Below are 57,671 nucleotides of genomic sequence, written 5' to 3' on the forward strand. Positions count from 1 at the left end.
CCCGGCCGCTGCCGCACCGGCCCCCGCTGCCGCCGCACCCGTTGCTGCGGCGGCTGCCGCCCCGGCCGCTGCGTCGGCCGAAACCGGCAAGAAGGTCTACGACCAGGTTTGCGCCGCCTGCCACGCCGCCGGTGTGGCCGGTGCGCCGAAGCTCGGCGACAAGGCCGCCTGGGCGCCGCGCATCAAGGAAGGCATGGACGCCGTCCACAACTTCGCGCTCAAGGGCAAGGGCGTGATGCCGCCCAAGGGTGGCTATGCCGGCGCCGATGCCGATGTGATCGCCGCCGCCGACTACATGGTCAACGCCTCGAAGTAACGCAAAGCGCACCTGTAAGTCCACGCAAAAAAGCCCGCGACGATCCTCGCGGGCTTTTTTGTTTCGATTGGGGGCCGGTCGGTCCGGCGCCCCTATCCCTATATATATAGGCAGCAGTTCAGACCACGCGCGAATAGCGCACCAGCGGCACTTCGCGCCCCGCGTCCTGGCGCAGGTAGCGGTCGAACACCATCGCCACGCGACGCACCAGCAGCCGGCCCAGCGGAGTGATGTCGATCCGCGACGCATCGCGCCGCAACAGCCCCTCCGTCGCCAGCGCGTCCAGCCCCGCCAGTTCCGGCGCGAAGGTCCGGGCGAAGTCGATGCCATGCCCGGCCTCCACCGCCGCGATGTCGAGCGTGCCGTGGCACATCAGTGCGCCGATGATCGTCTTGCGCAGGTGGTCGTCTGCGGACATGCCAAAGCCGCGCGCCACCGGCAGTCGGCCCTCGTCCAGCGCGGCGTAGTACTCGTCCGTGGTGCGCGCGTTCTGCACGTAGTGGCCGGCCACCGCGCCAATCGCCGAGACGCCGAAGCCCAGTTGATCGTGCCCCGCATGCGTGGCGTAGCCCTGGAAGTTGCGTTGCAGGCGCCCGGCCTGCTGGGCGATGGCAAGGTCGTCGTCCGGCAGCGCGAAATGATCCATGCCGATATAGACATAGCCGGCGGCGGTCAGGTGCTCGATCGTGGATACCAGGATGTCGAGCTTCTCGCCGGCGGGCGGCAGCGCCGCCTCGTCGATACGCCGCTGCGGCTTGAACACATGCGGCAGGTGCGCGTAGCTGTAGACCGAGAGCCGGTCCGGCCGCAGCGTCAGCACGCGGTCGATGGTCGCCGCGAAACGTTCGGTGGTCTGGTGCGGCAACCCGTAGATCAGGTCCATGCTGACCGAGCGGAAGCCGAGCCGCCGCGCCGCCAGCACCACATCGCGCGCTTCCTCGTAGGACTGCACGCGATGGATCGCCTGCTGCACCTTCAGGTCGAAGTCCTGCACGCCAAGGCTGATCCGGTTGAAACCGAGTTCCGCCAGCAGCGCCATGCGCGCATCGGTCACGCGGCGCGGATCGATCTCGATCGCGTGCTCGCCATCGGGCAGCAGGTGGAAGTGTTGCGTCAGCGCCGCCATCACGCGGCGCATTTCGTCGGGATCGAGGAAGGTCGGCGTGCCGCCGCCCCAGTGCGATTGCATGACCGCGCGGCGCTCCCCGAGCCGGCCGGCCACCATCGCCATTTCCCGGGCGAGGTAGTCGACGTAGCGCGCGCTGCGCGCGTGGTCCTTGGTGATGATCTTGTTGCAGCCGCAGTAGTAGCAGATGTTCTCGCAGAACGGGATGTGCAGGTAGAGGGAGAGCGGCGCGGGCGAGTCGGCGCGGCAGGCGTCGAGCGCGGCGAGGTAGCGCGCGTCGTCCATCTCCGCCTCGAAGCGGTCGGCGGTGGGGTAGGAAGTGTAGCGGGGGCCGTTGCCGTCGATACGGCCGGCCAGGCTGCGGAAGTCGGCCAGCGCGCGGCGGTCGAACGCCGTGGTGGCAGGCATGCTGGGGAGGGTGGGGGCTGACATGGCGCGCTCTTTTTGCAGGCGAAGATGGTCACGATGCTATGCCGCTGCGCCACCGCTCACCTTGACGCGCATCAAGCGCACGCCGCGCTTGCGCCCGCAGCCCCGCCGCCGTGGGGCGTTGGCGTCATCCGAGCGTCACGAACGGCCGATAGGCTCTGCCCGCCGTCCCCCCTCCACCCGATTCCAACGCCCGCCGACCATGCGCCCAGCCTCGCCCAGAACGATGTCGTCCGCCGTGCCGGCGCGCCGACGCATGCTCCGGTCGTTCGGCACGCTGGCCGCGATGCTCGCGGCTCCGGCCGCCTTCGCCCAGCCCCAATCCGCCAACCCCGCCGCCGCACAGCGCCGGTCGCTGGTGGTCGGCCACCTGCTCGACCGCGTGGGGCCGCAGGCGGATCTGGCGCGGGACTACCTGGCCGGCGCCAAGGTGCTGTTCGATGCGACCAACGCCTCGGGCCAGGGGCCACGCATCGTGCACATGGTGCGGGATGCCGATGCCAGCCCGCGCATCGCCACGTCGCAGGCCATCGGCATGGCTGAGTCGGACCATATCGACGTGCTGTTCGGCCCCGGCGACACGCTGCTGCCCGCGCTGGCCACCTCGTCCGAACTGAGCCGGCGCGGCGTGCAGATCGTCGCCCCGCTCTCCGGGCTCTCGCTGGCTGCCGACAACATCTGGTTCACGCGCGCCGACTATCAGGCGGAGCTGGACGCCGCCGTGCGGCAGTTGCGCAGCTATGGCCTGAAGAACATCGTGCTGGCCGTGTCGCCCGATTTCGCCGCCGGCACGCTCGCGGCGGGCACGCCGTGGCTCGAACGGATGGAGCGCGACCTCGCTACGCGCGCCGTAACGCTGACCGGGAGTGTCGATGACAGCGCGCGCCGCATCGCCGCAACGCGGCCCGGCGCGGTCATCGTGGCTGGCGACACGCTCGCCTACGGCAGCCTCGGCCGCGCGCTGGCCGCGCAAGGTTGGTACGGCTTTCTGGTGGGATTGTCGGCGGTGAGCCCGGCCGCCGCGCGCGAGATTCTCGGCGGCCACTACGCGGGTGGCGTGGTGGTCACGCAGGTGGCGCCCGGCCCGCAGGAATCCACGCTGCGCGTGGTCAAGGAGCACGTGGCGCGGATGAAGCAATACCTGGACGAACCGCCCTCGCCCGCCACGCTGGCCGGCTACATCGGCGCGGCCTGGCTGGTGCGGGCCGCCAGCGCGGCCAGGGCGCCGGGTGCGCTGGAGCTGCGCCGCGCGCTGCAATCGCGCATCGACGTGGGCGATTTCACGCTCGACTTCACGCGCGGGCTGCGCGGCTCGCAGTACGTGCAGCTGGCGCCGATCGGCAAGTCGGGCGTGCCGCAGCGCGCCTGACCCAGGCGCCTATATCTATCAGTCGCGCGGCAGCGTGATGCGCACGCGCAGGCCGCCCTCGACGCGGTTGTCCAGCGTCAGCTCGCCGCCATGGCGATTAACGATATCGGCGGCAATCGACAGCCCCATCCCCACGCCGCCGGTGGCCCGGCTGCGCGACGACTCCACGCGGTAGAACGGCTCCAGCACGCGCGGCAACTCTGCCGGCGGAATGCCGGGGCCGTTGTCGCAGACGTCGATCTGCACGCGCTCGGGGCTGTCCGTCAGCACGATATGCGCGGCGCCGCCGTAGCGGTGCGCGTTCTCGACGAGGTTGACCACGGCGCGGCGCAACTCCGCCGGGTAGGCCAGCAGCGGCGCGGCGGTGCCGGAGAGCCGCACGTCCTGGCCGAGTTCCTCGGCATCGTCGACGATGGCCTGGAGCAGCGCCTGCACGTCCACGCGCTGGCGCGGGCCGGTGCCGTCGTCGCGGTCACGCAGGTAATAGAGCGTGGCATCGATCAGCCCGTTCATCTCGGCCAGATCCTGCCGCAACCGGTAGCGCACGTCGTTGTCCTCGATGCGCTCGATGCGCAGGCTCATGCGCGTGAGCGGCGTGCGCAGGTCGTGGGAGACTGCCGCCAGGAAGCGCGACTGCTGCGCCAGCTGCGTGCGGATGCGTTGCTGCATCAGGTTCAACGCCTTGGTGGCGGCGCGCGCCTCGGCCGGCCCCGTGTCATCGTCGAGTGGCGGTGCGTGCACATCCTGCGCCAGCCGGTTCGCGCCGGTGGCCAGCCGCTGCACCGGCCGCGCCAGCAGCCGCGCGCCGACCCACGACGAAATCACGATGGCGATGAACTGGAAGATCATGCCCGGATGCAGGGGCCAGAGCCCGTGCCAGGGGGGGAAGTGGCGGGGCGGTCCAGCCGGCCCGCCCCGCCGGTCCGGATCACCGGGACGGAACATGCCGCGATCCCCGGACGGGCCGCCTTCGCCCGCATCGTCATCTTCCTCGAAACGCGGTCCGCGCTGCGGCGGCTCGAGGCGTCGGAACGGCTTGCCGGCGGCGGCGGCCTCCGAGGCTGCCTCGCGCATACGCTCTTCCCAACGGGCCGAGCCGGGGCGCGGGAACAGGCCCTCGATGACGGTCACGCCGAGGACGTGCACCGCCACCATGATCGCGGCCATGACAAGGAACAGCCGCAGGAACATCGAATCGAAGGGGCGACGTCGCGTGGCGGTGTCCATCCGGACGGCAGCGCTGGCGTTCGGCGGCGGGGAGGACGCGGCCATGCGTCAGGAATCCACGCTGACCGTGAAGACGTAGCCCTCGCCCCGCACCGTGCGGATCAGGGCCGAGTCGCGCGGGTCGTCGCGCAGCTTCTGGCGCAGGCGCGAGACCAGCAGGTCGATGCTGCGATCGAACACATCGAGGTCGCGGCCGCGCGCCTGGTTGATCAGCATCTCGCGGTCCAGCACGCGGTTCGGGTGCTCGATGAAGGTCAGCAACAGGCGGAATTCGGCGTTCGAGAGCGGCACGACCGTGTCCTCCTCGTCGACCAGCTGGCGCAGCGTGGTGTTGAGCCGCCACGCGCCAAACTTGACTTCGTGCCCTGCCGGGGTGGGTGCTGCACGCCGCACATCCGCCCGACTGCGCCGCAGCACGGTGTGGATGCGCGCCACCAGTTCGCGCATCTCGAACGGCTTGGTCACGTAGTCGTCCGCCCCCACCTCGAGCCCGACCACACGGTCGGCCAGCTCGGCGCGGGCAGTCAGCATGATCACGGGGATGTCGGTGCGCTCGCGGATCTCGCGGCACAGCGTCAGGCCGTTCTCGCCCGGCAGCGAGAGGTCCAGGATCACCAGGTCATAGTGGTGCTGCGCCATGGCCGTGCGCATCGACGCCCCGCCTTCGGCCCCATCGGCCGCCATGCCGAACGTGGCCAGGTATTCGGCCAGCATGGCGCGGATCTGGGGATCGTCATCGACGATCAGCAGGCGGGTAGGCAGGGCGGGAGTGAGGTCCATGGCAAAACGGGAGGGATGGGAAACGCCGGCGGGCGGTGCGGACAGCCGATGCGCGAAAACTGGCAGGCGCCCGCGCAACAGCCGGCGTCCAACTGTACCAGTTTGCAATATCGGCGCTGTGGCGGCTTTGTATCGGGCTTGATACGTACGCTGTGGATAACTTCGCCTGATAAAACGACGCCCCCGGCACTGCCGCGCCGGGAGCGTTCAACAGGGAAGAGCCAGGCACGCAAGCGTACCCAGCCGCACCGCTAACCGAAGGGCAGGCGCGGCACGGCGCCAGTCGCCGAGGCGTCTGACGCGTCGCCATATTAGAAAGCGCCGGGCGCGCGGTCTTGTCCGCCTTGTATCGGCGGTGATGCGTGGGCTGGGGCGAGGGTGCGGCTCAACCTGCCACGGGCTTGCCGGGCGCGCCCGGCGTACCCAGCAGCGCCTTGAGATTCGCCAGCCGGTCCTTGGGGCTCATGGCCGGGGTCTCGTCGACGGGGGCCGGCGCTTCTTCGAGTTTCATTTCGGCGATGAAGCGCGAGGGTTCGCAGGAGTAGGTGTCCCGGGCGCGCTTGCGCTTCTTGCACCAGCTGATCTGGAGGCTGCGCTGGGCGCGGGTGATGCCCACGTACATCAGCCGGCGCTCTTCCTCGATTTTCTCGTCGCTCATGTCTTCGTCCTCGCGCGCGTGGGGCAGGATGCCCTCTTCCACGCCCACCAGGAACACGTGCGGATATTCGAGGCCCTTCGAGGCGTGGAGCGTGGAGAGCCGCACCGCGTCCGGGTCTTCCTCGCGGCCTTCGAGCATGCTCATCAGCGCCACGGTCTGGGTCAGCTCCAGCAGGTTCTTGCCTTCGTCGCCAAAGCCGTCGGCGTTGTCGAAGCCGGTGGCCTCGCCCTCCCCGGCTTCGGCTTCCGGGCGGGTGCCCTTGCGCTTGAGCCAGTCGAGGAATTCGAGCGTATTGGTCCAGCGCGACTGGGCCTGGCGTTCGTCGAAGGTATCGTACAAGTACGATTCATAGTGGATGCCGGCCATCATGTCGTCGAGCAGCACGGTGGCCGGATCAGTCTTGGCGCGGTCCGCCAGGCGCACCATCGACTCGCAGAACACACGCAGCGGCTCCAGCTGGCGCGGCTGGAGCTTGCCCTCGATGCCGCCCATCATCGCGGCCTCGAACAGCGACACCTTGGCCTGCCCCGCGAACGTGCCGAGGGCCTCCAGCGTGGTGTTGCCCACGCCGCGCCGGGGCGTGGTGATGGCGCGGATAAAGGCGGGGTCGTCGTCCGGATTGGCAATCAGCCGCAGGTAGGCGCAGATATCCTTGATCTCGGCCTTGTCGAAGAAGCTCTGGCCGCCGGACAGCACGTACGGAATCCGCTCGCGCCGCAGGATCTGCTCGAACAGCCGCGCCTGATGGTTGCCGCGATACAGGATGGCGTAGTCGCGGAACTGCGCGCGGCGCTCGAACTTGTGGGCGGACAGGCGGAACACCACCGACTCGGCCTCGTGCTCCTCGTCGTTCATCGGGTGGATGGCGATGGGGTCGCCCATGCCGTGCTCCGACCACAGCTTCTTGTCGAACAGCTTGGGATTGTTGGCGATGACCGCGTTGGCTGCCTCGAGGATGCGCACCGTGGAGCGGTAGTTCTGCTCGAGCTTGATGACCTTGAGGTCCGGGAAATCGGTCTGCAGGCCGCGCAGGTTGTCCAGCGTGGCGCCGCGCCAGCCGTAGATGGCCTGGTCGTCATCGCCCACGGCCGTGAACGCCGGCGCGCGCAGGTGCGAGCCGCCGGCCAGCAGCTTGAGCAGCGCGTACTGGCAGGCGTTGGTGTCCTGGTATTCGTCGACGAGGAAGTAGCGCAGCCGGTTCTGCCATTTCAGGCGCACGGTCTCGTCACGCGCGAACAGCTCGGCGGGCAGGCGGATCAGGTCGTCGAAATCCACCGCCTGGTAGGCGTGCAGCGTGGCCACGTAGTTGCGGTAGACCGTGGCGGCCTGGTGCTCGTCGGCATTGGCGGCCTGGGCCAGCGCGGTCTCGGGGTCGACCATGCCGTTCTTCCACAGCGAGATCGTGCCCTGCACGCTGCGGATCAGCTTCTTGTCCGTGGTGGCGAGCTGCTCCTGCACCAGCCCGAAGCAGTCGTCCGAATCCATGATCGAGAACTGCGGCTTCAGGCCGACGTGCTCCGCCTCCATCCGCAGGATCTGTACGCCGAGCGAGTGGAAGGTACACACCGTGAGCTGCTTGAGCGGAATCCGCTTGCCCTCGCGCGTGGTCTTGCCCTCCATCAGCTTGGCGATGCGCTCCTGCATCTCCTTCGCCGCCTTGTTGGTGAAGGTGACGGCGGCGATGTGGCGCGGCTCGAAGCCCTTGTCCTCGATCAGGTGGGCAATCTTCTGCGTGATGACGCGCGTCTTGCCGGACCCGGCGCCCGCGAGGACGAGGCAGGGCCCGTCCAGATAGCGAACGGCTTCGGATTGGGCGGCGTTGAGTCCGTGGGTCATGGGTGGGCGGGTGCCGGATGGCGCACGCTTGGCGGGCGCGCGAAAGGCGTCGATGTTAACACGCAGGGTGGCCCGCGCCGGTGCCTGATGGCGGACATCAAGGACGCGAGTGCTACCAGTGTTTCATCGCGGTAACACTTCGTAAAAGTGACGTCAGAGGGGGCACCCGGGGCATGGAGATTGCCTCATAGGGTCATGCGGGACCGGCGGCGACGCCGTCCTGATGACAAATTCGGCACATTCGGAGGCGATCATGAAAACAATGCGGACCCTGGCGAAAGTTACGCTGATCGGTGTCACGCTGGCGGCCTTTGGCGGCTGCGCGGACATGAGTCCCAAGCAACGCAACACCGCCATCGGCGCGGGCGTGGGCGCGCTGGGCGGCGCGGCGTTGACCGATGGCAGCGTGCTCGGCACGGTGGGCGGTGCGGCGGTGGGCGGCGTGGTGGGTAACGTCGTCACCAAGGATGGCCGCTGATCCGGCGCGGCGCGCGCCCCCCTCGGGGCGGCAGCGGGTAGTCAGCGGGTAGTCCTTACCCGCAGGCGGCAGGAATTACCGCCGCGCCCTCCCCGGCCCCTAGCAAGGTGGCGCTGGCGCCGCGTTGACAAAGGTCAACCCGTCCCGTACATTCACGCGCATCCAACCGGGAGAGCGCGCAGCCATTGCGCCGCCGAAGGGGTATCACCCGAAAACTCTCAGGCACCACGGACCGGTCGGATCGGCATGCAACATGCACACGATGCATGCCGCACTCTGGAGAGCGACACCCGCCCGTGCCAACGCATGGCGAGCGTGTCCACCGAAGGGGCGCGCGATGCGGCAAGCCGCATCGTAATCTCTCAGGTATCGAGGACAGAGGGGTCATCCGCCGCGGCGGATTGGTGGCATTGCCATCGATCCCCACGGCGGATGACCCTTTTTTTGTTTTCGCTGCCGTATTCGCTCCAGAGGATTTCCCATGACGCTCCAGGCCACGCCCCTTAACGCCATCCACCGCTCGCTCGGTGCCCGCATGGTCGATTTCGGCGGCTGGGACATGCCGGTCAACTACGGCTCCCAGATCGAAGAACACAACGCGGTGCGCGGCGATGCCGGCATGTTCGATGTCTCGCACATGTGCGTGGTGGACCTGTCCGGCCCCAACACGCGCGCCTTCCTGCGCGGCCTGCTGGCTAACAACGTCGACAAGCTCCAGACCCCGGGCAAGGCCCTGTATGCGTGCATGCTCGACGAAAAAGGCGGGGTCATCGACGACCTGATCGTCTATTTCTTCGCCGAAGACCGTTTCCGCCTGGTGGTGAACGCCAGCACGGCGCTGGGCGACATCGAATGGATCACAGCCCGCAACGCAGCCACCGGCAGCGGCGTGACGATCACCCCGCGCCGGGGCGACGTGGCGCCGGCCGGCGTGGGCAAGCTGGCGATCATCGCCGTGCAGGGCCCGAACGCGCGTGCCAAGGTCCACCAGGCCTTCCCCTCGACCCAGCCGGCGGACGCGCTCAAGCCGTTCAACGCCGTGGTGGTGCAGGACCCGATGATGGGCGAGCTGATGGTGGCGCGCACCGGCTATACCGGCGAGGACGGCTTCGAGCTGGTGGTGGAGGCCGAGAACGTGGCCGGCTTCTGGGAGAAGCTGCAGTCCGTGGGCGTGCGCCCGGCTGGACTTGGCGCGCGCGACACGCTGCGCCTGGAAGCCGGCATGAACCTGTACGGCCAGGACATGGATATCCACACCTCGCCGCTCGACGCCGGCCTGGCCTGGACCGTGGACCTGCAGAGCGAGCGCGATTTCACCGGCAAATCCGCGCTGCTGGCGGCCGGACAACACAAGACATTTGCCGGCCTGATCCTGCGCGACAAGGGCGGGGTGCTGCGTGCGCACCAGAAGGTGATCACCCCCGCCGGCGACGGCGAGATCACGAGCGGCACCTTCAGCCCGTCGCTCTCCCAATCCATTGCCTTTGCCCGGCTGCCGCAGGGCGTTGTGCCCGGCACCGAGGTCCAGGTCGAGATTCGTGACCGCAAACTGACCGCGACTGTGGTTAAACTGCCGTTTGTGCGCAATGGCAAGGCACTCGTGAGCTGAGGCATCCGCCCGGCTGACACCAACGGTCGCCATCACGCCTGCCCGGCTGGCCCCGGCAGGCGAACCGAAACAAGACAAACACTGCATTCCCGGAGAACCCGTCATGAATTTCCCTGCTGACCTGAAGTACACCGAATCGCACGAGTGGGTGCGCGTTGAAGCCGACGGCACGCTGACGATCGGCATTACCGACCATGCGCAGGACGCGCTGGGCGACATCGTCTTCCTGGAGCTGCCCGAAGTCGGCAAGTCGGTAGGCGCGGGCGACGCGCTGGCCGTGGTGGAGTCCGTCAAGGCCGCTTCCGACATCTACGCCCCGGTGGCCGGCGAAGTCATCGCCGTGAACGAAGCCGCGAGCGCCGCGCCGGAATCCGTCAACGCCAACGCCTTCGACGCATGGCTGTTCAAGCTGAAGCCGGCCAATGGCGACGATGTGAACGGCCTGATGACCGTCGACGCCTACAAGGCCAGCGTCGGCGCCTGACGCGCTGTACCAGCCGTCTCCCGAGCCAGGAGGCGGCGCCCGAGATGCCCGCGCGGCGGCCAGGCTGACCACCTGCCGCCCCGCCCCACGAGAGACTTGCCATGAATGCCCCGCTTCCCATGAACGCCGCCCAAGGTAGCCGGCCCACGCTGGCCGAACTGGAGGCGCGCGACGCCTTCGCCGCCCGTCACATCGGCCCGGACACCGCCGAACAGCAACACATGCTCAAGGTGCTCGGCTACGAGACGCGCGCCGCGCTGATCGACGCCGTGGTGCCCGCCGCCATCCGCCGCCGCGACGGCATGCCGCTCGGCGAATTCACCGAGCCGCTGACCGAGGAAGCCGCGCTGGCCAGGCTGCGCGGGCTGGCGAACAAGAACCGCGTGCTCAAGAGCTTCATCGGGCAGGGTTACTACAACACGCTCACGCCGGGCGTCATCCTCCGCAATATCTTCGAAAACCCGGCCTGGTACACGGCCTACACGCCGTACCAGCCCGAGATCTCGCAGGGCCGCCTGGAGGCGATGCTGAACTTCCAGCAGATGGTCACGGACCTGACCGGGCTGGACATTGCCAATGCGTCGATGCTGGACGAAGGCACCGCCGCCGCCGAGGCGATGACGCTGCTCCAGCGCGTGAACAAGCACGCCTCGAACACGTTCTACGTGGCGGACGACGTACTGCCGCAGACGCTGGAAGTGGTACGCACGCGCGCGCTGCCGCTGGGCATCGAGGTCAAGGTCGGCCCCGCCGCCGAGGCCGCCGGCGCCCATGCCTTCGGCGTGCTGCTGCAATACCCGGGCGTGAACGGCGACGTGGCCGACTACCGTGCCATCGCCGATGCCGTGCATGCGGCTGGCGGCCTGGTGGTGGCGGCGGCGGACCTGCTGGCGCTGACGCTGATCGTGGCGCCGGGCGAATGGGGCGCCGACGTGGCCGTGGGCAACTCGCAGCGCTTTGGCGTGCCGCTCGGCTTCGGCGGCCCCCACGCCGGCTACATGGCCGTGAAGGACGAATTCAAGCGCTCGATGCCGGGCCGTCTGGTGGGCGTGACCATCGACGCGCAGGGCAACAAGGCGTACCGGCTGGCGCTGCAGACGCGCGAGCAGCATATCCGCCGCGAGAAGGCCACGTCGAACATCTGTACCGCGCAGGTGCTGCTGGCCGTGATGGCGTCGATGTACGCCGTGTACCACGGGCCGCAGGGCCTCCAGCGCATTGCCCAGCGCGTGCACCGCCTGACCGCCACGCTGGCCGCCGGCCTGAAGGCGATGGGCGTGACCCCGGTCAACGCCACGTTCTTCGACACCCTGACGCTGGAAACCGGCTTCAACACCGAGGCCATCCACGCCGCCGCCACGGCGCGCGGCATCAACCTGCGCCATATCGGCGCCACCCGCGTGGGCATCTCGCTGGACGAGACCGCCTCGCGCGAGGACGTGGTCGCGCTGTGGGAGATCTTCGCGCATGGCAAGCCGGTGCCGGCCTTCGATGCGACCGAGGCGACCGTCGGCGACGGTTTCCCGGCCGCACTGGCCCGCCAGAGCGCCTACCTGACGCATCCGGTCTTCAACACGCACCACGCCGAGCACGAGATGCTGCGCTACCTGCGCTCGCTGGCGGACAAGGACCTCGCGCTGGATCGCACGATGATCCCGCTCGGCTCCTGCACCATGAAGCTCAACGCCACCAGCGAGATGATTCCGGTGACGTGGCCCGAGTTCAGCAAGATCCACCCGTTCGCGCCGCTCGACCAGACCGTGGGCTACCGCGAGATGATCGACCAGCTCGAGGCCATGCTCTGCGCCGCCACCGGCTACGCCGCGGTGAGCCTGCAGCCGAACGCGGGCTCGCAGGGCGAGTACGCCGGCCTGCTGATCATCCAGAAGTACCACGCCAGCCGGGGCGAGGCGCACCGCGACATCTGCCTGATTCCCTCGTCCGCGCACGGCACCAACCCGGCGTCGGCCCAGATGGCCGGCATGAAGGTGGTGGTGGTGGCGTGTGACGCCGACGGCAACGTCGACCTGCAGGATCTGGCGAAGAAGGCCGAGCAGCACAGCCAGAACCTCGCCGCGATCATGATCACCTACCCGTCCACGCACGGCGTGTTCGAGCAGGGCGTACAGCAGATCTGCGAGATCGTGCACCAGCACGGCGGCCAGGTCTACGTGGATGGCGCCAACATGAACGCGATGGTCGGCACCGCCGCGCCGGGCCAGTTCGGCGGCGATGTCTCGCACCTGAACCTGCACAAGACGTTCTGCATTCCGCACGGCGGTGGCGGCCCCGGTGTGGGCCCCGTGGCGGTGGGCGCGCACCTGGCGGACTTCCTGCCGAACCAGGACAGCGTGGGCTATCGCCGCGACGACAACGGCATCGGCGGCGTCTCGGCCGCGCCGTTCGGCTCGGCCAGCATCCTGCCGATCTCGTGGATGTACGTCGCCATGATGGGCTCGGCCGGCCTGACCGCCGCCACCGAGAACGCCATCCTGGCCGCCAACTACGTGGCGCGCCGGCTCTCGCCGCACTTCCCGGTGCTCTACGCCGGCCAGCACGGGCTGGTGGCGCACGAGTGCATCCTGGACCTGCGCCCGCTGCAGAAGGCCACCGGCATCAGCAACGAGGACGTGGCCAAGCGCCTGATGGACTACGGCTTCCACGCGCCGACGATGAGCTTCCCGGTGCCGGGCACGCTGATGATCGAGCCGACCGAGAGCGAGGCGCTGCACGAGCTGGACCGCTTCATCGACGCCATGATCGCCATCCGTGGCGAGATCGCGCGGGTGGAGGACGGCAGCTTCGACCGCGACGACAACCCGCTGCGCCACGCGCCGCACACCGCCGCCGTCATCACCGCCAATGACTGGACCCACGCGTACACGCGCGAGGAAGCGGCCTACCCCATTGCCTCGCTGCGCACGCAGAAGTACTGGCCGCCGGTGGGCCGGGCGGACAACGTGTACGGCGACCGCAACCTGTTCTGCGCCTGCGTACCGATGAGCGAGTACGCGCAGGACTAAGGCGCCGTGTCTGGCGGCGTCCGGGCAGACCGGGCGCCGCCGGCGCGCTTTGCATCCCGCAGCACACCATCCCTAGCGGAGGTCTCGTCCATGTGGAATCTCAGCGCCCCCTGGTGGGAATTCGTGCTGCGCGGGCTGATCGTCTACGCCGCGCTGCTATTCCTGATGCGCGTGTCGGGCAAGCGCCAGATCGGCCAGTTGTCGCCGTTGGACCTGGTGCTGCTGCTGATCATCTCGAACGCGGTGCAGAACGCCATGAATGGCGGCGACAACTCCGTGACCGCCGGGCTGATCCTGGCCGCCACGCTGTTCGGCGCCGACGTGCTGGTGGGCTATGGCACCTGGCGCAGCCACCGCCTGGAGACGCTGGTGGAAGGCCGGCCCGAGATCCTCATTCACCAGGGCGAGATCTTCCGTGATGTGATGCGCCGGGAGCGCATCACGCCGCGTGAGCTGCAGAAGGCGCTGCGCCGCAACGGCTGCGAGCGTGTGGCAGACGTGCATTTCGCTATCCTTGAGACAGACGGCACGGTCAGCGTGATCCAGAAGGAGAAGTCCGAGGAAGGGCAGGCCAAGCCGACCATCGACCCGATGTGGCAGGACCCCGCCCGGCCCGATGCCGATATGTCGCTCTGACCCGACACCCGACCGGCTCCCCGACTGCATTCCCGCCCTGCGCCCCTGCGCCCCCGCGCGCCGCCCCCTACCGGAGTTCCCCGTGGCTGTCAGCGTTTTCGATCTGTTCAAGGTAGGTATCGGGCCCTCCAGCTCGCATACCGTGGGGCCCATGCGTGCGGCCCTGATGTTCGCGCACGGGCTCGAGCGGGACGGCCTGCTGCCCCGCGTGGGTAGCGTGCGCGTGGAGCTGTACGGCTCGCTCGGCGCCACCGGCAAGGGCCACGGCACCGACAAGGGCGTGATGCTGGGGCTGATGGGCGATGCGCCCGACACCGTCGACCCGGAAACCATCGAGGCCCGGCTGGCCACGCTGCGCACCCGGCGCACGCTCGCTCTGCTCGGCACGCACGAGGTGCCGTTCGTGGAGCGCGAGCACATCGTGTTCTATCGGCGCGAGGCCATGGCCGAGCATCCCAACGGCATGAAGTTTCACGCCTTCGACGCGGACGGCACGCCGCTGCGCGAGGCACGCTATCTGTCCGTGGGCGGCGGCTTCGTGGTCACGGCCGGCGCGCCGAACACCCAGATCCTGGCGGCCGAGCGGCAGTTGCCGCACCCGTTCCGGAGCGGCCGGGCGATGCTGGAGATGGCGCACGCGAGCGGCAAGTCCATCGCCCGGCTCATGATGGAGAACGAACTGACCTGGCGGCCCGAGCAGGAAGTGACCGATGGCCTGCTTCATATCTGGGACGTGATGCAGCAATCCGTGGCGCGCGGCTGCCGCACCGACGGCGAGCTGCCGGGGCCGTTCAAGGTACGGCGGCGCGCGCCCGAGTTGTACCGGGGGCTGACGCTGCACGCCGAGCGGGCGCTCTCCGATCCGCTCTCCGTGATGGACTGGGTCAACCTCTACGCCATCGCCGTCAACGAGGAAAACGCCGCCGGCGGGCGTGTGGTCACGGCGCCGACCAACGGCGCGGCCGGCATCATCCCGTCGGTGCTGCACTACTACGACCGCTTCATTCCCGGCGCCAACCGCGCCGGCGTGGTCGATTTCCTGCTCACGGCGGGCGCCATCGGCCTGCTCTACAAGCTCAACGCCTCGATCTCGGGCGCCGAAGTCGGCTGCCAGGGCGAAGTCGGCGTGGCCTGCTCGATGGCCGCCGGCGCGCTGGCGGCGGTGCTCGGCGGCACGCCGGAGCAGGTCGAGAACGCGGCCGAGATCGGCATGGAGCACAACCTCGGCCTGACCTGCGACCCGGTCGGCGGCCTGGTCCAGATCCCCTGCATCGAACGCAACGCCATGGCGTCCGTCAAGGCGGTCAACGCCGCCCGCATGGCCCTGCGCGGCGACGGCACCCACTATGTCTCGCTGGATTCGGTCATCAAGACCATGCGCGAAACCGGCGCCGACATGAAGACCAAATACAAGGAGACGGCGCGCGGCGGGCTGGCGGTGAATATCGTGGAGTGTTGAGTACCTGCCGGCGTATCATGGCGGCACCCCCGGTTTGCCAAGAAGAAAACGGCCATGCAGACCTTCCATCAGCTGTTCGACGAGACTTCGTCCACCTTTACCTACCTGCTGATCGACGCCGAGACGCGCGAGGCGCTGCTGATCGATCCGGTGGACCGGCAGTACGCGCGTGACCTGGCGCTGCTGGGTGAGACCGGCGTGCGGCTGGTGTGGATTGTCGAGACCCACGCGCACGCCGACCACATCACCTCCGCCGGGCAGTTGGCCCAGCAGACGGGTGCCAACACCGCCGCGCCGTCCGGCTGCGACATCAAGCCCGCGCTGAAACAGCTGATCGACGGGGATACCGTCACCTTCGGCAAGCAGGTGCTGCGTGCGATCCATACCCCCGGGCACACCGCCGGCAGCATGAGCTACCTCTGGGAGGAAGCCACACCGGACGGCGTGGTGCGCCGCATCTTCACCGGCGATGCGCTGCTGATCGACGGCTGCGGCCGCACCGATTTCCAGTCCGGCGACGCCGGCACACTGTTCGACAGCCTCACCGAGAAGCTTTTCCGCCTGCCCGACGACACGCTGGTCTACCCCGCCCACGACTACAGGGGCCGCACCCAGTCGACCATCGGCCATGAGCGCGCGCACAACAGCCGCGTGGCGGGACGCACGCGCGACGAGTTCATCGTCATGATGCGCGCCCTCAACCTGCCCCGACCCAAGCTGATCGATATCGCCGTGCCGGCGAACCAGCGCCTGGGACTCGTGACCGGGCGAGATGGGGAAAGCGTGCCGCACGGCATCTGATTTTTCGTTCTTCTACTACCCGGAGTGACCAGCATGGCCGAACACACCGCCGAGATCGTGTGGGAGCGTGGCGATCAGGATTTCGTGAGCAACCGCTACAGCCGCAAGCATGCGCTGCGCTTCGACGGCGGCGCGGAAGTGCCGGGCTCGTCGTCGCCGCACGTGGTGCCGCTGCCGATGTCCGATGCCAGCGCGGTGGACCCCGAGGAAATGCTGATCGCCTCGATTTCGGCCTGCCACATGCTGTGGTTCCTGGCGCTGGCCGCCAAGCAGCGCTTTGTGGTCGATCGCTATGTGGACAAGTCGGTGGGCGAGATGGCCAAGACCGCCGAAGGCCGCATGGCGGTGACCGTGGTGACGCTGCGTCCCGATGTCACGTTCTCGGGCGAGCGCCTGCCGACCCGCGCGGACATCGATCACCTGCACCACGCCGCGCACGACGCCTGCTTCATCGCAAATTCGGTGAAGTCCGAGATCCGATGCGAGCCGGTGTATCCGACCTGACCCCTGCAAACGCCTAATACGCGGCACGAAGGAATTCATTTGACTTCGCCCCCTGCGCTGCAATACTGAGACCGCACACGCGGGCACATGGCCCCGCCGGAGGAGGTACATCATGCATCACAGCAAGCGATGGGGGATGGTGCTCGGCGCCGCAATCGCAGTGGTTGCGGCCGGCGTGCAGGCGCAGTCGAAACCGGTGGCCTATCCGGCCAAGGGTCAGTCCGCGCAGCAGCAGTCCAAGGACGACGGGGAGTGCTATAGCTGGGCCAAACAACAGACCGGGATAGATCCCGCGGTGGTAGCCCAGGCACCGCCGCAACAGCAGGCCCAGGGCGGCCAGCGCGTGCAAGGCGCGGCGCGCGGGGCAGCCGGCGGCGCCGTGGTGGGCGCGATTGCGGGCGATGCCGGCAAGGGCGCGGCGGCCGGTGCCGCGGTCGGGACCATGGCGGGCGGCTCGCGGAACCGGCAGGAACGCCGCAACGTGCAGGCAGCGAACGAACAGAACGCCGCAAGCCAGCAACAGGCGATGGGCAGCTACTACCAGGCGTGGAAGGCTTGCATGGGTGGCAAGGGATACACGGTGCAGTAGCGCCGCCCTGCCGCCGGCTTCAGGCTTCCCAGCGCTCGCAGGTACGCCGCACGGTTTCGCGCAGGCTGTGCGCATCGGCATCGACGGTGCGCACCCAGTGCGCGTCGTTGTCGCGGCTCGAGGCCAGCGCGCGGATGTTCTCGAGCGCCTTGAGCGACCCGAGCGCCTCCGCGTGCGGCACCAGCGCGTCGCAAATCGACAAAATATGATCCGAGATCGGCATCCGCGTCAGTTCGTTCGGATGCACGTACTCGCCCTCCAGCCCGAAGCGGCACGCCTGGAAGCGGTTGAAGGTGTACACCAGGTAGTCGTCTTCCTGCGGCATGAACGGCCGTGACAGCAGCAGGTAGCGCGCCAGCGCCTGGATGTACGCCGCGATGTCGCAGGCGCGCTCCACGGTCAGCGGGGTGTCCATCACGCGCACCTCGATCGTGCCGAACTCCGGCTTGGGACGGATATCCCAATAGAAGTCCTTCATGCTCTCGATCACGCCCGTGTTGCGCATCTTGTTGAAGTACGCCGTGAAGGCGTCCCACGTCAGCACGTGCGGCGCGCGGCCGCTCATCGGGAACGCCGCCACCGAGTTCAGCCGCGCCGAGGCAAAGCCGGTATCCACCCCCTGCACGTACGGCGACGACGCCGCCAGCGCAATGAAGTGCGGCACGTAGCGGCCGATGGCGTGGAGCAGGAACAGCGACTCGTCCGCGCTCGGGCAGCCGATGTGGACGTGCTGGCCGAACACCGTGAACTGCTTGGCGAGGTAGCCGTACAGCTCGGAAATGTACTGGTAGCGCGGCGAATCGGAGATGGTCCGGTCCGACCATTGCTGGAACGGATGGGTGCCGCCGCCGCAGATGCCCAGGTTCAGCGAGCGGGAGGCGCGCGTCATCAGGTCGCGCATGACCGTCAGCTCCTCCAGCGCCTGCGCGTAGTCGCGGCAGATGCCGGTACTGATCTCGATCATCGACGGACTGATCTCGGGCTTGATGTCCCCCGCGTGCTGGGCGCCCTTGAGCGCACGCAGCAGATCCGGCGCAAACGGCGCCAGGTCATAGTCATGACGGTTCACGAGCTGGAGTTCCAGCTCCACGCCAAACGTCAGCGCCTCGGAATGCTTGAACGGTTCGAGCGACATCAGCGCCCTCCTCCATTGTCACGCGCCTCGCCGGCATAGCGCAGCGCCCAGGACGCGATGACCGGCCCCAGCAACTGTTCGATGGCCAGCGCGCACAGGATGATCGATGCCAGCGGCCCGCCGGTGCTCGGGTACAGGCGCGCCACGTCGTTCATCAGCAGGTAGGCCAGCCCAGACATCGGCGCCAGCGCCAGCCCCAGCGCCATGCACTGGCGCAGGCTCAAGCCCGAGAACGATCCGAGCGACACCACGCCGGCCAGCTTCGCCACATGGCGCATCACGACCAAGGCCACCGCCAGCGTGCCGCCGACCACCCAGTCATGCGCCGTCAGCGGCAGGCCCAGCGACACCACCATCACGATGATCAGCAGGCTCCCGGCGCTGCCGAAGTGCGCCGGCCACACGTGCGGCTGGCGGTCCTGGTGCTTGAAGACCACGCCGGCCAGCATCAGCGTCAGCGGCATGGACAATTTTAGGACGCGCGTCAGCGCCAGCGTGAACAACACCAGCCCCACCAGCACCAGGAAGCTGTAGTGATCGTCCGCGGACATGCGCGCGTACAGCGCGTGCCCGAGCTTGCCCACCACCCACGCCAGCAGGCACGAGCCCACCAGCAGGTAGAGCGGATGCAGCAGCGCCGCGCCGATATTGCCGTATTCGGAATGGAGCCAGCCCGTGGCCACCTGGACGATGGCCGCCGCGTAGATGCTGTTCAGCGCCGCCATGGCCATCAGCCGTTCCGTGACCTGCCCCTCGGCGCGCAGTTCGTTCTTGAGCTGGAGCACGATGGTGGGCGAGGTACTGACCGCGATGCCGCCGGCCAGGATCGCCACGCCCGGCGACGCCCCGAGCCACTGGAGTACCGTGGCAACCAGCCCCCAGGTCAGCAGGCTCTCGGCCGCGCTGGTAAACAATAGCCAGCGGTTGGCGCGCAGCCATGACAGCGACAGCCGGTGGCCGAGTTCGAACAGGGCCAGGGCCAGCGCCATGTCGATCAGCACCCGCGTCTGCAGGATCATGTTGTCGTCGACGATGCTGCGGCCGAGCATGCCGGCGAACAGCCCCACCACCGCGTAGCCGACGATGCGCGGCAGGCCCAGCCAGCGGCGGCAGACCTCTCCGGCCAGGCCCGCGCCAACCAGCGCGAGACCCACCCAGAACAGGCCGCCCGGCACCAGCGGCAGGGTCGGGAAAAGTTGGCTCAATCCGTTCATGGCCGACATGGTAACGGAAGCACTTGGGTTGCAGTGTCGGGCTTTGTCCGACCCCCCATGGAAGATGCCGGCAACTCACGGCAACTTCCAATAAAAAACGCCATCGTCGGCGATGGCGTTTTGTAGGAGTTTCAAGAATCAGAATCGGGGACGGTTTCCCGGGCCGGTTTCAGCGCCCGGAGCTCCCTCGCACCGCCCCGAAGTTACACACCCCACACCTTCCACTTCGGACGGGTGGCCTTCAGGCTGGCCTCCGCCTTGGCGTACAGCGGGCGGGTGCGGCCCTTGTCCGCGCCGAGGTTGCGGGCGCGTTCGAACCAGCCCAGCGCCGTCTCGCGCTGGCCCATGCCCAGCGCCGCCAGCACCGCGTGCAGCCAGGTTTCGGCATCCCAGTCGGCGCGGGCGGCGAAGGCCAGCTGGAAGTCGGTCAGCGCTTCCGGAAACTGCTCCATCTCCGTCAGCAGCCGGGCCCGCTGGGCGCGCGGCGCGGCCTGGTCGGCCGGATCGCCCTCGGTCAGCAACACCGCCCGCTCGAACAGCGGCAGCGCGCGGGCCGGCTCGGCCAGTTCGTGCCAGATCTGGCCGAAGCGGTTGAACAGCCACGCGTCCTCCACCAGCAGCGAGCGGCGTTGCAGGGCTTCGAGTTCACCCAGGGCGTCGATCTTGTCGTGCTCGTCCATCGCCGCCATGCCCGCCTGCAGCAACGCCGCATAGTGGGCGCGGGCGTGCGCCATGGCGTGGGCGCCGGCGGTGCGGGCCTCCACGGGCAGCGCGTCCAGCCGCGCATCCATATGGGTGATGGCGGCGCGCGCGGATTCGGTGGCATCGCGCCCGCCCAGCGCGCGCCAGGCGGCTACCAGCCGGCTGAACGCCCACGTCACATCGGCCGGATTGCGCTCCACCGGGTAGCGGTTGAGCACCTCGCCGGCCAGCTCCACCACCTGCTTGTGCTGGCCCGCCGACGCATGGGCGTCGAGCAGGTCGATCCAATGGTCGATGAAATCGCTCGCGGCCATGCCCTTGTGGTGCAGTGCCACTTTTTCCTCGACATGGGCGGCATCGGCCGGCAGCAGGCGCGCCGTGAGCCGGCACAGCAGCGAGTACAGGTGCGGGTCGGCGTTGCCGCCGTGGCCGTCGGCATCGCCCTCACCTGTGGAAAAGTAGGCTTCGAAGCGCTCCAGCCCTTTGCGGCAGGTGGCCTCCAGCATCGGCTTCAGGGCCGACTCGGACGCCGGCACCTCGTCGATGAACGCGCCCAGCGCCGTGGCGGCGTGGAAGTAGGCGGCGCCGTCGTCGGCATCGGCGGTCATGGCGAAACCCTGCCAGGCCGGCGGCGTACCCGGCGCTGCGTCGGCAGACTGATGGCGCCAGGTCAGGTCGCGTACCTGCGCCTGCGGGTCGGGCCGCTGGCGCAGGTAGGTGGCCAGGTCGTCCAGCGCGCCGGCGCGGTCGCTGCCCAGCCGCAGCGGCGCGCGCAGCCGGCGCGCCTCGGGGTGATCGGGGTGCTCGGCCAGCACGCGCTCGGCCTCCATGCCCGCCATGGCGTCGCCGGCTTCCGGCGTCAGGTCGAGCAATTCGGGGGAATCGAGGGCGATACGGGCCAGGCAGATGCGCATCAGCGGCTCGCCAAGCTGGCTGGCGGCGTCGGCACGATCCACGTAGTCCTGCACCAGCGGCAGGATATCGGCGGCGCCGAGATCCGGCGCGCGATACAGCAGGTCGTGCCAGTAGCGGCCCGCGCGGGCGAAATCGTTGAGCCGGAAGGCGACGAAGCCGGCGTAGAAGTGCGCGGCCCACTCGCCCGACGCCAGCCCGTTGCGGCGCGCGGCCTCGTGGAGCCACGGCAGCGCCTCGGCGTCCTGCCCCTGGCGCATCAGCAGCGTGCCGTAAAGATGGGCGAGCGCGCCGCGCGACGCCCAGCGGTGCACCGGCGCCAGCGGCAGCTCGGGCAGACGGGCCATGGCGGCCTCCAGCGCGGCCAGCGCGCCGGGCACATCGTCCTGGTCCGCATGCAGTTGCGCCTGCAGCGCGGCGTAGTCGACCACTTCGGGGTGGGCCTCGCAAAGCTGGTCGGCGATCTGTAGCGCCTCGGCGTGGCGCCCGGCATTGGCTAGCGCAATCGCGTGCTCATAACTGACTTCCTGCACGGACGGCTCCTATGGAAAAAGTATGCAAAAGCGCGATTATGCGCCAACGCCGGGAAAGACCATGGGAAGAACAGCGGGGGAAACCCATCTGCTTTGGTATAAAAAAACGCCACCCGGGGGGTGGCGTGAGTCCTGCAGGCGCGCCGGCCGGAGGAAAGCCAGCCGGCGGCCCTGTGTCTTGCGCAGTCAGGGCTTACTTGCCGCCCACCGTTTCCAGCACGGTCCACTTGCCGTCCACGACCTTGTAAACGGTAATGCCGCCGTCCTTCAGGTCACCGCGGGCGTCATAGGCCAGCGTCTTGGTGGTCACGCCCTGCATGTTGGTCGCGGCCAGTACCGGCAGGTAACGCGCCGGGTCAGCCGAGCCGGCCTTGATCATCGCCGTCATCATGGCGGTGGCGCCGTCATAGGCGTACGGCGAGTAGGTCTGCACCTTGCCGCCGAAGCGCTTTTCGTACTTCTTCTCGTACGCGGCGCCGCCCGGCATCTGGTCCAGCGGCAGGCCGGCCAGCGACACCACCGTGCCATCGGCCGCCGAGCCGGCCAGCTTCAGGAAGTTGTCGGTCTTCGACATTTCGCCCGACACCAGCGGCGCCTTCAGGCCCAGTTCCTTGACCTGCTTGGCCATCGGGGCCGATTGGGTCTCGGCGCCGCCGTAGAAGATCACGTCCGGGTTGCTGCGCTTCAGGTTGGTCAGCACGGCCTTGAAGTCCACCGCCTTGTCGTTGGTGAACTCGCGGCGCACGATCTTGCCGCCGGCGGCCTTGGCGGCCTTCTCGAACTCGTCAGCCAGACCCTGGCCGTAGGCGGTACGGTCATCGACGATGGCGATGTTCTTGGCACCCAGCTTCTTCACCACAAAGGCGCCGATCACCGAACCCTGCTGGGTATCGGACGTCATCATGCGGAACGTGGTCTTGAAGCCCTGGCGCGTGTACTCGGGGGCCGTGGCCATGGCGATCTGGGGAATGCCGGCGCGGTTGTAGACCATCGACGCCGGGATGCTGGTGCCCGAGTTGAAGTGGCCGAGCATGCCCTGGATGCCCGAGTCCACCAGCTTCTGGGCCACCACGGAACCCGTCTTCGGATCTGCCTGGTCATCTTCCGAGACCAGCACGAACTTGACTTCCTTGCCGCCGATCTTCGGCTTGGTGGCGTTCATGTCCTCGATGGCAAGGACCACGCCGTTCTGCATGTCCTTGCCGTACTGCGCCTGGCCGCCGGTCATCGGGGCGGCGAAGCCCAGCTTGATTTCCTGCGCCTGCGCGAAGGCAGCCTGCGCGGCGGTCAGGCCTGCAACGGCCATGGCAACGGTCATGGCCGTTTTCTGGAATGTCGAGCTCATCAGTTCTCCTTGGGTCCCATTGGGTGCTTAGGGTGCCGTATTGTGGCTGCGCGGCCGGCCTCCGGCGCGCATCGCGGACCGGCGTTGGCAGCACCGCTCCGTTCCTCGGTTGCGCGGCGGGGTCGGGATCGCCGGCCCCCACCGCACGCATCGACAACCGATCAACTAAGGACTTGCTTAATACTTAGCCAATCGTCATCAGACTTGCATTGCCGCCCGCTGCCGCCGTGTTGACGGACAGCGAACGCTCGATCAACAAACGCTCCAGCGCGACATTCGGTTCACCGTGAGCCAACCCCTGCACGCCGACGATGGGACCAGGCCGCTGGGCCACCTGTTCGCAGACGGTACGCAGCTGGTCGGAATCGCCGTGGTGCAGCACCGCGTCGAAAGCGGCGTCCGCAGCCTGCGCATCTTGCCAGTTGGCGGCCAGGCGGACGCGCGATTGTACTGCCTGGGGCAGGCGCGACAGCAAGCCCTTGTTTGCAGTGGTGTCTGGCCACAACGCCTGGGCGCCCACGGCCAGTACGGCGGCCAGCTGGGTGAGCAGGTCTGCCTCTTGCTGGGCCAGGCACAGCACCCGCTCGCGCGGCAGCAGCGAGTAGGTATTGCGCTCGCCGGTGGGGCCGGGCAGCGTCACGGCCAGGCCGGACGGGCTCGCCTCGGCGAAGCGGTCGCAGGCGGCCGCCAACTCGGGTTGCGAGCCCTGCGCCCACGCCTTCAGCGCGGCCAGGCCGGATGAGACCGGCGCAACCTGCGCCCCGCCGTTGGTATCGGCGCTACGCACGGTGCGGGCCACGGCGTCCTGCGGGCACACCGACAGCAGGCGGTGCAGGTAGAGCGGGCCGCCCGCCTTGGGGCCGGTGCCGGACAGGCCCTCGCCACCAAACGGCTGCACGCCAACCACTGCACCAACAATGTTGCGATTCACATACAGGTTGCCCACATGGGCACGATCCACGATGCGGGCGATGGTTTCGTCAATCCGCGTATGGATGCCCAGCGTCAGGCCATAGCCGGTGCCGTTGATCTGGTCGATCATCGTGTCGAGCGCGGCGCGCGGGTAGCGCACCACGTGCAGCACCGGGCCGAAGACCTCGCGTTGCAACTCATCCAGGCTTTCCAGCTCGATCAGCGTGGGCGGCACGAAGGTGCCGTGGCGGCAGGCGGCAGACTGCGCGGCGCCCGGATCGGCCTGATGGACACGGCGGCCCTTGGCGCGCATCGCCTCGATATGGCGGACGATGCCGGTACGCGCTTCGTCGTCGATCACCGGGCCGACGTCGGTCGAGAGGCGGTCCGGGTTGGCCAGCGTCAGCTCGCCCATCGCGCCCTTGAGCATTTCCAGGATGCGGTCGGCCACGTCTTCCTGCAGGCACAGCACGCGCAGCGCGGAGCAGCGCTGGCCAGCCGAGTCGAAGGCGGAGGACACCACGTCCGCCACCACCTGCTCGGCCAGCGCGGACGAATCCACGATCATCGCGTTCTGGCCGCCGGTTTCGGCGATCAGCGGGATCGGACGGCCGGCGGCGTCCAGACGGCCAGCCACGTTGCGTTGCAGCAGGCGCGCCACCTCGGTGGAGCCGGTGAACATCACGCCCTTGACGCGGGCATCGCCCACCAGCATGGCGCCGACGGTCTCGCCGCGGCCCGGCAGCAGTTGCACGGCACCAGCCGGCACGCCGGCCTCGCGCAGCAGGCGCACGGCCTGGGCGGCGATCAGCGGGGTCTGCTCGGCCGGCTTGGCCAGCACCGGGTTGCCGGCGGCCAGCGCGGCAGCCACCTGGCCGGTGAAGATCGCCAGCGGGAAATTCCACGGGCTGATGCAGACCACCGGGCCCAGCGGGCGATGGGTATCGTTCGAGAAGCCCTCCCGCACCTGCACCGCGTAGTAGCGCAGGAAGTCCACGGCCTCGCGCACTTCGGCAATCGCGTTCGAGAAGGTCTTGCCGGCCTCGCGCATGATGGTGCCCATCAGCGACTGCATCTGGGCTTCCATCAGGTCAGCGGCGCGCTCCAGGGCGGCGGCGCGCACCTCGGGCGGCGTGGCCTGCCAGATCGGCGCCACGTTGACGGCGGCGGCCAGCGCGGCCTCGATCTCGTCCGGTGTGGCTTCGCTGACGTGGCCCACCACGTCGCGGTGGTCGGCCGGATTCAGCACCGGGGCGAACACGGCGTCGGCGCGCGACACATCGCCACCCAGCAGCGGCTCGGCACGCACGGTGTCGCTCGTGCCGGCCAGCAGCGCCGACGACAGCGACGCCAGCCGGTGCTCGTTCGACAGATCGATACCGATCGAATTGGCGCGCGACTTGCCATACAGCGCGCGCGGATGCGGGATGCGCGGGTGCGGCAGGCCGAGCGTGCCTTCGGTCTTGTGCATCTGCTCGACCACGGCCACCGGGTCGGCCACCAGTTCGTCGAGGGCGATGGTGTCGTCGGCAATCCGGTTCACGAACGACGTATTTGCGCCATTTTCCAGCAGGCGGCGGACCAGATAGGCCAACAGCGTTTCGTGCGTGCCCACCGGCGCGTAGATCCGGCAAGGCCGGTTGAACTTGCCCTCGGCAAGGGGACCCACCACCTGGTCGTACAGCGGCTCGCCCATGCCGTGCAGGCACTGGAACTCGTATTGGCCGGGGTAGTAGTTCTGGCCGGCGATCTGGTAGATCGCCGAAAGCGTGTGCGCGTTGTGCGTGGCGAACTGGGGATAGATCGCGTCGGGCACGGACAGCAGCTTGCGCGCGCAGGCGATGTACGACACATCGGTGTACACCTTGCGCGTATAGACCGGGTAGCCCTCCAGGCCATCGACCTGCCCGCGCTTGATCTCGCTATCCCAATAGGCGCCCTTGACCAGGCGGATCATCAGGCGGTGCCGGCTGCGGCGCGCGAGGTCGATCACATAGTCGATCACGAACGGGCAGCGCTTCTGGTAACCCTGCACCACGAAGCCGATGCCGTTCCAGCCGGCGAGGTCGGGTTCGAAGCAGAGGCGTTCGAGCAGGTCGAGCGAGATTTCGAGGCGGTCTGCCTCTTCCGCATCGATATTGATGCCGATGTCGTACTGGCGCGCCAGCATCGTCAGGGACTTCAGGCGGCCGTAGAGTTCCGAGATCACGCGCTCGTGCTGGGCGCGGCTGTAGCGCGGATGCAGCGCGGACAGCTTGATCGAGATGCCCGGGCCCTCGTAGATGCCCCGGCCGCGTGACGCCTGGCCGATGGCGTGGATGGCCTGCTCGTAGGAGGCCAGGTAGCGCTGGGCGTCGGCCTCGGTCATGGCGGCTTCGCCGAGCATGTCGTACGAGTAGCGGAAGCCTTCGGCCTCGTATTTCCGGGCGTTGGCGAGCGCCTCGGAGATGGTCTCGCCGGTGACGAACTGCTCGCCCATCAGGCGCATGGCCATATCCACGCCCTTGCGGATCAGCGGCTCGCCGCCCTTGCCGATGATGCGCGTCAGCGCCTTCGACAGCCCGGACTCCGTATGCGTGGCGACCAGCTTGCCGGTCAGCAGCAGGCCCCAGGTGGCGGCGTTGACGAACAGCGACGGGCTCTGGCCCAGGTGCGACTGCCAGTTGGCGCCGCTGATCTTGTCGCGGATCAGCGCATCACGCGTGGCCTTGTCGGGAATGCGCAGCAGCGCTTCGGCCAGGCACATCAGCGCCACGCCTTCCTGCGACGACAGCGAAAATTCCTGGATCAGGCCCTGCACCAGCCCTTCTCGGCCGGTGCCCACCTTCTGCTCGCGCAGGCGCTGGGCCAGCGTCTTGGCCATCTTGATCGCGGCGTCGGCCTGTTGCTGCGGCAGGCGGGCCTGTTCCAGCAGCACCGGCACGCAATCGGTTTCCGGGCGACGATAGGCCGAGGTAATCGCAGCGCGCAGCACGGACTGCGGCTGGATACTCTGGGCGAATTCGAGGAATGGCTGCGGGGCGGTGTCGCCCGGTTGCACCTCGGTGTCGCTGCCGTCGGCGTCCGCGCTGGCGCCGAACCCGCCCTCGTGCGGCAGATGGCCGCGCTCGACCTGCTCCAGATACGTGAAGATCGCCTGCTTGATCAGCCAGTGCGGGGTGCGGTCGATCGATTGGGCAACGCGTTTGAGGCGGTCGCGCGAGGCGTCGTCGAGCTTGACGCCGAGGGTGGTGGTGGCCATGCGAGCAGTTCTCCGAAAAGCGGGGGAAGCGGCCACGCGGTCCGCGCGCGGTGCGCACGCGAGCCCCGGCCGCTTCAGGGCTGCCGCGATATTACCCTCGGAAAATTGCGAGGTGCAACCTAGTGCAACCCCTTAGCCTGCGAAGGGGTGCGACGGTTGCACCACTACAACACTTTGCACGCCGTCTAGATCCGCAGCGGGTCGATCTCCAACTGCCAGCGCACCCCCTTCACGGCGCTGCCGACCTCGCCAAATGTTTGCACCCACTCGCTCACAAACCGTTGCAACACCGGGCGGGCGCTCGCTTCCACCAGCATCTGCGCACGCTCCTTGTTGAAGATCCGCACCATCGACATCGGCACCGGGTCGTGGAGTTGCACCTCTGGCGCCAGCGCACAGGCATCGGCCCGTTCGCGCGCGGCCTGGAGGAAGGCCAGCGCCCGTTCGAGCTGGCCGTGCTCGGCCGTGACCAGCACTTGATAGGCGAATGGCGGCAGGCTGGCCTGACGGCGCTCGCGCAACTGGCTGGCGGCAAATCCATCATAGTCATGCCGGACCAGCGCCTGCAACGCCGGGGCGTCCGGGTAACGGGTCTGGATCAAGACTTCGCCCGGCAGCCCGGCCCGGCCCGCGCGGCCGGAGACCTGCATCAGCGACGCGAACAGGTGCTCGGCGGCGCGGAAGTCGTGACTGAACATCGCGGCGTCCGGATGGACGATGCCGACCAGCGTCACGCGCTGGAAGTCGTGGCCCTTGGCCACCATCTGCGTGCCAACCAGGATGTCGACCTCGCCCGCGTGGACTTCGTCGAACATCGCCTGCGCGGTGCCCTTGCGGCGCGTGGAGTCGGCGTCGATCCGGGCGATGCGGGCGTCTGGAAAACGCGTGGCGAGGGCCTCCTCGATGCGCTGCGTGCCCCGCCCAAGTGGCACAATATCGACATTGCCGCAGTCAGGGCAGTGATGCGGCACTGGCGATTCCAGCCCGCAGTGGTGGCAGCGCAGCCGGCGCTCCGGCCGGTGCAGCACGAGGTACGCCGAGCAACGCGGGCAGCCGGAGAGCCAGCCACAGCTATCGCAGGCCAGCACCGGCGCATAGCCGCGCCGGTTCAGGAACAGCAGGCTTTGCTGGCCGCGCTCCAGCCGTTGCTGGATGGCGTCCAGCAGCGGCACGGAGAGCCCTTCGAACAGATGGCGCTGGCGCTGCCGCTCATGGTTCAGGTCGATCAGCCGCACAGTGGGCAGCGCGGCGTCCGCCTGGGCGCGCTCGCGCAGCACGAGCTTGCGGTAGGCGCCCTGCTCGGCGCGATGCCAGGTCTCCATGGACGGCGTGGCGGAGCCCAGCACGATGCCGATCTTCAATTGGTTGGCGCGCCAGACGGCCAGGTCGCGCGCCGAGTAGCGCAGCCCTTCCTGCTGCTTGTATGACGTATCGTGCTCTTCATCGACGACAATCAGCCGCAAGTGCGGCATCGACGCCAGCACCGCCATCCGCGTACCCAGCACGATGCGCGCCTCGCCGCGATGGGCGGCGAGCCATTGCAGACTGCGCTCCTGATCGGCCAGCCCGCTGTGGAGCACGGCCAGCGGCTCATGCGGGAAGCGGGCGGCAATGCGGGCCTGGAGCTGCGGCGTGAGATTGATCTCAGGCACGAGCATCAGGATCTGCGCGGCGGGGTCGGCGGCCAGCAGGCTCGCCATGGCGTGCAGGTAGACCTCGGTTTTGCCGCTGCCGGTGACGCCGTGTAGCAGGAACGGCGCGAAGCCTTCGGCGCCGGCGATGGCGTCCACGGCCTGCCGCTGCTCGTCGTGGAGGGGCGGCGCGACGGAGGGTGGCTGGTCCGGCGCAATATCGAGCAGCCTTCGCGCAGCAATCGACGATTCGATCCAGCCGGCGCCTTCCCACTCGGCCAGCCGGGCGGGGGCGGCGGTGCAGAGGGCGCGGGCGTCCGCCAGACCGATCCAGTCCGGCGTTGCGGCCAGCGCGGCGGCCAGCGCATGGGCGGTGCGGGAGCGCGTGGGTACGGCGGCGCGCAAGGCATCGCCCTGCCCTTCGCGTACCCGGTACTGCGTGCTTTGGGCGCGTTGGCCGAGGCGACCCCACGTCTCGGCCTCGCGCAGCGAGGGCGGCAGCGCAGGCAGCATGACCTCGCCCAGCCGGCGGTGGTAGTAGCGCGCCGCAAAACGGGCCAGCGCCATCCATTCGGCGTTCAGCGGGGGCATCCAGCCGATATGGCGCTCCACCGGGCGCAGGCGGTCCGGGGGCACATCGCTGCTGTCGGCCATCTCCACGGCCACGCCGACCATGCTGCGGCGGCCGAACGGCACCACCACGAGGTCACCCGGGGCCACGCCATGCGCGGCCACGTAGTCGAAACAGTCGTCGGCCGGGGTATCGAGCGCCACGCGCACGATTGGTGCCGGGCCCGGGGAGGCTTCCAATGTCTGTGATGTTTGCGCGACGTCGAGCAGGGGGACGGTCATCGGCGGCCCCCCGACTGGTGCAGCCCGGGTGCGCAATCGTTGTGCATGCGGCGCATGGTCGACACCATGAGAAAAGTCTGTGTGCGGCGCAACATCAACTTAAAGTAAAACTTCAAATGTGACCCTAAGTCGATGATCCATGGATGGTTTTCCACCTCCCCCGGAGTGCCTGTGGATAACTTTGTTGAAAAGTCGCGCCAACTTCCCCGGAAGGCGCTTAAATCCACGGTTCCATCGCTGTCGGCAGCTCGCTTGAAGAAGATTCAAAGCCTTATGAATCAAGGACTTGCGAAGACCCCCCAACTGAGTTAAGGGGTAACCCGCTCGTGCACTGCCGCAAACCTATCAGTGTGCATAAGTCAAGCCTTGACAACGGCCCATCGGCACCTTTTTGGAGACAAATCAAAAAATAGTTTACTTGACAGCCCCTGGCGTGAGCCTCCCCGTGCACAAGGCCGGCGCACGGACCCGCGTCGCTGCGACGCGGGGTATTTCAAACGGCCGACAGACTGTGTTACCGCGCGCCGCGCAGGGCGCGACTGTAACGATGCACCTCGTCCACCAGCACGGAAACGCTCTCGGGCGGCGTGAACTGCGAGATGCCATGGCCGAGGTTGAACACGTGTCCGTCACTCCCGCCGCCGGCGGCGTAGGTGTCGAGAACGCCACGCACCTGCTCGCGGATGGCCGCTTCGGGCGCGAACAGCACGGTCGGATCGATATTGCCCTGCAAGGCCACCTGCCCGCCCGTGCGGCGACGGGCCTGGGCGAGGTTCACGGTCCAGTCGAGACCGATGGCATCGGGACCGATCTCGGCGATTTGCTCGAGCCAGTGGCCGCCGCCCTTCGTAAAGACAATCGCCGGAATCTGCTGGCCCTCGTGCTCGCGCTTGAGGCCGGCCAGCACGCGCCGCATGTATTCGAGCGAGAAGCGCTGGTACATGCCGTCGGCCAGCGCGCCGCCCCAGGTATCGAACACCATGACGGCCTGCGCGCCCGCCTCGATCTGGGCGTTCAGGTAGGCGGACACGGCCTGCGCGTTGATGTCGAGGATGCGATGCATCAGGTCCGGGCGGCCGTACATCATCGCCTTGACCGTGCGGAAGTCGTCCGAGCCGCCGCCTTCGACCATGTAGCAGGCCAGCGTCCACGGGCTGCCCGAGAAGCCGATCAGCGGCACGCGCTGGCAGCCGTCCTGGATCAGCGCGCGGCGGATCTCGCTCACGGCGTCAAAAACGTATTGCAGGGACGCCATGTCCGGCACGGCGAGCCTGGCCACATCGCCTTCAGTGCGCAGCGGGTGCGCGAAGCGCGGGCCTTCGCCTTGGGCGAACGACAGGCCGAGGCCCATCGCGTCGGGCACGGTGAGGATGTCCGAGAACAGGATTGCGGCGTCTAGCGGATAGCGGTCGAGAGGCTGAAGCGTCACTTCCGTTGCGTAGGCGGGATTCTTCGCCAGCCCGAGGAAGCTCCCCGCGCGGGCGCGCGTGGCGTTGTATTCGGGCAGGTAGCGGCCCGCCTGGCGCATCAGCCACAGCGGCGTGTACTCGGTGGGTTGCCGGCGCAGCGCGCGCAGGAAGGTATCGTTCTGCAATGCGGTCATGGTCATCCTCTCAAGACCGCCATTCTAAGGGATGGCCGCCGCCGCACGCTGTTCGGGAAAGATGTCACGCATCGTCGAAGATGCCGACGAAGGCCTGCGCGGCACGGCGCATCCACTCGCGGGCGCGCGGCGCGTCCGGTTGCAGGCGGGCGAAGCCGTGGGTCATGCCGCTGGCCTCGATCGTGACGACCATGGCGTCGTGGCGCACGAGGAAATCCGCGTAGGCAAGGCCGTCATCGCGCAATACGTCGTTGGCGGCTACCAGCACCACGCTGGCCGGCGGCAGCTGCGACGGCGCGGTGGCCATCAAATGGATGCGTGGGTCGGTGGTCTCGGGGCCACGGGTCAGGGCGTCGGCGCCGATGAACTGGGTCCAGAACCAGGCCATCTCGTCACGCGTCAGGCCAGGGCCATCGGCGAAGGCGCGGTAGCTCTCCGTGGTCAGCACCGGCGCGGTAACCGGATAGATCAGCAGCTGCGCGTTGACGACTGGCGCGCCAGCGGCGGCATTGACCTCGCGGGCGGCCAAGGCGGCGAGGTGTCCACCCGCGCTATCGCCGGCCACGGCGAGGAAGTCGGGATCGACGTCGAGCGCTTCGCGCATTGCCGCCAGCGCGCGCACGGCGTTAATGGCGTCATCGCACGGTGCGGGGAAAGCGTGTTCTGGCGCGAGCCGGTAGTCGACACTGGCCACCGCGCAGCCCGTGTCTTCGGCCAGTAAGGCAGCTACCGTGTGGTGGGTGCGCGGCGAGCCGACCACCCAGCCGCCGCCATGGAAATAGACGATCAGGCGCGGGCGTGCCACCTCGGCAGGGCGAAACAGGCGCACGGGCAGCGATGCCGCGCCTGGCTCGAGCGCGATGTCGGTGACGCCCATCCCCGCTGGGTCATCGATCAATGACTGCGCGGCCACCTCGTCGAAGCGGGCGCGGCGTGCGGACGCATCAACGGGTACGGGCTGGCCGGCGTACTGCTCGGCCATGCGTTGGTAATAGGCGAGAATCTGGGGATCGATGGCCATGGCGCGTCGTGGAAAATCTAAACTGGCGCCAGTGTAATCGCCCGTCGGGCGGGCGGCGAAGGAAACAAAGCGGCGAAGGGTGCGCTTGAACCGTATCGAATCGTAACGCTAGAGGCGCTAGCGAACACAGTTTTAAAGCGGGAGTTTTCTTTATCCCCCAAAAGTGGGGCATGCGGATTATGTATTCGCAGAAAACCTAATGCATTCAGTAGCCTAGCACTTAAATGTCTTAACATTGGCTTACCGGAGCCACATCGATCCGTGTGCAGATTGCGCCTCGAACGGCGCATAAAAGCGGCTAAAACGCCGGATTTTTACCCGCCGGGCTTTCAACTACTTGCAAAACGATACATTTTGTTACTGCCATCCCCAGAAGTTTCCCCCACAATGCATTGACACACCGAACGCTGGTGTGAAGTGTCCCCACCCGTAAAGTATTGAAAAATAAGGGGATGCGGAAGAAAGCCTGAAAGAGTTTGCTTGGCAGTATTCCGATTTTCCGGACCAGCAAGTCAGAACTTGCCGATCCGGAGCACCAGGAAAGACCGATCGGCGCGTGGCTTGAGTTTCCCCGGATGTGATGTCGGGGACTCGCCAAGAGATGCGGAGAGAAGACTCCGATGCGCTCGTGAGTAAATCCTGGACCGAACCCGTTCCTTCGAATTGACCCCTCGAAGGGATTTTCCCGTCCGCGCGGAGCCTCCCCGGCCCGCGCGCTTTTTTTTGTGGTCCAGGCAAGAAAATATAGCGCCCGCCGAACAAAAAAGGCAGCCACATGGCTGCCTTTTTCCATGGCGCACCGAAAAAACAACAGGTGCGCCAGTCCTACTTAACTGCTTACTTCTTACGACGCAGACGGGCGATGGCTGCCAGCTGCGCAGCGGCCACGGCCAGCTCGCTCTGCGCGCGCGCCAGATCCAGGTCGCTGCCCTGGTTCTGCATCAGTTCCTCGGCCGCACGCTTGGCGTCCCGCGCCTTGGCCTCGTCCAGGTCGCTACCGCGGATGGCGGTATCGGCCAGCACGGTCACGTGCTTCGGCTGGACTTCGAGAATGCCGCCGGCAACGAACACGAACTCTTCGCTACCGTCTTCCTTCTCGATGCGCACCGCACCCGGCTGGATGCGGGTGATCAGCGGCGTGTGGCCCGGCAGGATACCCAGTTCACCCGTCTCGCCCGGCAACGCCACGAACTTCGCCTGACCGGAGAAGATCGACGCTTCCGCGCTGACGACGTCTACAAGAATGGTTGCCATATCAGATCCTTTCTCCTGAAAGCGTTAGCTTCCCGATACCAGGAAGCAAGTTTTCGCCTCCACGCGGGTCGCGGCAATCGCCACGGTGCATGAAGGCGAAACACACCGCTTACTGGAGCTTCTTGGCCTTCTCGAAGGCTTCGTCGATCGAACCGACCATGTAGAACGCCTGCTCGGGCAGGTGATCGCACTCGCCATCCACCAGCATCTTGAAACCACGGATGGTTTCCTTCAGCGGCACGTACTTGCCCGGCGAACCCGTGAACACTTCGGCCACGTGGAACGGCTGCGACAGGAAACGCTGGATCTTACGGGCGCGGGACACGGCCAGCTTGTCTTCCGGCGACAGTTCGTCCATGCCCAGAATCGCGATGATGTCGCGCAGTTCCTTGTAGCGCTGCAGGGTCTGCTGCACGCGGCGGGCCACTTCGTAGTGTTCCGTGCCGACGACTTGCGGATCCAGCTGGCGCGACGTGGAGTCGAGCGGGTCAACGGCCGGGTAGATACCCAGCGCGGCGATGTCACGCGACAGCACCACGGTGGAGTCCAAGTGCAGGAAGGTCGTGGCGGGCGACGGGTCGGTCAAGTCATCCGCAGGCACGTACACGGCCTGGATCGACGTGATCGAGCCAGTCTTGGTCGACGTAATGCGCTCCTGCAGCTTGCCCATTTCCTCGGCCAGCGTCGGCTGGTAGCCCACGGCGGAAGGCATACGGCCCAGCAGTGCGGACACTTCGGTACCGGCCAGCGTGTAGCGGTAGATGTTGTCCACGAAGAACAGGATGTCGCGGCCTTCGTCACGGAAGCGCTCGGCCATGGTCAGGCCGGTCAGCGCCACGCGCAGACGGTTGCCCGGCGGCTCGTTCATCTGGCCGAACACCATGGCCACCTTGTCGAGCACGTTCGAGTCCTTCATTTCGTGGTAGAAGTCGTTCCCTTCACGGGTACGCTCGCCCACGCCGGCGAACACCGACAAACCGCTGTGCTGCTTGGCGATGTTGTTGATGAGCTCCATCATGTTCACGGTCTTGCCCACGCCGGCGCCACCGAACAGGCCCACCTTGCCGCCCTTTGCGAACGGGCAGACCAGGTCGATCACCTTGATGCCGGTTTCCAGCAGGTCCACCGACGGCGACAGTTCGTCGAACCTCGGGGCCTTCTGGTGGATGCCGCGCAGCTCGTCAGCCTGGATCGGGCCGGCTTCGTCGATGGGACGACCCAGCACGTCCATGATGCGGCCCAGCGTACCGTGGCCAACCGGCACGGAGATGGGGGCGCCGGTGCTCTTGACCGGCATGCCGCGGCGCAGGCCGTCGGACGAACCCAGGGCAATGGTACGCACCACGCCGTCGCCCAGCTGCTGCTGCACTTCGAAGGTCAGGCCCTTCTCGGCAAACGACGAGTCGCCGGATTCTTCCAGCACGAGCGCGTCGTACACCTTCGGCATTGCGTCGCGCGGGAACTCGATGTCCACCACGGCGCCAATGCACTGCACAATATTTCCGATACTCATTTCGTATCTCCGATAGCTTGAATACTTGACGCCTTAGACCGCAGCGGCACCGCTGACGATTTCCGACAGTTCCTTGGTGATCGCTGCCTGACGGGTCTTGTTGTAGACCAGTTGCAGTTCGCCGATCACGTTCTTGGCGTTGTCGGAAGCAGCCTTCATGGCCACCATGCGCGCCGATTGCTCGGACGCCATGTTCTCGGCCACGGCCTGGTACACCAGCGCTTCGACATAGCGGACGAGCAGCTCTTCCACTACGGTCTGGGCGTCAGGCTCGTAGATGTAATCCCACGAGTAGGCACGCTTTTCGTCTTCGGTCTGGCTGAGCTTGTCGGCTGCCAGCGGCAGCAGTTGCTCGACCATCGGCTCCTGCTTCATCGTATTGATGAACTTGGTGTACGCCAGGTACACCACGTCGACCTCGCCATTGGCGAATGCGTCGAGCTGGACCTTGATCGCGCCGATGAGCTTTTCCAGATGCGGGGTGTCACCGAGGTGCACCACATGCGAGACCACCTTGGCGCCAATGCGGCCCAGGAACTGCATGCCCTTGGTACCGATCGCGGTCGCTTGCACGTCCACGCTGCGGCCCTGCAGGGTCTTCAGTTCATTGGTCACCGCGCGCAGCACGTTCGTGTTCATGCCGCCGCACAGGCCCTTGTCCGTCGTCACCACGATCAAGCCGGCGCGCTTCACATCGCGGGCCTGCATGAACGGATGCTTGAACTCGGGGTTGGCCGTAGCCAGGTGCGCCGCGATATTCCGCACTTTCTCGGCGTAGGGGCGGGCATTCCGCATCCGTTCCTGCGCCTTGCGCATCTTGGACGCGGCGACCATCTCCATCGCCTTGGTGATCTTGCGCGTGTTCTGCACGCTCTTGATCTTGGTTCGAATCTCTTTCGTTCCGGCCATATCTTCCTCTCCATTCGATTCGCGCCGCGCTGCCGTTGCTCCCGGCGCGCGGCGCGATCCGTGGAATTACGCGGTTAGAACGCGGCGGACTTCCTGAAATCCTCGATCGCGGCACGCAGAGCGGCCTCGTCGTCCTTCGACAGATCCTTGGTATCTTCGATGCGGTTGACGAGATCGGCGAACTTGGTCTTCAGGTGGTCGTGGAGGCCCTTCTCGAACGGCAGGATGTCCTTCACGTCCACGTTGTCCAGGAAGCCGTTGTTCGCGGCGTACAGCGACGCGGCCAGTTGCCACACCTGCAGCGGCTGGTACTGCGGCTGTTTCAGCAGTTCCGTCACGCGGCGGCCGCGCTCCAGCTGCTTGCGGGTGGCATCGTCCAGGTCCGAGGCGAACTGCGCGAACGCAGCCAGCTCACGGTACTGGGCCAGGTCGGTACGGATACCGCCGGACAGCTTCTTGATGACCTTGGTCTGGGCAGCACCACCCACGCGCGACACCGAGATACCGGCGTTGATAGCGGGGCGGATACCGGCGTTGAACAGGTCGGTTTCCAGGAAGATCTGGCCGTCGGTGATCGAGATCACGTTGGTCGGCACGAATGCGGACACGTCACCCGCCTGCGTTTCGATCACGGGCAGCGCGGTCAGCGAACCGGTCTTGCCGGTCACGGCGCCTTTGGTGAACTTCGACACGTAGTCTTCGTTCACGCGGGCAGCACGCTCGAGCAGACGCGAGTGCAGGTAGAACACGTCGCCGGGGTAGGCTTCGCGGCCCGGCGGGCGGCGCAGCAGCAGCGACACCTGGCGGTAGGCCCAGGCTTGCTTGGTCAGGTCGTCATAGACGATCAGCGCGTCTTCGCCGCGGTCGCGGAAGTACTCGCCCATCGTGCAGCCGGCGTAGGCGGCCAGGTACTGCATGGCGGCCGAGTCCGAAGCGGCAGCGGCCACGACGACGGTGTATTCCATCGCGCCGTGCTCTTCCAGCTTGCGCACCACGTTGGCGATCGTCGAAGCCTTCTGGCCGATTGCCACGTACACGCAGAAGACGCCCTTGCCCTTCTGGTTGATGATGGCGTCGACAGCCACGGCGGTCTTGCCGGTCTGGCGGTCGCCAATGATCAGCTCACGCTGGCCACGGCCGATCGGCACCATCGCGTCGATCGACTTCAGGCCGGTCTGCACCGGCTGGCTCACCGACTGACGCGCGATCACGCCCGGGGCCACCTTCTCGATCACGTCCGATTCCTTGGCGTTGATCGGGCCCTTGCCGTCGATCGGCTGGCCCAGCGTGTTCACCACGCGGCCCAGCAGTTCGCGACCCACCGGCACTTCCAGAATGCGGCCGGTGCACTTCACCGTGTCGCCTTCGGAAATGTGTTCGTAGTCACCCAGCACCACGGCGCCCACGGAGTCACGCTCCAGGTTCAGCGCCAGGCCAAAGGTGTTGCCGGGGAATTCCAGCATCTCGCCCTGCATCACGCCGGACAGGCCGTGCACGCGGCAGATACCATCGGTCACGGAGATCACCGTGCCGGTGTTGCGCACTTCAGCGTCGGCGCCAAGACCCGAGATGCGGGACTTGATCAGCTCGCTGATTTCTGAGGGGTTCAGTTGCATCACAATGCTCCTAATTCTTCAATCCGTCGGCCGTTGCGGTCAGGCGGTCAGCGCGGCTTGCATGGCAGCCAGGCGCGCGCGCACGGAGGTGTCGAGCACTTCGTCGCCGACCTTGACGCTCACGCCGCCGATCAGGGACGGGTCCACCGCCACCTGTGCGTACAGCTTGCGACCGAACTTGCGTTCGAGTGCGGCGACCAGTTCGTTGACTTGCGAGGTCTCCAGCGGGAAAGCGCTGGTGATCTCGACGTCGGACGACCCCTCGCGGGCGTTCTTGAGCGCATGGAACTGTTCGGCGATTTCCGGCAGCACCGTCAGGCGGTTGTTCTCCGCCAGCAGGTTCACGAAGCGGCGTGCCTCGTCGTTGACCGGGCTCTTCAGCACCGACAGGAACACTTCCGCCAGCTTCTGGGCGGAAACGTTCGGATCGTCGGCAAGCGCCTTCATGTCGGGATTGGCGGCAACCTGCCCCATCTCCGACACCAGTTCGGACCATGCACCCAGGTTGCCTGCACCGGCTTCGCTCGCGACGCGGAACAGCGCCTCGGCGTAGGGACGGGCAATGGTTGCGGTTTCAGCCATGATTAGAGCTCAGCCTTGAGTTGATTGAGCAGGTCGGCGTGCACCTGCGCGTTCACTTCACGCTTGAGGATCTGCTCGGCGCCCTTCACGGCCAGCGTGGCAACCTGGTCGCGCAGCTGTTCGCGGGCGCGGGTCACTTGCTGGTCCGCCTCGGCCTTGGCCTGGGCGATGATGCGTGCGGCTTCTGCCTGGGCGTTCTGCTTGATCTCGTCGGCCGTCAGTTGGGCGCGCTTCTCGGCGTCAGCGACGCGTTGGGCGCCCTCGGTGCGGGCTTCGGCCAGGGCCTGGTCCACACGCTTGTTGGCGAGTTCGAGCTCGGCCTTGCCTTTTTCGGCAGCGGCGAGGCCATCGGCGATCTTCTTTGCGCGTTCGTCGAGCGCCTTCACCAGCGGCGGCCAAATGAATTTGGCAACAACCCACCACAGGATGAAGAACACGACCATCTGCGCAAAAAACGTTGCGTTCAGATTCATGGTGTGTTCCTTTCGGTAATCAAACTACAGATAAATGCACAAGGGCGGCCAGGCCATCGGACTGAGGCCTGCGCCGCCCGTCAGCATCATGCAGACCGAAAAGACTTACTGAATGACAGCCAGCAGCGGGTTGGCGAAGGCGAACAGCATTGCAACACCCACGCCGATCAGGAATGCCGCGTCGATCAGGCCAGCCAGCAGGAACATCTTGGTTTGCAGCGGGTTCATCAGCTCAGGCTGACGTGCGCATGCCTCGATGTACTTGCCGCCCATCAGGGCGATACCCAGGCAGGCACCGATGGCGCCCAGACCGATGATGATGCCGATGCCGATAGCGGTCAGACCCTGGATGTTGGCGAGATATGCTTGCATGATGACTCCTTTAAATTGAGAGAGACTTAGAACCAAAAAACCAAAAAACCAAAAACCGTGAAATCAGTGGTGATCGTGAGCCTGGCCGATGTACACCAGCGTCAGCATCATGAAAATGAATGCCTGCAGCAGCACGATCAGGATGTGGAAGATGGCCCAGACGGCGCCAGCAATCACGTGACCGACAAAGCCCAGTGCGGACAGATCGCCGCTGAACGTCCAGATCGAACCCAGCAGCGCGATCAGCAGGAACACGAGTTCGCCGGCGTACATGTTGCCGAACAACCGCATGCCGAGCGAAACGGCCTTGGCCAGGTATTCGATGATGTTCAGGATCAGGTTGAACGGGGCCAGGTACCACTTGGCGCCGAACGGGGCCGAGAACAGCTCGTGCATGAAGCCGCCCACGCCCTTGATCTTGAAGCTGTAGTAGATCATCAGCACCAGCACGGCGCACGACATGCCCAGCGTGCCGTTCAGATCGGCGGTGGCCACGGCGCGGTGATGCGGCAGGTGGAGGTGGAAGATGCCCAGCAGGTGGTTCAGGCCGGTGACCCAGTCCACGGGGATCAAGTCGATCGCGTTCATCACAGTGATCCAGCAGAACACCATCAGCGCCAGCGGGGCGATCCACGAGCGGTCGCCGTGGATGATGCCCTTGGCCTGGTCGTCCACCATCTCGACGATCATTTCCACGAAGGCCTGGAAACGGCCCGGCACGCCGGCTGTCACGCGGCGCGCGGCTGCGTACAGGAACAGCAGTGCGAGCACGCCGCACAGGACGGACCAGAACACCGTGTCATAGTTGATGACACTGAAATCGACCACGGACTGCTGCTTGCCGCCGATCGAATTCAAGTTCTGCAAATGTTCGGCGATATAGCCTGAGGGTGTGAGCGTATGCCCTGCGCCTTGCGTAGCTTCTGCTGACATGTCGATGCGAACCGTATATTGCGAAATGGATAGGCACTGGCCCCCGCTCTGGCGGAAGCCCGGTACGCGTCTTGCATGGCCTTCGGTCACGTGACCGGTCACCGCCAGGCAAGCCGCCTTGTTGTTCTGGGCAAACCTTGCTCACGCGGCACGGGCCCTTTCGAGACGCGCCGCGCGTGAAACTGAAACCTCTTGATATTCCGGAGGGGTGCCTCATTTCAATCGGCAGCCGACCCTTGCATCCGGCCACCGCTTCATGAATCCACTCAGCGAATCGCGAGTGCCACCCAATATGTCTTCAGCGCCAACAGGAACGTGACCAGCATCGGTACCCAGCGCAGATCGCGGTACAGCACCACCACCAGCACGAACAGTGCGACGGTGCCGAAGACCTTGATCGCCTCGCCGGCCACCAGGCCGCCGACCGACGGCTGCCCGCGCGACATCCACAGGCGCAGCGCGAAGAAACCGCTCGGCACGAAACACACCGTGCCGCCAAAGAACGCCGACCAGCCAGACGCCGCCTGCTCCTGCGCGAACACCGCCCAGGCCAGGGCCGACAGCAGCGTCACAACGACCTGCGCCATTACCACCCTGGCCGGCGTCATCCGCGACGGGCGCAGCGCTCGCTCGCCCAGCAGTGTCACCGCCTCGGCACGCGAGAGCGGATCGACAGCCTGTTCTTCATTCGCGCCATCATCGTCCCAGTCATCATCACGATCGCTCCAGTCGTCGTAACGACGAGCGGTTTTCGGATGTTCCGGAGACGCTGCACGGTCCAGCGAAGGGTCTTGCTGACGGTCTCGCACCACCACCTGCCTAGCCTCGTTCCAGGCCGGAACTTTTCGGGTCCGGCCAGAATTCAAACCGCACGATTCTACGGGGAATCCACGAGTCGAGTCAATCTGCTTTCAGTTAGCTTGCAGCATGTTGCGCACAACGGTTGCTATCACGCCTCCATGATGGCTGGCGGGATATTGCGCGGCAATGACGCAAGACGTAATTGGATTGCGCGCGCAAGGGGGCGCATGATGGCGATTTGACCTGTGCCCGAGCGGTGCACCCTGCCCTTCGACGGTGCAGGCCGTTCGGTTATCGCGCAGATTGTGGGACGCGCCGCAATGGCATCGCGGCATTGTCGCAACAGGCCGACAACCGCGTGCCGCCGGGACACAAAGCGGTTGCCGTAATGCGTGGTTGGCGTTAGGCCACGCGCTGGCCGTCCACCCGCTCGCGCAGGCGGGTGAGCACGCCGTCCAGGGCGTCGTTGCTGGTGAAGTGGATCGTCAGCTGACCCTTGCCGCGCGCGCCGAGCTTGATCTGCACGGCCAGGCCCAGCGTATCGGACAATTCTTCTTCCAGACGCGCCACGTCGCGCGTGCCGTTACCGGTCTTCTGCTTGAGCGACTTGAGGTCGAACGGCTTCAGCGTCGAGGTGACCAGCTTTTCGGTCTCGCGCACCGACAGCCGCTTGTTGACGATCTGGTTGGCCAGGGTGATCTGGTTGGCGCCATCCACGGCCAGCAGCGCACGCGCATGGCCCATGTCGAGGTCGCCCGCCATCAGCATCGTCTGCACGGGATTGGCCAGGTTCAGCAGGCGCAGCAGGTTCGACACCGCGCTGCGCGAACGGCCGACCGACTCGGCGGCCTGTTCGTGCGTGAACTGGAATTCGCGGATCAGCCGCATGATGCCCTGCGCTTCCTCAAGCGGGTTCAGGTCCTCACGCTGGATGTTCTCGATCAGCGCCATCGCGGCGGCGGCCTCGTCGGCCACGTCCTTCACGAGCACCGGCACCTTGTCCAGGCCCGCAATCTTCGAGGCGCGGAAGCGGCGTTCGCCGGCGATGATCTCGTAGCGGTCCGGCTCGGCCACGCGGCGCACGAGGATCGGCTGCATCAGCCCCTGCGCGCGGATGCTGGCGGCCAGCTCCTGCAGCGCGCCCTCGTCCATGCGCGTGCGCGGCTGGTACTTGCCCGGCTGCAGCTGCTCCAGGCGGAGCACGGTGGGCGCGCCCTCCTGCTTCGCGGTCTCGACGATCTCGGCGGGGCCGCCCAGCAGTGCCTCCAGTCCACGGCCGAGGCCCTTCTTCTTCGCGGTACTCATGGTCGCCATCCTTCTATGCAAATCCGCGACGCTCAACCGAGCTGCCGCACGCGCGCGATCATCTCCGCGCCGAAATCGAGATACGCCTTGGCACCCTTCGACGCGGCGTCGAACGCCACGCCCGGCATGCCATAGGACGGTGCCTCGGCCAGCCGCACATTGCGCGGAATCACGGTCTTGAACACCTTGTCACCGAAGTGGGCCTCCAGTTGCGCCGACACCTGCTGCTGCAGCGTCACGCGCGGGTCGAACATCACGCGCAACAGGCCGATCACCTTCAAATCGCGGTTCAGGTTCGCGTGAACCTGCTTGATCGTGTTGACGAGGTCCGAGAGCCCCTCCAGCGCGAAGTACTCGCACTGCATCGGCACGATCACGCCATGCGCGGCGCAGAGGCCGTTCAGCGTCAGCAGCGACAGCGATGGCGGGCAGTCGATCAGCACGAAGTCATACTCGGCATCCACCTCGGCCAGCGCCTGCTTGAGGCGGCGCTCACGCTGGTCCAGCTCGACCAGTTCCACCTCGGCACCGGCCAGTTCGCGGTTGGCGGGTACCACGTCGTAGCGGCCCGACTCCGAACGCTGCCGCGCCTGCTGCACCGTCGACAGCCCCACCAGTACCTGATACACGCTGTGTTCGAGCGACTGCTTGTCGATGCCGGAACCCATCGAGGCATTGCCCTGCGGGTCGAGGTCCACCAGCAACACGCGCTGCCCCTGCGCAGCCAACCCGGCGGCCAGATTCACCGTGGTGGTGGTCTTGCCCACACCGCCCTTCTGATTGGCGATCACGAATACCTTGGCCATAGGCGCTTGCTGCTCCTCAGTGCTTGCCGCCGGCGGGAGGCCGGCTTGTGCTGAATTATCCACATTGTCGTTCATGACCGGCGCGACAGCACCACGAGGTGCCGTTCCGCATCCAGTTCCGGCACCGTCAGCTTCGGTACCGCCTCCACCTGCCACGTCGCCATCAGTCCGGCAGCTTCCATGCGATCGATCTCCGCCTGTGGATAAATCCCCTTCATCGCGATCAGCTTCCCGCCCGGCGCCAGCAACTGGCCAGACAGGTTCACGAAATCGGTCAACTCAGCGAATGCCCGCGAGGTAATTACGGCATAGCCGCTGGCGTCCTCGAGCTTCTCCACCGGTCCCCAATGCGCTGCAGCATTGGACAGCCCAAGCTGCGCGCGGCACTGCGTGAGGAACGCGGTCTTCTTCTGGACGATGTCGACCATCAGCACGGACACGTCCTGGCAGGCAATCGCCAACGGCAGCCCGGGCATGCCGCCACCGGAGCCGACGTCGAGCACCCTGCCCCGTGCCGGCTCGGCCACGTCCAGGGCGCGCGCGGCTTCCGCCAGCGCCGGCACCGCAGTCAGCGAATCGAGCAGGTGATGCGTGAGCATCTCGTCAGGATGACGGATCGCGGTCAGGTTGTAGACGCCGTTCCACTTGCGCAGCAGCGCCAGGTAGGCGAGCAGCGTGTCGATCTGGGCCGGCGCCAGCGTCAGGCCGATGACCGCGAGCCCGGCTTCCAGGCGGCGGCGTTGCGCGGCGTCGTCAATCGCGGGGTGTCGGGGGCCGCCCACTCAGGCAGCCTCCTGGCCGTTGCCGGCCGGCGTGGCAGCGGGCGCGCCGCGTCCCATGCCCTTCTTCTTGAGGTGTACCAGCAGCAGCGAGATCGCCGCCGGCGTGACGCCCGAGATCCGCGATGCTTGCCCGAGCGTTTCCGGGCGATGCTGGTTCAGCTTCTGGCTCACCTCGAAGCCCAGCCCGCGTACCTCGGTGTAGTCGAAGTTAGGCGGTAGTTTCGTCGCCTCGTTGGCTTCCAGCTTGTCCACTTCGGCGGCCTGGCGGGCGATGTACCCGTGGTACTTCACGCCGATCTCGATCTGCTCGCGGATCTGCCCGGCCAGCATCGGATCGGCGTCCAGCACGCCTTCGGGCGCATGACGGCCATCCTGCAGCGTCATCAGTGCCTCATAGGTAACCTCGGGGCGGCGCAGCAGGTCGGCCAGCGAATACTCGCGCTCGATGGCCTTGCCAAGCAGTGGCACGGCGTCGGCTTCCGGCAGCAGCGTCGGGTTGACCCACGTGCTCTTCAGGCGCTCTGTTTCACGTGAAACAGCGTCGCGCTTGCGATTGAAAGCGTCCCAGCGGGCATCATCGACTACGCCCAGTTCGCGCCCCATCTCGGTCAGGCGCATGTCCGCGTTGTCTTCACGCAGGCTCAGACGGAATTCGGCGCGGCTCGTGAACATCCGGTACGGCTCGGTCACGCCACGCGTGATCAAGTCATCGACCAGAACACCGAGATAGGCCTGGTCGCGACGCGGCGTCCAGGCATCCCGCTCGCGCACAAAGCAGCCTGCGTTAATACCGGCCAGCAGGCCCTGCGCGGCGGCTTCCTCGTACCCAGTCGTACCGTTGATCTGGCCGGCGAAGAACAGCCCCTGGATGGCCTTGCTCTCCAGCGACGCCTTCAGCGCACGCGGATCGAAGTAGTCATATTCGATCGCGTAGCCGGGACGCAGGATGTGCGCGTTCTCCATGCCGCGGATCGAATGAACCAGATCGAGCTGCACGTCGAACGGCAGGCTGGTGGAAATGCCATTCGGATAGAACTCGTTGGTCGTCAGCCCTTCCGGCTCGAGGAAGATCTGATGGCTTTCCTTGCTCGAAAAGCGATGGATCTTGTCCTCGATGCTCGGACAGTAACGCGGCCCTACCCCTTCAATCACGCCGGTGTACATCGGCGAGCGGTCCAGGCCGCCACGAATGATGTCGTGGGTACGGCTGTTGGTATGGGTAATCCAGCACGGGAGCTGCTGCGGATGCTGGTCCGGACGGCCCAGGAAGGAGAACACCGGTACCGGATCAAGGTCGCCCGGCTGCTCTTCCATCACCGAAAAGTCGATGGTGCGCCCGTCGATACGAGGCGGCGTGCCGGTCTTGAGCCGGCCCTGCGGCAGCTTCAATTCCTTCAGACGTGCCGACAAGGAGACCGCCGCCGGATCGCCGGCACGCCCACCCGTGTAGTTATCCAGCCCGACGTGGATCTTGCCGTCGAGGAACGTCCCCGCCGTCAGTACCACGGCTCGGGCCCGGAAAGCGATGCCCACTTGGGTCATGGCGCCCACCACGCGGTCGCCCTCCACCATCAGGTCATCGACCGCCTGCTGGAACAGCATCAGGTTCGGCTGGTTTTCCAGCCGGGTCCGAATCGCCTTGCGATACAGCACACGATCCGCCTGGGCGCGCGTGGCGCGGACGGCCGGCCCCTTGCTGGAGTTGAGAATACGGAACTGGATACCGGCCTCGTCCGTGGCCGCCGCCATCGCACCGCCCATGGCGTCCACTTCCTTGACCAGATGCCCCTTGCCAATGCCGCCAATCGACGGATTGCAGCTCATCTGACCCAACGTCTCGATGTTATGGCTCAACAGCAGCGTCTGGCAGCCCATGCGGGCGGCGGCAAGCGCGGCTTCGGTGCCGGCGTGACCACCACCGACGACAATGACATCGAACTCTTTCGGGTAAAGCATGGGACACCTCCTCCGGGAGGCTGGGCGGGAAAATTTCAGGATGCCGAATTATAGCGGCAATCCCATGAGGGACTTTGGTCGGACACCATGTTTCACGTGAAACATGGCGGGTGCGGTACATGGTGGGAGGAAGTGTTTCACGTGGAACACAGTCTGTGATCTCCGCCACGCACGTCATTTGTGACGTATTTGATGCATTTTTTGCGTCGCAACATGACTCGGCGCATGATCTTGGACTCACCAGACAGGAGTTCAGTCATGAGTTTCCAGGATTCACGGGTCTTCACATGCTGCCGCAGGCGCCAGAGGAGGCAGCCTATTACACCTACGGAACGCCTAGCGCCGGCCGAGGCCAGTATGCGCATCCGAATATGTTGTCGTTCCTTTTCCACCTGGAGTTTCGATGGAGTCTTCGAGACGATCGAAAATTGGCGATCGGCAACATCAGTCTGGCGGACCGAACTAAATTCCCAGACCACGGTACTCATGGGCATGGGCTGGACGTCGACATCCGGCCCATCCGAAAAGACGGAAAGCGCCTGCCGGTACGCTACCAGGATGCGGTCTACGATCGGGACGCAACGAGGCGATTAGTGGAGCTTATCTGGCAGAGCGGAATGGCAAAGCTTGTGTATTTCAATGACCCGGCGCTTACGCGTGTCACTCGGATGCCTAAGCACGACAACCACCTTCATATCAGTATCAAAGCTTGAGGCTAACCATGAGAGCTCTACTGCTGATTGGCATTCTCTTGATCAGCTGCGTGGTCCACGCAGCAGCCGAGTGGGTCTACGAGTATCGGCCCGCTAAAGCCGAGTATGTTGTTTATAGCGGCGAGCTCGGGGACACGTATGCCCCGACCGCCAAGGATGCCAAAATCACAATCGTGTTGTCCGGCTCAGCGGCACGAGACATGTTTAACGCACTGGGGACCGACCGGGCAGACGCATGCAAAGATGAAGAATCCACCCGGGTACGCTATCGAGACAATATCGTGTGCCAGCGCAATAAATCAAAAAGACACGTGTGCCACATCGGCTTCGACCTGAAGACCGGCAAAAGTATCGGCGGCATCATCTGTTAATCAAAAGAAAAAGCCCCGCTTCCGCGGGGCCCTTCCCTCTCCGATGTTTCACGTGAAACATCGCACCGCCTGCCTTCAAACCTTCCCGCGGATATACGTAGCGATGCTTGCCGATAGCAATCCCAAGTCCCGCTGGAGGGTCACAAAACCCGCGTTGGGCACCTTGGTCGCCTCGTCCATATAGAGCGGGCGGCGGATCTCGATCTGGAGGCTGTTACGGCGCTCCGCGGGGCGGCCGATCTGGGCGATGAGTTGCACGCCCTTGTACGGGTCGTTGCGGGCCACGGTGTAGCCCATCTCCCGCAGCTCCCGCTCCACAAGCTCTACCAGGCCCGGCTCGCACGTGGTGCCGTCCCGGTCGCCCAGTACGAAGTCCGCCAGCGGGTGCGGGCTCTGGATCTTGAGCCGCTCGTAGGCGTTGTTCGGCATCGAGTGCAGGTTCAAGTGCCACACCGCGCCGAAGCGGCTGTAAGCGGCCTCCACCGCCGACGACAGCACCGCGTGGTACGGCCGGTAATAGCGGTCGATCCGTGTCTGCACTTCCGCTATGGACAGCTTGCGGTCATAGATCGGGGTATTCGCATCCAGCCTGCGCCAGACCAGCCCGTAGCCGAGGCGCGTCTTCTCGCCCGGGGCCAGCGTGGTCGGCCAGGGCCCGTCGAGCAGGTCCGGGTCGAGGTCGTCGAGCATCCGGTTCGGGTCGATATAGACGCGGGGGAAAGTGGCCGCGACCAGCGTCCCGCCGACCTTGGGCACGGCTTCCCACAGCGTGTCGATGTGGGTGTCCTCCCCGCCTCGCAGCCGCGCCAGCGGCACCACCGCGCGGAAGTCGTCCGGATAGAACACGCCGCTGTGCGGAGAGTCGCAAACCAGCGGCAGCGGATCACCCTGGGGGCCGGCCAGCGAGAACGGGCCAATCGGGGCGTCGCCCTGTACAGCTTCGAAGGTCGTCATCGCTCAGTCCAGCTTGATGTTGGCAGCCTTGGCCACGCGGGCATAGCGGGCCATGGCCTGCTGGATCTGCGCCTTGAACTGGTCAGGCGTGGTCGGGACCAGCGTACCGCCGGACTCCTCGACCTTGCGCTTGAACTCGGAGTTCTGCATGGCCTTGTGGATGGCGGCGTTGAGCTTGTCGACGATGGCGGGCGGCGTGCCCGCCGGTGCGACGATGCCGAACCAGCCGCCGTCGCCCATATCCTTGAAGCCGAGTTCGCTATAGGTCGGTACGTTCGGCAGCTGCGACGAGCGCGTGGCGCCCAGCACCGCCAGCGCCCGCAGACGGCCCGATTTCACGTGGGGCAGCGTGGACGACAGGTTGTCGGTAATCGCATTGACCTGCCCCGCCACGGCATCGTTGAGTGCCAGCCCGGCACCCTTGTAGGGCACGTGCAGCAGGTCAATCTTGGCCAGCATCATGAAGTTCTCGATGTTGACGTGCCCCAGCGAGCCCGCGCCCGGCGACGCGAACGTGTACTTGCCCGGGTTCGCCTTGGCCAGCGCGATGAACTCCTGCATCGTCTTGGCCGGCACGCTCGGGTGCACGGCGAACACGCTCGGGATGGCAACCACGTTGGTCACCGGCGCAAAGTCCTTGATCGGGTCATAGCCGAGCTTCGGGTAGACGGCCGGGTTCGAACCGTGCGTGCTCACGGTGGCCATGCCGATCGTGTAGCCGTCCGGCGCCGAACGCGCCACCTGCTCCATGCCGATGGAGCCGCCCGCCCCACCCTTGTTGTCCACAACGATGGTCTGGCCCAGCTCGCGGCCGGCGAATTCGGCCACCAGACGGGCCGACAGATCGGTGGAGCCGCCCGCCGCGAACGGCACGACGAGCCGGATCGGCTTGTTCGGATAGCTACCTTGTGCGATGGCGTGACCGCTAACGGTGGCGCCCAGCGTGGCGGCCATGGCGATGCCGCTCAGCAGGAACTGGCGTCGCGGGGAACGGGCTCGGGTCATCTGATCAAACTCCTCTTTATCGTTCTCGATGGGGGATACCGAGCGTCGAGTGTCGGGAGTTTACCGGTCGCGCACAAACGACTATATTGCACGGTTGCATTACCAAAGCTCATCTTAACCGCGCCCCCCGCGCCCTGCCCCATGCGGCTCCGTTCCCCGTCGATGTCCGAGTTGCACGCGTTTGCCACGGCGGCGCGGCTGGGCAGCTTCACGCGCGCGGCGGAGACGCTCTGCGTGACCCAGGGCGCCATCAGCCGAGCCATCGCACGCCTGGAAGAACACTTCGGCCAGCCGCTGGTCCACCGCAACGCACACCGGCTGACGCTGACCGAGGCGGGGCGAACCTATCTCGAGGCCGTGGCGGGCCCGCTGGCCGCCATCGAATCCGCCAGCGCGGCGATGCTGCAACGGGATCAGGCCCGGCAGCACCACCTCACGCTATCGGCTGTCCCCACCTTGGCGAGCGTCTGGCTCGTGCCGCGCCTGCCCGACTTTCACCGCCGACACCCTGACATCCGCCTCGACTTCGTGCCCTATCGCCGCAACGAGGATCTCTCCGGGCCGACGCCCGATGCGGCGCTGCTCGCCGGCGTGGCGGACAAGTGGCCGGGCCTGCAGGTCGACTATGTGATTGGCCGCGAGATGGTGCCGATCTGCCACCCCGCACGGGCCCACGCGCGGCGTGCGGCGGGAGGATGGCAGCACCCCGCCGACCTGCTCCAGGAACCACTGCTGTTCCACACCACGGCGCCCGCCAACTGGCAGCACTGGCTCGAAGCGGCGGGCGTACCCAGTGCTGCGCCCCGGCTGGCCACCGGCTTCGATCAGGTGTCGATCCTCGTCCAGGCAGTGAAGGCGGACATGGGACTGGCGGTGCTCCAGCGCTGCCTGGTGCGCGACGAAATCGCCGCCGGCGCGGTGGTCGCCCCGTTCGATCTGCCGATCCGGCTACAGCGTGGATACTTCCTTTGCGCACCGAAGGAGCGGCGCGACCATGTGGCCCTGAATTACTTCCGCACATGGCTGTTGGAGGTGGCGCGGGAAGATGAGCTGCATAGATGATCTTTCTGGATGGATGCATGAAAACATCAGTCCTGAACATCTATCCGCCATTTTATTCTTCCCACAAATAATAAAGCCGGCAGACAGCCGGCTTTATTCCTCAAACCAAGCAACCGTACCCACTTCGTACGCTAAGCCGCCTTCTTCGCCAGCCCCAGGTACGTCTCGATCACCTTCGGATTGATCGCCAACTCCGCCGCCGGCCCTTCCATCGCCATGTCGCCGGTTTCGATCACATAGGCGTAGTCGGCCACCTGCAACGCGGCGCGCGCGTTCTGCTCGATCAGCAGCGTCGCCACGCCGGTCTCGCGCAGGTTGTGGATGATGTGGAAGATCTCCTTGACGATCAGCGGCGCCAGCCCGAGGCTAGGCTCGTCGAGCATCAGCAACTGCGGCTTGGCCATCAGCGCGCGACCCACCGCCAGCATCTGGCGCTCACCACCTGACAGCGTGCCGGCGTCCTGCCTTGACCGCTCCTTCAGCCGGGGAAACAGCCCGTAGACCACCTCCATCTGATCGAGGTAATTGCGCTCGCCGGCCTTCTTGCGCCGGAACGCGCCAAGCTGGAGGTTGTCCTCCACCGTCATCGACGCGAACAGCTCGCGCTTCTCCGGCACCAGGCACATGCCGCGCGCGACGCGCCCCTCCACCGGAATGCCCGCCATGTCATGGCCGAGGTAGCGCACCGCGCCGTTCGACGATCCACTGACCGGCAGCGCGCCCATGATCGCGTTGAGCATCGTGGACTTGCCCGCGCCATTCGGGCCGATCACGGTCACGATCTTGCCGGCGGCCACCTTCAGGCTGGCGCCATGCACCGCCTCGACTTTGCCGTAGCGGACATGCAGGTCATCGACTTCCAGAATCAGATTCATCTCATATCCTCACTCGACGCCGCCCAGATAGGCTTCCAACACAGCCGGATCCTTCTGGACCTCCTCCGGCACGCCCTCGGCGATGCGCGTCCCGAACTCCATCACCACGAGGCGATCGGTCAGGTTCATCACGAAATCCATGTCATGCTCCACCAACAGCACGCTCATGCCCTCGCCCTTCAGCTTCTTCAGCAGCTCGGCCAGCGCCTGCTTCTCCTTGTAGCGCAGGCCGGCCGCTGGTTCGTCCAGCAGCAGCAGCGCCGGGTCGCAGCACAGCGCGCGCGCAATTTCGAGAATGCGTTGCTGGCCCAGCGCCAGGCTGCCTGCCTCCATGTACATGCAGTCGGCCAGGCCCACGCGCTCAAGCTGCCGGCGCGCCTCGAACAGCAGCTTCTGCTCCTCGACCTGGTTCATGCGAAGAATCGCCGCCGCCACACCGCCCTGGGGGCGGAAGTCCCCGCGCAGATGCGCGCCGATAGCCACGTTCTCGAGGACCGTCATCGTCGGCAGCAGATGCACATGCTGGAAGGTCCGGCCCACGCCGCGCTTGACGATCTCGCGCGACGGCAAGCCCGAAATCACCTCGCCGCGATACCGCACCTCGCCGCGCGTCAGCGGCAGCACGCCCGTGACGAGGTTGAACGTGGTGGACTTGCCGGCACCGTTCGGCCCAATCAGCCCGATGATCTCGCCCGCGCGCACCTGGAAGCTCACGTCGTTCACCGCCACCAGCCCGCCGAACTGCTTGCGCGCCGCGCGCACATCCAGAATCAGCTCGCCGGCCTCAGGCTTCTGGCGCACCGGCAGCGGCTGCGCGTCGTCCGGCGCCGTCACCGGCGGCCCGGACGGGAACAGCCGGCGCAGGAACGGCCAGATGCCGTCGCTCGCATATTGCAGCAGCAGCACCATCAGCACGCCGAAGACAATGATCTCGAAGTTGCCCGTGGAGCCGAGCAGCTTCGGCAGCAGCCCCTGCAGCACGTCCTTGAGGATGGTGAGGATGCCCGCGCCGAGCACCGCGCCCCACACGTGGCCCACGCCGCCCACCACGGCCATGAACAGGTACTCGATGCCGTAGTTGAGCCCGAACGGCGTCGGGTTCACGGCGCGCTGGAGGTGCGCGTAGAGGAAGCCCGACACGCAGGCCAGCACCGCCGCCACGACGAAGATCACCACCTTCATCCAGGCGGTGTTCACGCCCATCGCCTCGGCCATCGTGCCGCCGCCCTTGAGCGCCCGGATGGCGCGGCCCGGCCGCGAGTTCAGCAGGTTCTGCATGGCCAGCACGGCGAGCAGCACCACCACCCAGATCAGATAGAACATCGAGCGCCCGGACTGCAGCGACACGCCGAAGAACGACAGCACCGGCACGCCGTTCAGGCCATCGTACTTGCCCAGGAACTCAAGGTTGCCGAACAGGAAGAACAGCGAAAGCCCCCAGGCGATCGTCGCCAGCGGCAGGTAGTGGCCCGACATCCGCATCGTGATCAGCCCGATGATGTAGGCGCAGGCCATCGTGATACCCAACCCCACCACCAGCCCGAACCACGGCGACAGGCCGAACTGCGTGGTCAGGTAGGCCGTGCTGTAGGCGCCCAGGCCCACGAACGCCGCCTGGCCGAACGAGGTCATGCCGCCCACGCCAGTCAGCAGCACCAGCCCGATCGCCACGATGCTATAGAGGCCGATGTAGTTGCCGAGGGTGATCCAGAACTCGGGCGTCGGCAGCACAGGCAACAAGGCCAGCACGACGACGAACAACATCGTGAGAATACGATTGCGCGTAGCGGCTGGGGTGCGCGCCTTCGTGCGAGGACGGGCGATGTCTGCCGGCTTGTCGGCCACAGTCTTGTCGGTCAGCAATGTCATGGCTTACTCCTCTTCCTCGACATGCTTGCTGGTCAGCGAGCGCCACAACAGCACCGGGATAATCAAGGTAAATACGATGACCTCCTTGAACGCGCTGGCCCAGAAGGACGAATAGGATTCCAGCAAGCCGACCAGGATCGCGCCCAGCGCCGCCACCGGATAGCTGACCAGCCCGCCGACGATGGCACCCACGAAGCCCTTCAGGCCCACGAGGAAGCCGGACTCGTAGTAAATGGTGGTCAGCGGGGCGATCAGGATGCCGCACAGCGCGCCCATCGCCGCCGCCAGCGTGAACGACAACCGCCCCGCCTGCGTGGTGCCGATGCCGACCAGCCGCGCGCCGAGCCGGTTCACGGCCGTGGCGCGCAGCGCCTTGCCCTGGAGCGTGCGCTCGAAATAGAAGTACAGCGCGCCGATCAGCAGCGCCGACACGCCCACCACCCACAGGCTCTGGCCGGAGACACTCAGGGTGCCGATATCGAAGCGCGCATCGGAGAACGCGCTGGTGCGCGAGCCCTCGGCGCCGAACATCACCAGACCCAGCCCCACCAGCGCAAAGTGGACGCCCACCGAGACGATCAGCAGCACCAGCGTGCTGGCCTCGGCCAGCGGCTGGTACGCCAGCCGGTACAGCATCGGCCCGAGCGGAATCACGATCAGCAGCGTCAGGGCGATCTGCGCGAGCATCGGCAAGGGCTGCCCGCCGTACTGCTGCACCACCAGGTGGACGGCCAGCGGAAACACCACGTACTTGCCGGCCAGCACGGCCAGCCGGCGCGGGGCGGTACGGCGCAGCTCGGCACTGCGCAGCACGGTCACGCACTCGTAGAGGAACGTCAGCAGGCCCATGGCCAGCAGCAGCCACGTGGTCTGTGGCGCGTGGCCGGCCTGCATCGCGGCGAGCGTCAGGGCGCCATACGCCACGAACTCGCCCTGGGGGATGAAGATGACGCGCGTCACCGAGAACACCAGCACCAGTGCCAGTGCCAGCAGCGCGTAGATCGCGCCGGAGGTGATGCCGTCCTGCGCCAGGATGGCCGCAATCGAGAGGTCCATTGTCTCCCCGTGTCTGGAAACGTGTCGTGGAAGAAGGCATGGCGTCACCGGCTCGGCGCCGCCGCCCTCCTGAACAGGGTCATCCGGGCATCATCACAGGATTCGGCGGACAAAAAAAGGGCGCATGGATCGCCATGCGCCCTTTTTTGCCTCGTGACTCCGCGACTTGCTCCGTACCGCCGGTCGATTGCCGGCTTACTTCGTTTGCAGCTTCCACTTGCCATCCACGATCTGCACCATCACGCGCGCGCGCTGGTCCATGCCGAGGTGGTCGGTGGGGCTCATGGTGATGATGCCGTGCGAGACGGGCAGGTTCTTCGTCTGCTCGAGGGCGTCGCGCAGTGCCTTGCGGAATTCCTTGGTGCCGGGCTGGCCCTTCTTGAGCGCCTCCGGGATCGCGTTCTGCAACAGCAGACCGGCGTCCCAGGCGTGGCCGCCGAAGGTCGACACCTGCCCGCCGAAGGCCTTCTCGTAGGCAGTCTTGTAGGTCACCGCCGGCTTCTTCACCGGATTGCTGTCGGGCAGCTGCTCGGCCACCAGCAGCGGACCAGCCGGCAGGTACGTGCCCTCGCAGTCCTTGCCGCAGACGCGCAGGAAGTCGGGGTTGGCCACGCCGTGGGTCTGGTAGATCTTGCCCTTGTAGCCGCGCTCCTTGAGCGTCTTGGCCGGCAACGCCGCCGGCGTACCCGAACCAGCGATCAGCACCGCGTCGGCGTTGGCGCCCATCATCTTGAGGACCTGGCCGGTCACCGAGTTGTCGGTGCGCGCAAAGCGCTCGTTGGCCACTACCTTGATCTTGCGCATCTCCGCCACCTTGGCGAATTCCTGCGCCCAGCTCTCGCCGTAGGCATCCGCGAAGCCGATGAATGCCACCGTCTTCACGTTGTTGTTCGTCATGTGCTCGGCAATGGCGGTGGCCATGTGCGAGTCATTCTGCGGCGTCTTGAACACCCAGGCGCGCTTGGCGTCCATCGGCTCGATGATGCGGGCCGAGGCGGCCATCGAGATCATCGGCGTCTCGCTCTCGGCGGCGATGTCGACCATCGCGAGCGAGTTCGGCGTGACCGTGGAGCCCACCACCACGTCGACCTTGTCCTCGCTGATGAGCTTGCGGGTGTTCTTGACGGCGGTGGTGGTGTCGGTGGCATCGTCGAGCACGAAGTACTCGATCTTCTTGCCCGCGATCTCCTTGGGCAGCAGCGTGAACGTGTTCTTCTCGGGAATGCCGAGCGAAGCGGCAGGCCCGGTGGCCGATACGGTAACCCCCACCTTGACCTGGGCACTGGCCGCCCCGGCAAACAGACTGGCGGCGGCAAGGGCCATCACGCTGGCGCGCTTGAATGTCATCTCGTCTCCTTCGGTTCCAAAAAGGAAAAAGGCATCCGCCGGCTTCCGGCCGGCGGATGCCCTCAGTTCTTGGTTTGGCCCGTTTTTCGGGCTCTATGGCCGGCGCAGCGCTGGCGCCGGCGTCAATGTCGGGAACTTCGAAGACCGTCCCGTTTGCTTTTCCCGTCCTGCGCGGCTTACCCCCGGATTGCGCAGTGGCATTCACCGACCGTGCGGTCGGGAATGCGAATCGAGTCTAACACAGCGATTTCGTACGAAAAGGCGGGATTAACCCGCAGCGGCGCGGGCGCAACAGTCAGGGTCGGCCGGGAAGGCCGGCCCGTGGCGGGATTCGGGTCGATGCCGAGGTCAGCCGAGCTGCTTGGGCGTCGGCACCAGGCTGCGGTGCAGGAGCCCATCGGCCCCGGGTGCGAAGCCACGCGGCGCGGCTGTGGGATCGGCCAGCAGTCCGGGCGCCAGCCACACCTGCCGGATACCGTGCGCACGGCACCACTCGGCCAGTACGTCACAGCAGGCGGCGAGCGACGCCGCCGAAGCCGCCAGATCGGCCGGCCCCCACCATTCCGCTGCCAGCGCAACCCGGCCACCGGTGGACAAGCTGTGGATAAGTGTGACCGGCAGCAGACCGCGCACCGAGTTGGGGCTTGCCTCTCCGGACGGATTTCCGGCATCAGCGGCGGTGCCATCGATAAGACAAAGCCCCTGTCCGCCCTGCGCCAGCACGGCTTCCAGCGACAATCGGCGGGCGCGGGCCTCGGGTACGGCAAGCGGTGCGCGGGCCATCAGCCAGGCGTCGATCAGGGCGGCGTCGGCGCTGGTGCCGACCCGCACGAGCCCTTGTGGGCGCGAGGAAAGCGGGGATGGGTGATCCATGGACAGGAAGGACGGCAGAACGATAAGCCTCGTGCGCCAGCCGGCGCAGCAAATGAAAAAGGCGCTGCCAGGGATCACCTGGCAACGCCTTTTTATTGTATTGGCTGCTGCTACCCGACACCGGGTGCGCGCCTGTCGTCTCCTCGCTTCCGCCTCCATTTAACCTGCGAAAACCGTATATGCAATGTAACGAAGCGGTGCGTATGAAACAAGCTAGAAGAAACCCTAGCCCCAAAAGCGGGCATGTCGACCTGTCATCACTCGCACTTTTACTATTTTTTGCGACTCGTCAGCGCGATCAGCTCGCCCATGATGCCCCGGCGGAACGTCAGCACGCAGATCACGAAGATGATGCCGGTGACCATCGTCACCGACTCGCCGAGCGCGTTGAACCAGGAGATGCCGGTCAGATTCGCCAGGAACGAACCGATGTCGCCAAGCTTGTTCTCGAGCGCCACCACCACGAAGGCGCCGACGATCGGGCCAGACAGCGTGCCCAGGCCGCCCACCAGCGTCATCAGGATCACCGAGCCGGACATCGACCAGTGCACGTCGGTCAGCGTGCCGAAGCCCAGCACCAGCGCCTTGATCGAACCGGCCAGCCCGGACAGCGCAGCCGAGATCACGAAGGCGAGCAGCTTGAAGCGATCGACATCGTAACCAAGCGAAATCGCACGCGGCTCGTTCTCCTTGATGGCCTTGAGGATCTGGCCGAACGGCGAGTGCACGGTACGCACGATCAGTGCGAATGCCGCCACGATGATGGCCAGCGCCACGTAGTACAGCGTGATGTCCTCGGAGAGCGAGAGCACGCCGAACAGCTTGCCGCGCGGAATGCCCTGCAGGCCGTCCTCGCCGCCCGTGAACGGCGCCTGCAGGCAGATGAAGAACAGCATCTGCGCCAGCGCCAGCGTGATCATCGAGAAATAGATGCCCTGGCGCCGGATGGCCAGCGAGCCGACCACGTAGCCGATGCCCGCCCCGGTCAGTGTGCCGAGGATCAGGCCCACTTCCGGCGTCACGCCCCAGACCTTCATCGCGTGGCCGGCCGCGTAGCCGGCGCCGCCGAAGAACGCCGCGTGGCCGAACGAGAGCAGCCCGGTAAAGCCGATCAGCAGGTTGAATGCGCACGCGAACAGCGCGAAGCACATCACCTTCAGTACGAACACCGGGTAGGCGCCCGCCATCGGGGCCACGATCAGCCCCAGCAGCAGCAAGCCGTAAAGCACCTTCTTCTGCACACCCGCTCCGTTCCTGATGGTTCCGGTGCTAACAGGCACCGCGGTTTGTCCGGTTTGTCCGCTCATCACTTCTCCCTCCCGAACAGGCCAGCCGGGCGCAACAACAGCACGATCACCATGATGAAGAACACCACCGTGGCGGATGCCTCAGGATAGAACACCTTGGTCAGGCCCTCGATCACGCCGAGGCCCAGGCCAGTGAGGATGGAACCCATGATCGACCCCATGCCGCCGATCACCACCACGGCGAACACGACGATGATCAGGTTCTGGCCCATCAGCGGCGACACCTGGATCACCGGCGCAGCCAGCACGCCCGCGAAGGCCGCCAGCGCCACGCCGAAGCCGTAGGTCAGCGTCACCATCAGCGGCACGTTGACGCCAAAGGCCTCCACCATCTTGGGGTTCTCGGTACCGGCACGCAGATAGGCGCCAAGCTTGGTCTTCTCGATCACGAACCACGTGGCAAAGCAGACCACCAGCGAGGCCACCACGACCCAGGCGCGATAGTTCGGCAGGATCATGAAGCCGAGGTCGGTGGCACCCTGGAGCGCGTCGGGCGGCGAATACGGCAGGCC

General features: G+C 66.4%; 48 protein-coding genes and 2 riboswitches (1 of these 50 running past the window's edge). Of the genes, 14 read left to right on the forward strand and 34 right to left on the reverse strand.

The genetic code is table 11. From position 1 onward, the window contains the following. The coding region (locus tag KHO18_RS18670; protein ID WP_211943679.1) for a c-type cytochrome at positions 1 to 316 on the forward strand (316 nt) is incomplete at its 5' end. Between the two features lie 118 nt (positions 317 to 434). Here the strand turns inward: KHO18_RS18670 and hemN are convergent. Beyond that, positions 435 to 1,874: an oxygen-independent coproporphyrinogen III oxidase gene (hemN, locus tag KHO18_RS18675; RefSeq protein WP_211943680.1), complete on the reverse strand. Its 1,440-nt coding sequence runs from the start codon at positions 1,872 to 1,874 to the stop codon at positions 435 to 437. Between the two features lie 199 nt (positions 1,875 to 2,073). Here hemN and KHO18_RS18680 point away from each other — a divergent pair, with 199 nt between their 5' ends. After that, positions 2,074 to 3,240: an ABC transporter substrate-binding protein gene (locus KHO18_RS18680; protein WP_144202140.1), complete on the forward strand. Its 1,167-nt coding sequence runs from the start codon at positions 2,074 to 2,076 to the stop codon at positions 3,238 to 3,240. Between the two features lie 18 nt (positions 3,241 to 3,258). Here KHO18_RS18680 and KHO18_RS18685 read toward each other — a convergent pair whose 3' ends face one another. From KHO18_RS18685 to KHO18_RS18695, 3 genes are all read right to left on the reverse strand, one after another. Continuing rightward, complete coding sequence (locus KHO18_RS18685) at positions 3,259 to 4,512, reverse strand: ATP-binding protein (protein ID WP_377732306.1); 1,254 nt, start codon at positions 4,510 to 4,512, stop codon at positions 3,259 to 3,261. Between the two features lie 3 nt (positions 4,513 to 4,515). Beyond that, positions 4,516 to 5,247 carry a response regulator gene (locus tag KHO18_RS18690; protein ID WP_144203407.1) on the reverse strand — a complete coding sequence of 244 codons (732 nt, stop codon included), beginning with the start codon at positions 5,245 to 5,247 and terminating at the stop codon, positions 4,516 to 4,518. A 385-nt stretch (positions 5,248 to 5,632) separates the two neighbouring features. Next, the gene (locus KHO18_RS18695) at positions 5,633 to 7,741 is read right to left on the reverse strand and encodes a UvrD-helicase domain-containing protein (protein WP_144203405.1); all 2,109 of its coding nucleotides are present in this window, start codon (positions 7,739 to 7,741) and stop codon (positions 5,633 to 5,635) included. 253 nt (positions 7,742 to 7,994) lie between these two features. On the opposite strand from KHO18_RS18695, the gene KHO18_RS18700 reads away from it, so the two are divergent. The 9 genes from KHO18_RS18700 (at position 7,995) to KHO18_RS18740 (ending at position 17,324) form a co-directional block, all read left to right on the forward strand. After that, positions 7,995 to 8,219 (forward strand): glycine zipper 2TM domain-containing protein, encoded by a 225-nt coding sequence (locus KHO18_RS18700; protein WP_144203403.1) that lies wholly within the window; start codon positions 7,995 to 7,997, stop codon positions 8,217 to 8,219. A gap of 157 nt (positions 8,220 to 8,376) precedes the next feature. Continuing rightward, positions 8,377 to 8,464, forward strand: a riboswitch (glycine riboswitch). 21 nt (positions 8,465 to 8,485) lie between these two features. After that, positions 8,486 to 8,608, forward strand: a riboswitch (glycine riboswitch). Between the two features lie 92 nt (positions 8,609 to 8,700). Beyond that, on the forward strand, positions 8,701 to 9,828 hold the full coding sequence (gene gcvT / locus KHO18_RS18705; protein ID WP_144203401.1) for a glycine cleavage system aminomethyltransferase GcvT: 1,128 nt from the start codon (positions 8,701 to 8,703) through the stop codon (positions 9,826 to 9,828). 103 nt (positions 9,829 to 9,931) lie between these two features. After that, complete coding sequence (gene gcvH / locus KHO18_RS18710) at positions 9,932 to 10,312, forward strand: glycine cleavage system protein GcvH (RefSeq protein WP_144203399.1); 381 nt, start codon at positions 9,932 to 9,934, stop codon at positions 10,310 to 10,312. A 101-nt stretch (positions 10,313 to 10,413) separates the two neighbouring features. After that, complete coding sequence (gene gcvP, locus KHO18_RS18715; RefSeq protein ID WP_144203396.1) at positions 10,414 to 13,335, forward strand: aminomethyl-transferring glycine dehydrogenase; 2,922 nt, start codon at positions 10,414 to 10,416, stop codon at positions 13,333 to 13,335. 90 nt (positions 13,336 to 13,425) lie between these two features. After that, positions 13,426 to 13,971: a DUF421 domain-containing protein gene (locus KHO18_RS18720; RefSeq protein ID WP_144203394.1), complete on the forward strand. Its 546-nt coding sequence runs from the start codon at positions 13,426 to 13,428 to the stop codon at positions 13,969 to 13,971. Positions 13,972 to 14,053: 82 nt separating this feature from the next. Continuing rightward, positions 14,054 to 15,430 carry an L-serine ammonia-lyase gene (locus KHO18_RS18725; protein ID WP_144203392.1) on the forward strand — a complete coding sequence of 459 codons (1,377 nt, stop codon included), beginning with the start codon at positions 14,054 to 14,056 and terminating at the stop codon, positions 15,428 to 15,430. A 54-nt stretch (positions 15,431 to 15,484) separates the two neighbouring features. Then, positions 15,485 to 16,231 carry an MBL fold metallo-hydrolase gene (locus tag KHO18_RS18730; protein WP_211943681.1) on the forward strand — a complete coding sequence of 249 codons (747 nt, stop codon included), beginning with the start codon at positions 15,485 to 15,487 and terminating at the stop codon, positions 16,229 to 16,231. Positions 16,232 to 16,264: 33 nt separating this feature from the next. Beyond that, positions 16,265 to 16,735 carry an OsmC family protein gene (locus tag KHO18_RS18735; RefSeq protein WP_211943682.1) on the forward strand — a complete coding sequence of 157 codons (471 nt, stop codon included), beginning with the start codon at positions 16,265 to 16,267 and terminating at the stop codon, positions 16,733 to 16,735. A 112-nt stretch (positions 16,736 to 16,847) separates the two neighbouring features. Continuing rightward, on the forward strand, positions 16,848 to 17,324 hold the full coding sequence (locus KHO18_RS18740) for a glycine zipper family protein (RefSeq protein ID WP_186296994.1): 477 nt from the start codon (positions 16,848 to 16,850) through the stop codon (positions 17,322 to 17,324). Positions 17,325 to 17,343: 19 nt separating this feature from the next. Here KHO18_RS18740 and KHO18_RS18745 read toward each other — a convergent pair whose 3' ends face one another. The 21 genes from KHO18_RS18745 to mnmG all read right to left on the reverse strand — a co-directional run bounded on the left by KHO18_RS18745 (position 17,344) and on the right by mnmG (position 45,727). After that, complete coding sequence (locus KHO18_RS18745; protein WP_144203386.1) at positions 17,344 to 18,459, reverse strand: YbdK family carboxylate-amine ligase; 1,116 nt, start codon at positions 18,457 to 18,459, stop codon at positions 17,344 to 17,346. Next, entirely contained in the window at positions 18,459 to 19,682 is a 1,224-nt protein-coding gene (locus KHO18_RS18750; RefSeq protein WP_186296993.1) for a cation:proton antiporter, read from the reverse strand. The genes KHO18_RS18745 and KHO18_RS18750 overlap by 1 nt, the downstream gene beginning before the upstream one ends. A 194-nt stretch (positions 19,683 to 19,876) precedes the next feature. After that, complete coding sequence (locus tag KHO18_RS18755; protein WP_144203382.1) at positions 19,877 to 21,820, reverse strand: hypothetical protein; 1,944 nt, start codon at positions 21,818 to 21,820, stop codon at positions 19,877 to 19,879. A 193-nt stretch (positions 21,821 to 22,013) separates the two neighbouring features. Continuing rightward, positions 22,014 to 23,165 carry a branched-chain amino acid ABC transporter substrate-binding protein gene (locus tag KHO18_RS18760; protein ID WP_144203380.1) on the reverse strand — a complete coding sequence of 384 codons (1,152 nt, stop codon included), beginning with the start codon at positions 23,163 to 23,165 and terminating at the stop codon, positions 22,014 to 22,016. A 184-nt stretch (positions 23,166 to 23,349) separates the two neighbouring features. Continuing rightward, positions 23,350 to 27,318: a trifunctional transcriptional regulator/proline dehydrogenase/L-glutamate gamma-semialdehyde dehydrogenase gene (putA, locus tag KHO18_RS18765; protein ID WP_144203378.1), complete on the reverse strand. Its 3,969-nt coding sequence runs from the start codon at positions 27,316 to 27,318 to the stop codon at positions 23,350 to 23,352. A 185-nt stretch (positions 27,319 to 27,503) separates the two neighbouring features. Further along, on the reverse strand, positions 27,504 to 29,801 hold the full coding sequence (locus KHO18_RS18770; protein ID WP_211943683.1) for a primosomal protein N': 2,298 nt from the start codon (positions 29,799 to 29,801) through the stop codon (positions 27,504 to 27,506). A 514-nt stretch (positions 29,802 to 30,315) separates the two neighbouring features. After that, positions 30,316 to 31,404 (reverse strand): uroporphyrinogen decarboxylase, encoded by a 1,089-nt coding sequence (gene hemE / locus KHO18_RS18775; RefSeq protein ID WP_211943684.1) that lies wholly within the window; start codon positions 31,402 to 31,404, stop codon positions 30,316 to 30,318. A gap of 64 nt (positions 31,405 to 31,468) precedes the next feature. After that, positions 31,469 to 32,425, reverse strand: a complete 957-nt coding sequence (locus KHO18_RS18780; protein ID WP_144203372.1) for an alpha/beta hydrolase — start codon at positions 32,423 to 32,425, stop codon at positions 31,469 to 31,471. Between the two features lie 837 nt (positions 32,426 to 33,262). Further along, positions 33,263 to 33,679 (reverse strand): F0F1 ATP synthase subunit epsilon, encoded by a 417-nt coding sequence (locus KHO18_RS18785; protein WP_144203370.1) that lies wholly within the window; start codon positions 33,677 to 33,679, stop codon positions 33,263 to 33,265. Between the two features lie 109 nt (positions 33,680 to 33,788). After that, positions 33,789 to 35,192 carry a F0F1 ATP synthase subunit beta gene (gene atpD / locus KHO18_RS18790; RefSeq protein ID WP_144203368.1) on the reverse strand — a complete coding sequence of 468 codons (1,404 nt, stop codon included), beginning with the start codon at positions 35,190 to 35,192 and terminating at the stop codon, positions 33,789 to 33,791. Between the two features lie 33 nt (positions 35,193 to 35,225). Beyond that, the gene (gene atpG / locus KHO18_RS18795; protein ID WP_144203366.1) at positions 35,226 to 36,101 is read right to left on the reverse strand and encodes a F0F1 ATP synthase subunit gamma; all 876 of its coding nucleotides are present in this window, start codon (positions 36,099 to 36,101) and stop codon (positions 35,226 to 35,228) included. A gap of 74 nt (positions 36,102 to 36,175) precedes the next feature. Further along, positions 36,176 to 37,717: a F0F1 ATP synthase subunit alpha gene (gene atpA / locus KHO18_RS18800; RefSeq protein ID WP_144203363.1), complete on the reverse strand. Its 1,542-nt coding sequence runs from the start codon at positions 37,715 to 37,717 to the stop codon at positions 36,176 to 36,178. A gap of 39 nt (positions 37,718 to 37,756) precedes the next feature. Beyond that, positions 37,757 to 38,299 (reverse strand): F0F1 ATP synthase subunit delta, encoded by a 543-nt coding sequence (locus KHO18_RS18805; RefSeq protein WP_144203361.1) that lies wholly within the window; start codon positions 38,297 to 38,299, stop codon positions 37,757 to 37,759. 2 nt (positions 38,300 to 38,301) lie between these two features. Next, the gene (locus tag KHO18_RS18810) at positions 38,302 to 38,772 is read right to left on the reverse strand and encodes a F0F1 ATP synthase subunit B (RefSeq protein WP_144203359.1); all 471 of its coding nucleotides are present in this window, start codon (positions 38,770 to 38,772) and stop codon (positions 38,302 to 38,304) included. A gap of 105 nt (positions 38,773 to 38,877) precedes the next feature. Continuing rightward, on the reverse strand, positions 38,878 to 39,144 hold the full coding sequence (gene atpE, locus KHO18_RS18815) for a F0F1 ATP synthase subunit C (RefSeq protein WP_092138471.1): 267 nt from the start codon (positions 39,142 to 39,144) through the stop codon (positions 38,878 to 38,880). 63 nt (positions 39,145 to 39,207) lie between these two features. Further along, positions 39,208 to 40,077 (reverse strand): F0F1 ATP synthase subunit A, encoded by an 870-nt coding sequence (gene atpB, locus KHO18_RS18820; protein WP_144203357.1) that lies wholly within the window; start codon positions 40,075 to 40,077, stop codon positions 39,208 to 39,210. A 266-nt stretch (positions 40,078 to 40,343) separates the two neighbouring features. Continuing rightward, positions 40,344 to 40,892: an ATP synthase subunit I gene (locus KHO18_RS18825; RefSeq protein WP_144203355.1), complete on the reverse strand. Its 549-nt coding sequence runs from the start codon at positions 40,890 to 40,892 to the stop codon at positions 40,344 to 40,346. 388 nt (positions 40,893 to 41,280) lie between these two features. Next, positions 41,281 to 42,183 carry a ParB/RepB/Spo0J family partition protein gene (locus KHO18_RS18830; protein WP_144203353.1) on the reverse strand — a complete coding sequence of 301 codons (903 nt, stop codon included), beginning with the start codon at positions 42,181 to 42,183 and terminating at the stop codon, positions 41,281 to 41,283. Between the two features lie 32 nt (positions 42,184 to 42,215). Continuing rightward, complete coding sequence (locus tag KHO18_RS18835; protein ID WP_144203351.1) at positions 42,216 to 42,989, reverse strand: ParA family protein; 774 nt, start codon at positions 42,987 to 42,989, stop codon at positions 42,216 to 42,218. 71 nt (positions 42,990 to 43,060) lie between these two features. Further along, positions 43,061 to 43,771: a 16S rRNA (guanine(527)-N(7))-methyltransferase RsmG gene (rsmG, locus tag KHO18_RS18840; RefSeq protein WP_211943685.1), complete on the reverse strand. Its 711-nt coding sequence runs from the start codon at positions 43,769 to 43,771 to the stop codon at positions 43,061 to 43,063. Next, positions 43,772 to 45,727 (reverse strand): tRNA uridine-5-carboxymethylaminomethyl(34) synthesis enzyme MnmG, encoded by a 1,956-nt coding sequence (gene mnmG, locus KHO18_RS18845; protein WP_144203347.1) that lies wholly within the window; start codon positions 45,725 to 45,727, stop codon positions 43,772 to 43,774. A 155-nt stretch (positions 45,728 to 45,882) separates the two neighbouring features. Here mnmG and KHO18_RS18850 point away from each other — a divergent pair, with 155 nt between their 5' ends. Together KHO18_RS18850 and KHO18_RS18855 are read left to right on the forward strand one after the other, a co-directional pair. Then, positions 45,883 to 46,440 carry a penicillin-insensitive murein endopeptidase gene (locus KHO18_RS18850; RefSeq protein ID WP_186296992.1) on the forward strand — a complete coding sequence of 186 codons (558 nt, stop codon included), beginning with the start codon at positions 45,883 to 45,885 and terminating at the stop codon, positions 46,438 to 46,440. An 8-nt stretch (positions 46,441 to 46,448) separates the two neighbouring features. After that, positions 46,449 to 46,811 (forward strand): hypothetical protein, encoded by a 363-nt coding sequence (locus KHO18_RS18855; protein ID WP_144203343.1) that lies wholly within the window; start codon positions 46,449 to 46,451, stop codon positions 46,809 to 46,811. Positions 46,812 to 46,886: 75 nt separating this feature from the next. Here the strand turns inward: KHO18_RS18855 and KHO18_RS18860 are convergent, their stop codons facing one another. Further along, on the reverse strand, positions 46,887 to 47,765 hold the full coding sequence (locus KHO18_RS18860; protein ID WP_144203341.1) for an N-formylglutamate amidohydrolase: 879 nt from the start codon (positions 47,763 to 47,765) through the stop codon (positions 46,887 to 46,889). 3 nt (positions 47,766 to 47,768) lie between these two features. Then, a complete protein-coding gene (locus tag KHO18_RS18865; RefSeq protein WP_211943686.1) occupies positions 47,769 to 48,770 on the reverse strand; it encodes a Bug family tripartite tricarboxylate transporter substrate binding protein in 1,002 nt (333 codons plus the stop codon). A gap of 141 nt (positions 48,771 to 48,911) precedes the next feature. Here KHO18_RS18865 and KHO18_RS18870 point away from each other — a divergent pair, with 141 nt between their 5' ends. Then, entirely contained in the window at positions 48,912 to 49,832 is a 921-nt protein-coding gene (locus KHO18_RS18870; RefSeq protein WP_144203335.1) for a LysR substrate-binding domain-containing protein, read from the forward strand. Positions 49,833 to 49,963: 131 nt separating this feature from the next. On the opposite strand, the gene KHO18_RS18875 is transcribed toward KHO18_RS18870, so the two are convergent. The 7 genes from KHO18_RS18875 to KHO18_RS18905 all read right to left on the reverse strand — a co-directional run. Further along, positions 49,964 to 50,707 (reverse strand): ABC transporter ATP-binding protein, encoded by a 744-nt coding sequence (locus KHO18_RS18875; RefSeq protein WP_144203333.1) that lies wholly within the window; start codon positions 50,705 to 50,707, stop codon positions 49,964 to 49,966. 9 nt (positions 50,708 to 50,716) lie between these two features. Then, positions 50,717 to 52,576, reverse strand: coding sequence for a branched-chain amino acid ABC transporter ATP-binding protein/permease (locus KHO18_RS18880; protein ID WP_144203331.1), 1,860 nt, complete (start codon positions 52,574 to 52,576; stop codon positions 50,717 to 50,719). A gap of 3 nt (positions 52,577 to 52,579) precedes the next feature. Continuing rightward, positions 52,580 to 53,632, reverse strand: a complete 1,053-nt coding sequence (locus KHO18_RS18885) for a branched-chain amino acid ABC transporter permease (RefSeq protein WP_144203329.1) — start codon at positions 53,630 to 53,632, stop codon at positions 52,580 to 52,582. 195 nt (positions 53,633 to 53,827) lie between these two features. Then, positions 53,828 to 54,979 carry an ABC transporter substrate-binding protein gene (locus KHO18_RS18890; protein WP_144203327.1) on the reverse strand — a complete coding sequence of 384 codons (1,152 nt, stop codon included), beginning with the start codon at positions 54,977 to 54,979 and terminating at the stop codon, positions 53,828 to 53,830. 348 nt (positions 54,980 to 55,327) lie between these two features. Further along, complete coding sequence (locus KHO18_RS18895; RefSeq protein ID WP_144203325.1) at positions 55,328 to 55,930, reverse strand: hypothetical protein; 603 nt, start codon at positions 55,928 to 55,930, stop codon at positions 55,328 to 55,330. Positions 55,931 to 56,124: 194 nt separating this feature from the next. Beyond that, positions 56,125 to 57,159 (reverse strand): branched-chain amino acid ABC transporter permease, encoded by a 1,035-nt coding sequence (locus KHO18_RS18900; protein ID WP_377732280.1) that lies wholly within the window; start codon positions 57,157 to 57,159, stop codon positions 56,125 to 56,127. Continuing rightward, positions 57,159 to 57,671: the 3' portion of a branched-chain amino acid ABC transporter permease gene (locus KHO18_RS18905; RefSeq protein WP_092300384.1), read on the reverse strand. It continues 372 nt past the right edge of the window; 513 of the gene's 885 nt are visible here — the last part of the coding sequence; the start codon falls outside the window, past its right edge; the stop codon is at positions 57,159 to 57,161. Before KHO18_RS18905 ends, KHO18_RS18900 begins: the two co-directional genes overlap by 1 nt.

Origin of the sequence: Cupriavidus campinensis, from assembly GCF_905397395.1 — a bacterium.
GTDB classification, from domain to species: Bacteria; Pseudomonadota; Gammaproteobacteria; order Burkholderiales; family Burkholderiaceae; genus Cupriavidus; species Cupriavidus campinensis.

Excerpts from the sequence above, each read along its gene's own strand:
- hemN (WP_211943680.1), bottom strand. The coding sequence starts at position 1,874 with ATGTCAGCCCCCACCCTCCCCAGCATGCCTGCCACCACGGCGTTCGAC.
- KHO18_RS18680 (WP_144202140.1), top strand. The coding sequence starts at position 2,074 with ATGCGCCCAGCCTCGCCCAGAACGATGTCGTCCGCCGTGCCGGCGCGC.
- KHO18_RS18685 (WP_377732306.1), bottom strand. The coding sequence starts at position 4,512 with ATGGCCGCGTCCTCCCCGCCGCCGAACGCCAGCGCTGCCGTCCGGATG.
- KHO18_RS18690 (WP_144203407.1), bottom strand. The coding sequence starts at position 5,247 with ATGGACCTCACTCCCGCCCTGCCTACCCGCCTGCTGATCGTCGATGAC.
- KHO18_RS18695 (WP_144203405.1), bottom strand. The coding sequence starts at position 7,741 with ATGACCCACGGACTCAACGCCGCCCAATCCGAAGCCGTTCGCTATCTG.
- KHO18_RS18700 (WP_144203403.1), top strand. The coding sequence starts at position 7,995 with ATGAAAACAATGCGGACCCTGGCGAAAGTTACGCTGATCGGTGTCACG.
- gcvT (WP_144203401.1), top strand. The coding sequence starts at position 8,701 with ATGACGCTCCAGGCCACGCCCCTTAACGCCATCCACCGCTCGCTCGGT.
- gcvH (WP_144203399.1), top strand. The coding sequence starts at position 9,932 with ATGAATTTCCCTGCTGACCTGAAGTACACCGAATCGCACGAGTGGGTG.
- gcvP (WP_144203396.1), top strand. The coding sequence starts at position 10,414 with ATGAATGCCCCGCTTCCCATGAACGCCGCCCAAGGTAGCCGGCCCACG.
- KHO18_RS18720 (WP_144203394.1), top strand. The coding sequence starts at position 13,426 with ATGTGGAATCTCAGCGCCCCCTGGTGGGAATTCGTGCTGCGCGGGCTG.
- KHO18_RS18730 (WP_211943681.1), top strand. The coding sequence starts at position 15,485 with ATGCAGACCTTCCATCAGCTGTTCGACGAGACTTCGTCCACCTTTACC.
- KHO18_RS18735 (WP_211943682.1), top strand. The coding sequence starts at position 16,265 with ATGGCCGAACACACCGCCGAGATCGTGTGGGAGCGTGGCGATCAGGAT.
- KHO18_RS18740 (WP_186296994.1), top strand. The coding sequence starts at position 16,848 with ATGCATCACAGCAAGCGATGGGGGATGGTGCTCGGCGCCGCAATCGCA.
- KHO18_RS18745 (WP_144203386.1), bottom strand. The coding sequence starts at position 18,459 with ATGTCGCTCGAACCGTTCAAGCATTCCGAGGCGCTGACGTTTGGCGTG.
- KHO18_RS18750 (WP_186296993.1), bottom strand. The coding sequence starts at position 19,682 with ATGTCGGCCATGAACGGATTGAGCCAACTTTTCCCGACCCTGCCGCTG.
- KHO18_RS18760 (WP_144203380.1), bottom strand. The coding sequence starts at position 23,165 with ATGAGCTCGACATTCCAGAAAACGGCCATGACCGTTGCCATGGCCGTT.
- putA (WP_144203378.1), bottom strand. The coding sequence starts at position 27,318 with ATGGCCACCACCACCCTCGGCGTCAAGCTCGACGACGCCTCGCGCGAC.
- KHO18_RS18770 (WP_211943683.1), bottom strand. The coding sequence starts at position 29,801 with ATGACCGTCCCCCTGCTCGACGTCGCGCAAACATCACAGACATTGGAA.
- hemE (WP_211943684.1), bottom strand. The coding sequence starts at position 31,404 with ATGACCGCATTGCAGAACGATACCTTCCTGCGCGCGCTGCGCCGGCAA.
- KHO18_RS18780 (WP_144203372.1), bottom strand. The coding sequence starts at position 32,425 with ATGGCCATCGATCCCCAGATTCTCGCCTATTACCAACGCATGGCCGAG.
- KHO18_RS18785 (WP_144203370.1), bottom strand. The coding sequence starts at position 33,679 with ATGGCAACCATTCTTGTAGACGTCGTCAGCGCGGAAGCGTCGATCTTC.
- atpD (WP_144203368.1), bottom strand. The coding sequence starts at position 35,192 with ATGAGTATCGGAAATATTGTGCAGTGCATTGGCGCCGTGGTGGACATC.
- atpG (WP_144203366.1), bottom strand. The coding sequence starts at position 36,101 with ATGGCCGGAACGAAAGAGATTCGAACCAAGATCAAGAGCGTGCAGAAC.
- atpA (WP_144203363.1), bottom strand. The coding sequence starts at position 37,717 with ATGCAACTGAACCCCTCAGAAATCAGCGAGCTGATCAAGTCCCGCATC.
- KHO18_RS18805 (WP_144203361.1), bottom strand. The coding sequence starts at position 38,299 with ATGGCTGAAACCGCAACCATTGCCCGTCCCTACGCCGAGGCGCTGTTC.
- KHO18_RS18810 (WP_144203359.1), bottom strand. The coding sequence starts at position 38,772 with ATGAATCTGAACGCAACGTTTTTTGCGCAGATGGTCGTGTTCTTCATC.
- atpE (WP_092138471.1), bottom strand. The coding sequence starts at position 39,144 with ATGCAAGCATATCTCGCCAACATCCAGGGTCTGACCGCTATCGGCATC.
- atpB (WP_144203357.1), bottom strand. The coding sequence starts at position 40,077 with ATGTCAGCAGAAGCTACGCAAGGCGCAGGGCATACGCTCACACCCTCA.
- KHO18_RS18830 (WP_144203353.1), bottom strand. The coding sequence starts at position 42,183 with ATGAGTACCGCGAAGAAGAAGGGCCTCGGCCGTGGACTGGAGGCACTG.
- KHO18_RS18835 (WP_144203351.1), bottom strand. The coding sequence starts at position 42,989 with ATGGCCAAGGTATTCGTGATCGCCAATCAGAAGGGCGGTGTGGGCAAG.
- mnmG (WP_144203347.1), bottom strand. The coding sequence starts at position 45,727 with ATGCTTTACCCGAAAGAGTTCGATGTCATTGTCGTCGGTGGTGGTCAC.
- KHO18_RS18855 (WP_144203343.1), top strand. The coding sequence starts at position 46,449 with ATGAGAGCTCTACTGCTGATTGGCATTCTCTTGATCAGCTGCGTGGTC.
- KHO18_RS18860 (WP_144203341.1), bottom strand. The coding sequence starts at position 47,765 with ATGACGACCTTCGAAGCTGTACAGGGCGACGCCCCGATTGGCCCGTTC.
- KHO18_RS18865 (WP_211943686.1), bottom strand. The coding sequence starts at position 48,770 with ATGACCCGAGCCCGTTCCCCGCGACGCCAGTTCCTGCTGAGCGGCATC.
- KHO18_RS18870 (WP_144203335.1), top strand. The coding sequence starts at position 48,912 with ATGCGGCTCCGTTCCCCGTCGATGTCCGAGTTGCACGCGTTTGCCACG.
- KHO18_RS18875 (WP_144203333.1), bottom strand. The coding sequence starts at position 50,707 with ATGAATCTGATTCTGGAAGTCGATGACCTGCATGTCCGCTACGGCAAA.
- KHO18_RS18880 (WP_144203331.1), bottom strand. The coding sequence starts at position 52,576 with ATGACATTGCTGACCGACAAGACTGTGGCCGACAAGCCGGCAGACATC.
- KHO18_RS18885 (WP_144203329.1), bottom strand. The coding sequence starts at position 53,632 with ATGGACCTCTCGATTGCGGCCATCCTGGCGCAGGACGGCATCACCTCC.
- KHO18_RS18890 (WP_144203327.1), bottom strand. The coding sequence starts at position 54,979 with ATGACATTCAAGCGCGCCAGCGTGATGGCCCTTGCCGCCGCCAGTCTG.
- KHO18_RS18900 (WP_377732280.1), bottom strand. The coding sequence starts at position 57,159 with ATGAGCGGACAAACCGGACAAACCGCGGTGCCTGTTAGCACCGGAACC.